The sequence below is a fragment of the Sphingobium scionense genome, from assembly GCF_014197035.1.
GTDB classification, from domain to species: Bacteria; Pseudomonadota; Alphaproteobacteria; order Sphingomonadales; family Sphingomonadaceae; genus Sphingobium; species Sphingobium scionense.
Window position 1 is genome coordinate 112,348 of sequence record NZ_JACIEU010000013.1, and the last position, 56,144, is coordinate 168,491.

A 56,144-nucleotide genomic window follows, 5' to 3' on the forward strand; every position below is an offset into this window, starting at 1 on the left:
ATAGATTGAAAAACGGCCAAGGCGAAGAACGGACGCGGAACGTTATGGAGTTCGCGCGGCGTCTTTGACGGCGAAGTTGTTGACGATGCGACTGATGGTGGCGCGATGGACGCGGAAGAGGCGGGCGATATCGGCTGTCGATCTGCCAGCGGTGAGCATGGTGATGACCTCGGTCTGTTGGTGGGGCGAGAGCTTGGGTTGTCGGCCGCCACTGCGCCCCTGGGCACGCGCCGAGCGCAGGCCAGCCTGCGTTCGTTCGCGCACCATGGCGCGCTCGAACTCGGCGAACGAGCCCAGCATTTGCATCATCATGCGACCGGATGCCGTTGTGCTGTCGATATTTTCGGTCAGCGAGCGGAATCCGGCGCCGGCCTTTTCGACGCGGTCGAGGATAAGCAGCAGATCTTTCAGCGACCGCGACAGCCGGTCAAGTTTCCAGGCTGCGAGAACATCACCGGGCTCGAGACGGTCGAGCAGTCGGTGGAGTTCCGGTCGATCCCAGCGGCCGCCCGAGGCATGTTCTTCGTAGAACCGGGTGCAGCCCGCGGCTTCGAGTGCTTCGATCTGCGGGGCGGTATCCTGGTCTTCGGCCTTGGACACGCGAGCATAGCCGAGCAGCTTGGGTGATGCTGCATTTATCTGTTGCTTTTGCATGTCGTTTGGCAACAGCTTTGTGCGACGAATAGCGCGTTGTTTTTGCTGGACCGGTCTGGATGCTGCGCAAACGACCGTTTGCGCGCGTTCGTTCCTCATGACTGGCATCCGCGATGTCGCGGCTTCAGCCCCGTGCTTCTTTCGGCCAGCCAGTCGATGGCGCCCGGGATGGCACGCCAGGCGGCGCCGTTTTCCTCGACATAAGCGGTCGCCTCATCCTCTCCGCCCATACTGATGTAGCCGTCGCGAGAAGGAACGAGGCGTTTGAGGCCGGCCAACATGGCAGGCACATGCGAGTTGCTCTCCCAGGCTTCCCGGACAATCGCCGGACCGCGCGGGTCCTGTTCGCGATAGGCTATCAGCGCCAGCGTGTAGGCCCAGGCGGCACTTCCATCTCCTTCATACTGGCGCAGTAGCACCTTCAGCCCAGCGAGATCGTCGCGCTGGAGCAAGGCGCTTGCCAGCAGGTAGCGGATGCCCTGATTGTCATTGGGATTGAGGATCAGCATCGCGCGATAATGGTCGATCGCCGCCTGCTGCTCGCCCGTGCGCCATAATGTCATCGCCAGTCCTGCTCGCGCCCGCATATAGGGTCTGGTCTGCAGGAACCCCCAGAAGTGGCCAGACAGTTCTTCGAATTCATTGCCGAGCGCGCGCTCGCCTGCCTCCACGCCTTGACGGTAAAGGGCTAGTGCGTCCGGTTGGGATCGCGCGTCTTCCTCCGCAAGCAGGACATAGGCGTCCGCGCATAGCGGAGAGATGTCGAGTGCGGCCCTGGCGAGAGCGACACGCGCGGCACCGCTCGCTTCCCACGCATCGTACATCATTTCCTGCGCATCATCGACGGCGCCGTTCGTATCGGCCTCCACGCGGCCGAACAGCCCGGCCATGAAACCTTCCATGGCACGGCGGTCGGGGAACACTTCGGAAGCTCGCTTGGCCGGGGTCGATATGGGCCTGTTCCGTGTCTTCCTGGTCTTTGGACGCCGGGGAGGTGGAGATGCTTTTTTTCATCGCAGAGGCCTTTGCGAATTATGCTGTCAGCGGCAGATCGAAGTCGATGCGCCGATCCAGATTGGCCTCGAAACGGCCATAAGGATTGATATGGGCGTGGATGGCCGGCGTCAGACCGCGATGGTCTTCGGCGGTCATCCGCTTCATCCAGGCGGGCTCGGTCAGAACCCGCTGCAGCATCCGCGTGTTCACGTAGACCAGGCAGTTCTGTAACAGATGGAGCGCCAGCACCGCCAGTTCCTGATCCTCCAGGCGATTGGCGGCAATCTCACCGCCCTTGCCGAAGAAGATGAAGCTGTGCGCGCCGTTCCAGTTTTCGACGACGTTGAGCCCGGCATGGATGTCGCGGCGCAGATCCTCCGAACCGATATAGCCGCACAGGAAGATCGTCTTGATGACCTTGCCGAGTTCGGCAAGCGCCGCATAGGTCGGGTGCTGGACAGCCGCGCTGGCAAAGCGGCGCAGAATCGCCTCGGGGTCGGCGGTGCGGTGTTTGAGCGCCGCGGTATATTTGATCATCTCGTCATACTGCCGCTCGATCAGTGGCCAGTTGATCTCACGCGCCAGGATCGGCGTGAGATTGCCGAGCGTTTCGCGCATCGCGGTTTCCGGCACATAAAGCTTCTGGCGGGCGATCGCCTTCAGGCGCGGCGCCAGCTCGAACCCGAGCAGGTGGCAAAAGGCGAACCCCACCTCGCTCTGGCCATGACTGTCGACATAATGACGCTGGATCTCCTGGTCGGTGCAATGGCGCAGCACGCCTTCGATCATCGCGCTGACCTCGGAGGAAGAACAGCGTTTGAGCTGCGAGTAGATGCAGGTCGCCTGGCGCTCCATGTGCCAGTAGATCATGACGCCACGGCCGCGGTAGCGGACATGCCATTCCGCCATCAGATTCTGATCCCACGCACCGACCTTCGTGGAATCCGACGCGCATGCGGTCCCCGCCTCACCCCAGATGCGCTGGTCGCGCGTCGCGAGGATCGCGTTGGTTACCAACGCGGTTGCGCTGCGCAGCGCCTCCTTGTGGATGAAGCGACGCCGGACGTGCAATAGTTCGGCATAGCTCGCGGCCTCCGTTCCTGTGCTGACCCGCTTCAGGCCGGCATTGGTGCCGAGACCGTAGAGGCACAGGACAAGACGCCGGCGGAGTGTATCGGCATCGATAACGACCCGGTCGCCCGACGCCGTGAACTCATCGAGGAATCCGGTTTGCCGGGCGGTCTCCATCAGCACGTCGATCAGGTCCGTCATCGGCCAGCGCCGTTCGAGTTCTGTCTTGATAGCCTCCAGATTGAGCGCTGCCGGCAGCGGCTCGAACGGTGTGATCGAAATCCGGTTCTTGCCCTGCTGTCGAAGTCGCACCTTGGCATTGCGCGGCATCTTCCGGTTCAGCGCGCCGAGCGCTTCGGTCATCTGTGCACGAAGTCCGGCGACAAACGCCCCTGCGTGGGACTGTCAGGAATTTCGTGTGCGGCGAGGCATAATGGGCAACAAGGAGACCCAATATGTCACGACGGAAAGAACCCTCGATACCCAACGACATTCTCGATCAACTGCTGGCCGGCACTGACGCAGCAGCAGCGCTCAGCCAGGGCGGCCTGCTCGATACATTGAAGAAGGCATTTGCCGAACGGGCGCTCAATGCGGAGATGGATCACCATCTTGGCCAGGAGGAGCAAGGGACCTACAGCCGGAACGGCTATGGCCGCAAGACGGTGACGACCGACGGGGGACGGATCGAGATCGAGGTGCCGCGTGATCGGGCGGGCAGTTTCGATCCGCAGCTGATCGCAAAATATCAGCGCCGTTTCCCCGGTTTTGATGACAAGATCATCTCGATGTACGCGCGCGGCATGAGTACCCGTGAGATCACCGGGCATCTGCGCGAACTGTACGGCATCGAGGCCTCACCCGACCTGATCAGCACGATCACGGACGCTGTGCTGGAGGAGGTCACGGCCTGGCAACAACGCCCGCTGGACTCAGCCTATCCGCTGGTTTTCTTCGATGCAATCCGGGTCAAGATCCGCGACGAAGGCATGGTCCGCAACAAGGCGATCCATATTGCCCTGGGCGTCATGGCCGACGGCACCAAGGTGGTCCTTGGTTTGTGGCTGGAACAGAATGAAGGGGCCAAATTCTGGCTGCGCGTCATGAACGAACTGCGCAACCGCGGCGTCGAGGATATCACTGGCCGTCGTCGATGGCCTGAAGGGCTTCCCAGACGCCATCACCGCCGTCTTCCCCGAAGCGATGGTCCAAACCTGTATTGTCCATCTGCTGCGCAACTCGATGGATTTCGTGGCGTGGAAAGATCGCAAGGCGCTCGGAACGGCCTTGAAGGCCATCTATCGGGCCGTTGATGCTGCGACCGCCGAAGAAGCCCTGACAGCGTTCGAAGCCAGCTTCTGGGGACAGCGTTATCCCGCCATCGGCCAGAGCTGGCGCCGGGCATGGCCCGAGGTCATCCCATTTTTCGCCTTTCCCGACGAGGTCAGACGGATCGTCTATACGACAAATTCGATAGAGGCCCTCAATTCCAAGCTCCGCCGCGCTGTTCGTGCCCGGGGGCATTTCCCCAATGATGAGGCCGCCACCAAGCTCCTCTATCTGATCTTGAACCGATCGGAAAAAGAGTGGAAAATGCCGCCGCGTGAGTGGAACATGGCGAAGGCGCAATTTGCCGTGCTCTTCGGCGAACGTTTCATCAGGGCCATGACGGCCTGATGGTCAACCGCCTCGCCGCACACGAAATTCCTGACAGTCCCGTGCAAGGGCCTGCTGCGCACCGAGCACCTCGTTGCGGCCGGGCGCCAGGCGCTGACCAATCACCAATCGGGCTTCGGCCGCCCATATGTTGACCAGATGGAGGGGCACAGCCTTGCGACCGCGCTCATAAACGCCGCGCAAAGCCTTGCCGTCAATCGCCACCACGCCCTTCAACACTCCGGCAAAAGCCGCAGAAAACCGGGTAAAGGCCGCCTCGAACGGCTCCGGTGCCAGCAGACCATCAGCCGCGCATCGTCGAGCTGGTGATCGCCGCTCGCGACGCACGCAACGCGCCCTCCTGACGGGACGCGCTTGCGCGCGACAATGCCGTGCGGAGATCCGCACCGCGTATCGTTCACCGCTCGCGCTGCGCGCGATCGGCGCCAGGGGAACACCAAGGGCGCCGCCCTTTCGTTCCCGAACGACAATCGACCGCCCGTGTAATCCGCCAAGCGCGGCGCCCGTCGCGTCGCGCCGGCCGCGCTAGAGCGGATCGCCCGCGCCAGCGGTAGATTCTCGCTCCCCCTCCCCATCCCGTCCTCGCCGGACAGGCAGGGCCGTGAGGCCGAGCGGCCTTGCGGCCTGCCAGAAGGAGGATCAGCGATGTATAGCCCCGAACAACTCGACACCATCCGCCGCCTGAATGACGCAGCGCGTCAGAGCCCCGGCGTCACGTCGTGCGCCAACGTCACGCAGGGCTTTCTTGCCCTCCCCGATGCGGATTGCTTCAAGGCCGTATCGGCGATCGTCGGTTTTACCAAGTTTGACGGCGACAACGACCCCTATGGTGAGCATGATTTCGGCGCGGTCTATCGCCTAGCGAGCGGTGAATGGTCGCAAGAGCGGCCGAGCGATGGCACGGCCATTTCCGAGACGGTTTTCTGGAAGGTGGATTACTACGACAACACGCTGACCTATGGTAGCGAAGCACCGTGGGATGCGCAGCAGACCACGCGCGTTCTGACGGTCATGCTGGCGAGCGAGTATTAACGGCCCCGATCCGGCGATCCGCGCTCAACCAAGCGCGGATCACGGCGCGCATCCGCCTCGCTCACACATGATTTGTTGAGGAGTCGCCTTGGAAGGCGTAGGGTTAAGAGCAGAAAGGATGACGCGATGGCCCAGATCGATCTTGAGACGTTGCGCGAGCGCATCCGCCAGATGGATTTCCAGCGCGGCACCCCCGAGCAGATCGCCCTTTGGCGGGAGGACGTAGCGGAAGCGCGTGCCAATCTCGCCATGGAGGACATGACGCCGACCATCGACGAAGACGCGATGTTCGCGATGATGCTCGACGAGGGCGTTCCGCCTGCCGTCATGCCGTCGATTATCCTCAGTCTCTATCAGCCCGGAACACGCCAGATCGCCGCCTGACCTTGGCGAGCGATCCCTACACGTATCCCGGCACCGAGACGCTTCGGAATCGGCTCGGAATCACCGACGACAAGACGCTTACAGAGGCCGAACGGAGACTGACCCAGGCACGGGGCGCGGAGGCCGCGCGCCTGACCTTTCCAGCCACCGCCGATGGCTATCGGGCGCTCCATAAGCACCTGTTCCAAGACCTCTACGATTGGGCGGGCCAGGACCGCACCGTCAGCATCGCCAAAGGCGGATCGAGCTTTGCCGCCGTCCCCTATCTCGCGCGCGAACTGGACAAGCGGTTCGCGGAGGTAGGAGCGCAGGGCGGCTTCCGGGGGATTCCTCGCGACGAGTTTTTCGATCGGCTCGGCAACCATATCAACGAGATCAACGCTATTCATCCCTTCCGCGAAGGGAACGGGCGCACCATGCGCCACCATGCCGCCCAGCTCGCCCGCGAAGCCGGCCACCCGATCCGCATCGCCGCGATCGACAAGGACCGTTGGATGGAAGCGTCCCGCCACGGCTTTCTGACCGGCGATCATCGCGGCATGGCCGCGGTTCTCTCCGCAGCGGCGATCAAGCGCGACCTCGCGCCCGAGGCGCGCATCGGCCCCGCAGGGATCGCCATGCTCCCCAAGCGTGCCCCGCCCGAGGGGCAACGCTACCGGGTGACGCTGACCAAGGCGCGCGAGGAGCTGGAACGCTATCTGCCGGCCGCCCGCCAACAGGCTGCCGACCGGCTACGCGGGCTGATCAAGGAGGGTGCCCCCTCCCCCGCCATCGCTAACGCGCGCACCGAACTCGCCTATGTCCGTCACGCCAAGGGGCCGATCTACCAATCGCACCTTCTCACCTATCTCGGCGTCCGTCAGGTCGATGCAGTCATTTCGCCCCAGCAGACACCGTTGGAGCGGGTGCGCGAGATCGGTGCGGCGCTCGGCGTCCAGATCAACAACCAGCAGCCGGCGCAGATCCAGCGCGCCGTCCGGTCGCTGGAGCAGCCGATCCTTCCTCCCGGCCACTCGCCAGGGCAGGAGCGCCTTGCCGAGCTGTTCCTGAAGAACACGGCGGAGAAGAACCAAGCCGATCCTCGCCTCGCGCCCGCCCAGGCGATCGTCGACGCGGCGAGGAAAACCGCGCGCGATCGGGGCGAGAGCGCGCGCATGGTCGGAGCGATTGGGGGGGCGACGCGCCAGCTCGTCGCGGATCGGATCAAAGCGGGCGGATCGCTAGACGGCGAAATCGGGCCCGCGACCCCGGCGCCGCGCGATAAGGACCGGAGCCGCTGACGGCGTTGTAAGGACGGGTGAGTGGTTGACGCATGATTGCCTGCTGCGGCCGATAACGGAAGCCATCCGATGGCCCGAAGGTTCTGCCTGTATGGCCTAAACCGCGTCATATCGCTAAGAGGCTGTTTGGAAAATCGTTGACGGGGGTTGTCGTGAGGCTCTGCGTCTGATTCAGGCTCTGGATGTGGACCCATCAGAGCCGAGGGCGCATGGCCCAGATTGCCAAGAAGACGAAGCGCTATCCCAGTGATCTGACCGATGAGGAATGGGATCGCCTGGCGCCGCTGATGCCCAGACCGGGGCGGCGGGGCCGTCCACGCGAGGTGGATTTTCGCGAGGTAATCAACGCCGTGCGCTACCTTGTTCGATCGGGCTGTGGCTGGCGGATGCTGCCGATCCATTTCGGGGCATGGCAGACGGTTTATGGCTGGTTCCGGGAACTGGCTCGCAGGTTCCTGTTCCAGACAATCCACGACATCGAACTGATGCTAGATCGCGAGCGCCAAGGGCGGGAGGCCAGTCCGAGCGCAGCAGTGATCGACAGCCAGTCGATCAAGGCGCCATCGGCAGAAAAGCGTGGGTTCGACGCAGGCAAGAGGGTTGTCGGGCGCAAGCGACATATCGCCGTCGATACCGATGGACGGCTGCTGATGGTCAACCTGACCACTGCGGACATTTCGGACAGCGCGGGCGCCCAGACCATCCTCGATGGCATCCGCAAACGCTGGCCCTGGATCAAACATCTCTTCGCCGATGGCGCCTATGACCGCCTCAAACTCATGGACAAAGCAAGCTATCTGGATTTCGTCGTCGAGGTCATTCGACGCAGCGATCAGCAGCAGGGCTTCAAGGTTCTGCCCCGGCGTTGGGTCGTTGAGCGGACCTTTGGCTGGATGATCCGATGGCGCCGATTGGTCCGCGATTACGAGAAGCGCATTGACGTCTCGAAGGCCATGATCCTCGTCGCCATGGGCGGCAATCTCCTACGCCGAAACGCTCACCCCTGATTTTCCAAACAGATGGGGTGATTGGGGCTCCACGACGAGTCGGTGGAGTGGCTGCTCCTCGCAAATGGTAGAACGTGGTCCGTGTGATCGGCCACAACCATGAGGAGAAGCAACCATGAGCTATTATGCCGGGCTGGATGTGTCTTTGGAAGAGACAGCGATCTGTATTGTCGATGGTACGGGCACGATCGTCCGCGAACTACGCGCGGCCAGCGATCCGGAAAGCCTGATTTCGGCGTTCAACCTGGTAGATTTGCCGATGGAGCGGATAGGCCTCGAGGCCTGTTCGCAGTCGGCCTGGCTGCACCAGGGACTGACGCGGGCTGGTTTTCCGGCATTGTGCATCGAAACCCGCCAGGCGAAAGCCGCGATGGGAGCGATGCCGAACAAAACCGACCGCAATGATGCCCGGGGCCTGGCACAAATCATCCGTACCGGGTGGTATCGCCAGGTTCACGTCAAGAGCGTTCCATCGAGAATGGCGCGTTCATTGCTGGTGGCTCGCCGGACGGTGCTCTGCAAGTTGCGCGATATGGAGAACGCAGTGCGGGCAGTCTTGCGGGAAAGCGGGCTCAAGTTGGGATCACCGGGGCGCAAGCTGTTCTCGGCCAGGGTACGCGAGTTGGCTGATGCGGATCCGACGTTGACCGATATAACCGAGCCACTGCTGGCGATCATCGCGACCATGTACCGCGAACTCGAGCGGCTGACACGGCGCGCGTTGGAATCGGTTCGCGTCGAACCAATCTGCCGACAACTGATGACGGTACCCGGCGTTGGGCCGCTGACGGCACTGGCGTTCCGTGCAACCGTGGATCAACCCGAGCGCTTCCGGCGGTCACGCGACGTTGGCGCCCATCTCGGCCTAACTCCGAGGCGCTATCAGTCAGGCGAAACCGATGTGCAAGGACGCATCAGCCGATGCGGCGACGAGCTGGCCCGAACCCTGCTCTACGAGGCGGCACACACGCTGTTGACCCGCTGCAAGAAATGGTCGGCCCTCAAGGCGTGGGGCATGAACGTCGCAAAGCGGCGCGGTATGGCGAAAGCCCGCGTCGCGGTCGCCCGCAAGCTTGCCGTCATCATGCACCGTATGTGGACCGACCACAGCGAGTTCCGCTGGCGCAAACCGCTCACCGGACTGGCAGCATGAGGAGGCCTGAACCGAATCCCGCCTGACAAGGCGGGCCGTGTCGTTCCCATGGGGACGAAGGGCAAGACGATCTCGCTTAGAGTCCGGAACCTCAGCTTAGCTGAAGGTCGCGAAACAGATTGAGACGTCTCGCTCTCCATGACCCCATTATGCGGCGGCCTTGCGCCGACCGCGGAGAGAAGCGAGTGATCCATGGGAATGATCATAAAGTCGAGAAAGCAGCTTGACCCACTAGGCCCCAATCAGAGAAGACTCTGAGCCGATCCACAAAAGGAACCAACCGGTTTCCTTTTCGTTTGCGGACTTGAATTCAAATTATCAAGATAAGCCACCAGAAAGGAAAATGATGAAGATCGTGATCTCCGCCGCGCTGCTTTCTTTGGTGTCGGTTCCGGCTTTCGCCCAAGCAGTTGCCCCATCCACGTCAGGAACGATGACCAGCGCGGATGTCGGGGTAGAGCCGATTGCCAGCCAAAGCGGCCCAAACTACGTTCTCGCCGCGTCGGACGCGAACGTCTATCAGATAAAGGCTGCCCAGCTTGCCGCAACGCGCGCGCAGCGGGACGACGTCAAATCCTACGCCAAGCGCGTCCTAGCCGAGGCACAAAGCAGCCAGAAAGCACTGATGGCAGCGCTCAAAAACGATCAGCGCACGATCAAGGCACCATCGTCAGCGTTGTCGGCCGACCGCGCTGCTCTTGTCAAGTTGCTGCAAAAGGCACCGAAGAGCGCTTTCGATAACCTTTATCTCACCCAGTCGGCGAAGGTGCAACAAGCGGCGTGGGCAATCCACAAGGGATACGCCCAAGACGGCACCGACCCAGCGCTGCAGCAGATCGCCGGCACGGCTGTTCCCGTGCTGGAAAACGAACTCACCACCGGCAAGTCACTCACACCCTCCGGGCTTGCGGGAAGGTGAACCTAGCTGGGCCGGGCCGCATAGCTCCCGGCGGCCTGGCCCAGCGTTTTGAACACCTTTTTATGATGGCATAATTCGATGAGGATACAACCAGTAAAATCTATCGATTTCTAGTAAGTGCCAATATGACCACAGCAATTCCCCATGAAGCTAGCGATATGTATATTTGTTGACTAAAGAGAACCGCTCCGCCTACGATCAGACCGGCAGCGAGTATATCTCTTTGGGGCGACGGCCTCTCCTTGTTCGGTGATGGTAATGACACGTGAACCGGGATTGTACCTGACTTTGCTACTTTCTCCACCAGTCCAATCAGGTCGGGAGAGGCTGCGGCCAAGCGGCCGATCCCTGTTGCCAGGCGGCGCCCACCTTTTCTCAGTTCGGCAGGACTAATTCGCTCGCGCGCAAGCTCGCGGGCGATCGGCATCGCCCTAGCCGCGATATCGAACTCTGGGTCTAGAGTCCGTACCAATCCCTCGGCGGTCAGTAATGTGCGCAGGAGCAAAGCAAGGTCGGGCGGCAATGCCAGACGGTATTGGCGCAGTAACGTGAACACGCGCGAGAATATCTCGGACAGATCAACCTGTTTCAAGACAGCGCCACGAAATTGACCGATCAAAGACTCAAGATCCCTTTGCAACCCATCCACCTCAACGGTCCGGTCGCCTGACCAGTTTATCAGCACATCCGCGACCGCGCGCGGATTTTCTCCCGCGATAGCGAGGACCAAGGTAACCAGCTCCGAGCGACGGTTTGGAGTCAGCGTTCCGGTGGCACCGAAGTCGATGAAAGCGATCTTTCGGCTTGGAAGCACGAATACGTTCCCCGGATGGGGATCTGCGTGAAACCGGCCGTAAAAGATGATCATGCGCAATATGGCGTCCGCGTAGGCGCCTGCAATTGCGGCCGCGTCTGTTACCTCGTCTGCTGCTATAAGGACGCCGCGCACCGAGACTCCTTCAAGCCGCTCCTGGACGTTGACGCGGCGGCCGACATAGTCCCAAAAGAATTTCGGTGTCCTCACGCCTAGCGTGTCGAGAAATGACCCAATCCCCTCACATGCTGCCGCTTCGGCGCTCAGATCCATTTCTTGAGACAGGCTCTCGGCGAAGAAGCGAAGCAGTTCGTCAATCTTGAGCCGCCGCAGTTCCGGCGAGCGCCGTTCGGCCAGGCGCGCAAGTCGTCGTAGCAATCTCAGGTCGGCGTCGACGCGGGTCGCTATTCCCGGGCGGCGCACCTTGACGACAACTTCGGTTCCATCGGAAAGGGCTGCACCGTGCACCTGGGCAATCGACGCCGCGGCGATTGGTATCCGATCGAAGCGCGCGAAAACATCAGCAACGGGCGCACCGAGAGACGAGACGAGTTCGGGTTCGATCTCGTGGAATGGTACCGCAGGAACTTGATCCTGTAATGTCGATAGCGCATTCACCCACTCCGGCCCCAGAAGATCGCCACGTGTGGCGAGAAGCTGGCCCAGCTTTATTGCGACCGGGCCTAGGTCGCGAAGAAGCGCGACTACCCGAGTTGATGCGTCCGGCTCGACGGACCATGTCAGCGGACCGCTCGCCAACCCAACGCGTGAGGCGAGGCCGCCGAGTCCGTGACGTGCGAAGATTCGCGCGAGCTCTCCAAATCTTTCCCGCTCACTCAACGGAATATCATCTGCGACCTCGGTCATTGCATATTCTCGGTTCCGAGTGCGGGAGGTAGACAGCCAATAATAAAAAGCTCGATGCCCCGTCTGACTCGGGCGCGGGCGTTTTCATCATAGGCCGGGGGGGCGAGGCCGAGTGCCGCGCGGCGCATCGGTGCTACGACCACGAGGGTCACGAACTGTTCAGCGGCGAAAACGGGATCCGGTAGATCGAGTTCACCCTTGGCGGCAGCAGCCCCGAGAATGCTCGCCACCCACTGAGCGGCGCGCTGAAAGCCGAACTCGTGAATGTTGGCGGCAAGCGCAGGAAAGCGCACGGCCTGCGCGATCACGACACGTTCCATTGAAGCGATACGTGGCGTAAGCAGCCACTCGAGAAGCACATCGGCTATCGACTGCAGCCTGTCCACGACAGCAAGATCCGCATCGACGGCCGGCTCCAGCGCCCGAAGTTGCGTGTCAATCTCGTCGAGGATCACAGCTTCGAACACACGCGCTTTGCTGCCGAACCTGGCGTAAAGGGTCCGCTTCGAGACCTTTGCACCCTCGGCGATCATATCAGCGCTCGCGCCGTCAAAGCCATGTTCGAAGAACATTTCACGAGCGCTTTGCAGAATATGGGAGGTGAGGCGGATCGCTGCCTCTGCCGTTGGCCTGCCAGTCCGACCGCCCCGCTTGCCGCTCCCCGATCGCACCTTCATTTCAATCTCGCCTCCGCGATGCCTGATAGTCGCTGAAGCTGAAATCGGCGACCGGTTGCCAAGATGCGCCACCATGTCCTGCTCACGCGCTCACGGCCACCGCCTTGTTCAATATGGGGAGGTCCCTGAATACAATCGGGGGCGGTCCCGAGGATGAACGTCACTCGTACCACGAAACGCTGGCGCTAGCGCGATGGTGGTGGCGACTGTTTTGCTGAATTGTAATCGGGCAACTTTGGCGCCCCGAACAGCTGGAGTCCTTCGCGATCAACGCGCTCGACCTGGTCGCCGAGGCGCTGTGTCGTGGATCGCGCCGAGCGAACGGACTCTGTGACCTCACGGCTTCGGCCTTCGAGGGCGCGAACGGCCGGGCGCAGCGCCTCCACATCGCCACGAAACTCTTCCGCCGCGCGCTGAGCGCTGCTCAGCTTGTCATCGATTCCAAGGCTGGCATCGCGACGCGCTTCCAGCTTGGCACGGATGCGGCCCGCTCGCTCGCCAGCGCGAGCGATTGAAGCGCCAGTGCTGAGGATCCGTCCGCGCGACCCGGTTAGCGTTTCAGATAACCGCGTCGCCCTGTCCGGCCACGCCGAGGAGGCGGCGCTGAGCGCTGCCAGTCGCTCGCGCGTATGCTGCTGTCCCCGGGCATCCAGATTGCTGGAAACATTGTCGACGGAACGGCTGATCTTTTCGATGAGTGCCATCGGGTCTCCGCCGGAACCCAGGAGCCCTCCCTCCTTCGCGGGGATGACGGGCAAGCCGCCATCGGTGGAAGCAGTGATCGCCGCGGCGCCCTTCACACTGCCGTCGATCGTGATCGTGGCGTCATCCCCGAGAAGCGACCGCACTATTTCGGCCTTAGCTCCATCCAAGATCGGGATGTCTGGATCTAGCCGCACCGTGACGAGGGCTACTGACGGATCTTGAAGGTCGAGACGGACATCGGTCACAACGCCCGCCCGAACCCCGGCATATGTCACGGAAGCGCCGCCCTTCAGCCCCCGGACGTCGTCGCTGAACCGGATCACGAAGTCTTGGCCATCGGGACTTTTGGCCGTCATCAGCCAGAAGGCGAAAACCGCGAGGGTCGCAAGCAGCGTGCCGACGACCAAGAAAACCAACAAGCGGTTTGAGCGCGTCTCCATACCTCCACGCAACTTAGCCAAGCAGCCATCAGATGTAAACCGTCCGGTGTATTTCCATATTTGCTGTTGACGCCTCATTGGTGCTGGGAAAGATTGCGCCACCGTGAGGAGAGCGATTTGGCCGACGTTCCGGGTTTCGCAGGCATAATCATTCCATGGAGTGCCGAACTGGATCTTGTGACGATCTCGGCGGACGATGGGTTGTGTTCGATGAGATTGCCCAGTCGGGCCGCCTTGGCGGACCATGCCGACGGGATCGCGCCCGGTGCGGTGGCAAGCCTCATCGACCATGTGTGCGGAGCCGCCATCATGTCGCGGCAGATGCCGATCTCGATCTCGACGCTGAACCTGAAGATCGACCATATTCGACCGGCGACGCCTGGGTCCGATGTGACGGCCTGGGGACATTGCTACCGGATGACCGACGCATTCGCCTTCGTGCGCGTAGAGGTCTGGGACCAAGACCCTTCAGATGTATTCGCCACGGCACAAGCCGTCTTTTCGGTGAAACACCGGGCAGCGGCATGAGCGCCGACGCGAAGATACAAGCGATCCTTGCCTCGTCGGGGTTCAGCTCGAAGCTCGCCAAGATGATTTCGGTCGAGGAGGCTGGCGCGCTCTGGAAGCTGTCTCCGACCGCGGAACTCGTCGGCAATCCGTTGGCTCAGGCGCTTCACGGCGGCGCCATCACGGCGTTTCTCGAACTGGCATGCGGCGCTGTCCTGTCACACCGGCTCGACCGAAACTGTCTGCCCCAACTCATTAGCATCAATGTGCAGTTTCTTGCCCCGATGCGGCTCGCCCCGGTCACGGCGCAGCCAAATCTGCGCAGGATCGGGCGGCGCGTCGCGGTCGCCCACGTTGATGCATGGCAGGATAGCCCGGACACGATTGTATGTGCGGCACAGTGCGAATTTCTGTGTGAATTCGCCTGACGCTGATTGGTCTCGCCGCGCGTCGATATCGGGGGGTATAGGTTAGCCCGGCGGCGACCGAAAACTGATCGGCTTCGCCAACGTCGACGACGGCGGGGCTCTGCTTATGTCTTGCGAGCATTCGGCCGTAGGCACTCCAGTCCCTATCCCGAACCCACGGCGGAGATCCCTGCTCAGGTTCTGGAAAGCGAATGCTGTCAAGTTGAAGCGCTTCCAGCCGGGATTATGGTGGAATACGCCCACACGCTTGCAGCCGCGACCGCAGGCGTCATGTTGGATGGGTGCGTCAGCCGGCCAATCGCTTTTTTCCGATCAAAATCGAAGGTAGAAAACAGCCGCATCAATTACTATGATACGATACGGTTTACATATTACAAGGTTGAAGAGTGGCAGATCGCAACGAACCCGAGACAGATGCGAGCGGGCATGACGACGAAGGGGAAGAGCGCGGCGACCGACCGACTGGCACTGATGGGGATGCGCCAGATAAACCGGGTCTCCTGACGCGATATCCCGTTATCCGCTACGCGCTGATCGCGGCGCTGGTGGCCGGGATCGTCGCGGCCGCCATGTGGTATGTCAATTATCGGGAACGCGGGCAGTATCGTCAATCGACGAACAATGCGTATGTGCGGGCCGACTTCGTGACCGTTTCTCCCAAACTGGGCGGTTATGTCGAACGGGTTCTCGTGCGTGACAACCAGCCCGTGAGACGCGGGCAGCTTCTGGCAGTGCTTGATCCGCGGGACTATCGTGCAAGCGTCGCACAGGCGCAGGCGCAGGTCGCCTCGGCCGTTGCCGGCATCCGGACAGCACGCAGCACGCTCGACGAGCAGCGCGCGGCCATCGCGCAGTCGGCGGCGCAAGTGTCCGCAGCCGAAGTCGCCGCCGAGGCCGCAGCCGCGGAGGTCCGGCGGTACGAGCCGCTCGCGCAGTCCGGGGCGGAGTCGCGCGAGCGGCTGGCGGCCCTGGTGGTCGATCGCGATCGCGCGGTCGCCAACCTGCGCGCCCAACGCGCCACCTATCTGGCGGCAAGGCGCGGGCTGGAAACGCAGAGTGCCCGCATCGGCCAGGCTCTGGCTCAACGGGAAACCGCGCAAGCGCAACTCGACCGCGCCTCGACCGACCTTGGCGCTGTCGAGCTTCGCAGTAGCATTGACGGCGTGGTTGCCGACAAGGCGGTGCGGGTGGGGCAGTTCGTCCAGCCCGCGACCCGGCTCATGTCGATCGTGCCGGCGAACCAGCTCTATATCGAGGCGAACTTCAAGGAGACCCAGGTCGCCCTCATGCGCGTCGGCCAGCCGGCGACCATCAAGGTCGATGCGCTGGACGGGGCCGAACTGCGCGGCCGGATCGACAGCTTCGCACCCGGCACCGGTGCGCAATTCTCGGTGCTGCCGCCCGAGAACGCGACCGGCAACTTCACCAAGATCGTCCAGCGTGTGCCGGTGAGGATCAGCATCGAGGCCGGACCCGAAGCGCGCAAGGTCCTGCGGCCCGGACTATCGGTGGAGGTCACGATCGACACCATCGGTGCGAAGGGCAGCCGCAAGCGGATCGAGGAGGAGAGCGAGCGGCTTGGGCGCGACGAGGCGCAGGTCCAGCGACGATGACCCGTGAACGCGCAAGCGCGCGGGACTGGCTTGCGGTCGCCGCGGGCACGATCGGGTCCTTCATGGCGCTGCTCGACATCTCGATCGTCAACGCGGCGCTGCCGACAATTCAGGGGGAAATCGGCGCCAGCGGGACCGAGGGGACCTGGGTGGCAACGTCATACCTGGTCGCCGAGATCGTCATGATCCCGCTCAGCCCCTTCCTTGTACGGCTACTGGGCCTCCGAAATTTCCTGCTCGCCGCCGCCGTTTCGTTCACCGGCTTCTCGGTGATCTGCGGCCTCTCGACGACGCTGCCCATGATGATCGCCGGTCGCGTCGGTCAGGGATTCACCGGCGGCGCGCTCATTCCGACCGCCATGACGATCATCGCCACGCGGCTGCCACCCTCACAGCAGCCGATCGGGACCGCGGCCTTCGGCGGGACAGCCATCCTAGGACCCGTGCTCGGCCCGATCATCGGCGGATGGCTGACCGACAATTACAGCTGGCACTATGCGTTCTTCCTGAACGTGCCCGTGTGCGCCGGCCTGGCTGTGCTGCTGCTCGTCGGCCTCGATCACGAGCGCCTGCGCCTCAATCAACTGCGGAACGCCGATTGGCTGGGCATAGCTGGGCTGGCGATCGGGCTCGGCTCGCTCACCGTCATGCTGGAGGAGGGGCAGCGGGAGATGTGGTTTGAATCGGCGATGATTATCAAGCTCGCCATCGCCACGGTCTTTGGGTTCACACTCATCGCCATCGGCCAGGTGAGGTCGCCTCAGCCAGTCCTGAAATTGTCATTGATCTTCAGCCGCACCTTCGGCAGCGTGTTCGTGCTGAGCCTCGTGATCGGCGTCGTTCTCTACGGGGTGACCTTCCTGATCCCTCAGTTTCTGGCGGTAATGGCCGGCTACAGCGCGCTGCAGTCGGGGCAGGTCGTGTTTGTGTCCGGCATCCCCGCGCTGCTGATGATGCCGTTTCTCCCGCTCGCCTTCAAATATCTCGATGTCCGCGTGGCCGTCATCATCGGAATGGTCGCCATCGGGATCAGTTGCGCGATGGATTGGAGCATGACGGCGGACACCGCTGGCGGCGACCTCGTCGGATCGCAACTGGTCAGGGGTTTCGGCCAGATCTTCGCGATGATGTTCCTCAATCAGGCCGCGATCAGCGCCGTCGCGCCCGAGGACGCGGGCGATGCGTCCGCCCTCTTCAATGCGGGCCGCAACCTGGGCGGGTCCATCGGTCTCGCGATGATGGCAACCCTGCAGGATCGTCAAACCTTCCTGCATTTCAATCGGATCGCCGAATCAGCGTCGGCGAACGCGGCGGCGACGCAGGAATGGTTCGGTCGCGCGATGGCGGGGGCGGCCGGCGAAGCCGGGGCGTATCGTCAACTGGCAGGCCAGATGCTCCAGCAGGCGACCGTGATGGCCTATAACGACCTCTATGTCGTCCTTGCGATTGCGATCGCCGTCACGACCCCGCTGGCGCTGTTCCTTCGCCCCATCCCCTCCGGCACCCAGATGGCCATGCATTGATGATCCGCTTCCTGATCCCTGTACCACTCCTGCTTGCCGGCTGCACGGTCGGACCCGACTATGCGGGGCCACGCCCCGTCGCGAGTGCCGAAAGAGCGGGTGCGACGTTCCGCCGCGCCGACCCTGCCCAGACGGTTGCCGATCGTCCGCTGGCGCGGTGGTGGGAGGCGATGGCCGACCCGCGCCTCAACGCGCTCGTCGAGCGTGGGCTCGCTGCCAGTCCCGATGTCGCGATCGCAGAGGCGAGAGTGCGCAAGGCCCGCGCCGCGGCGCGTGAGCAACGGGCCAACCGGTCGCCCTCGATATCAGCCACTGGGACCGCCATCATTGCGGACCTCCCCGCCGGATCTCTCGCTCTCCCATCGCAGGGAGAGCAGGACGACCGGATCAAGGCCGAGTTCTATAACGTGGGCCTCGACGCCTCCTGGGAGATCGACCTGTTCGGCGGGCGCCGCCGCGCCGCGGAAGCCGCCTCCGCGCAGGCGGACGCGGCCCATGCCAACGTGGCGGATGCGCAGGTTCGCCTCTCCGCCGAGATCGCCGATAATTACGTGACGTTGCGGGAACTTCAGCAGCGCCTGGTGCTGTCGCGCCAATCCTCCGAGTTGCTCGCACGGTCGCTTGCACTTCTCGAGCAGCGCGAGCGGCGCGGCGCGTCGTCGCGCGACGACGTCGTCCGCCTGCGCACCGAACTCAACCGGACGCAAGGCGGCCTGTTACCGCTCGAAGGCCAGATCGCGGTGACGCTCGACCAGCTTGCGCTGCTCACGGGCGACGAGCCCGGTGCCCATGATGCCACCCTCTCCTCCTCCGGGGCCATCCCCTCCGTCCCGGCGAGCGTCGCGATCGGCGATCCTGAGGCGATGCTGCGGCGCCGGCCCGACGTCCGGGCCGCCGAACGGCAACTGGCCGCTGCCACCGCGCAGATCGGCGTCGACGTCGCGCGCCAGTTCCCCTCGGTCAGCATCATGGGAATCATCGGACTTGGCGGCCCGAATATCGGCGACGTCGTGGATACCGACAACGTGTCGAGCTTGTTGTTGCCGCGGATCAACTGGAGCTTTCTCGACTTCGGCCGCAATCGCGCCCGGGTGGAGCAGTCCCGCGCCGGACGGGACGAGGCGGAGGCGCAGTATCGCAAGTCCGTCCTTGCCGCCCTGTCCGATGCCGAGACGAGCCTGTCGCGCTTCGGCAATCTGCGCGCGACCCTCCTGTCGAGCTACCGGAGCGCTGAGGGCGCCCGGCAGTCTTCTCGCTTCGCAGACCAGCGGTTCGAGCGCGGAGCTGCACCGCTGACGTCGTCCATAGACGCAGAACGCGCGGCGCTGACGGCGGACATCTCCGCAGTGGAAGCGCAGGGACAGTTCGTTCGTGCGTTTGTGGGCCTCCACAAAGCGCTCGGGCTCGGCTGGGAGGGGTCCAAAGACCGCTAGTCCATGCCATCCGTCAGTGTCTGCTGAAGGAGCGACTAGCGTCGCTGCCAACGATAATGTCTTGCGTGCGATTTAATTGCCAGCGATAGGACTGCGTATAGGAATCGAAAGTCTGGCAGGAGAACCTATGGGTCATCTCTATACTACCAAGGTCACGGCTATCGGAGGTCGCAGCGGGACCGTTCGCAGCGAAGACGGGATCCTCGATCTGCAACTGGCGATGCCAAAGGAACTTGGCGGCAAGGGCGGTGCCACCAACCCCGAACAGCTCTTCGCGGCCGGCTATGCCGCCTGCTTCGGGAATGCGGTCATTCATGTGACCCGTGCGCAGGTCGACAGGGTTCGCGACGAGGATGTCGAGGTTACCGGCGAAGTGGGGCTGCTCCCCGACGACCGGGGTGGCTTCAGGCTCACCGTAACGCTTGGCATTGCGATCACGGGCGTCGATCAGGCTGCAGCCGAGAAAATCGTTCAGGCTGCTCATGCCGTCTGTCCCTATTCGAACGCGGTGAAAGGCAATGTCGACGTTCAACTCGACGTTACCACGCGGTGAGCGACGCGGGGCTGACCTTGGGGCTGGAGGAAGACCCGCTCCTGCTCGACCGCCAGATCTGCTTCCCGCTCTATGCAGCGACCAATCTGTTGGGCCGCCTCTATGGCCCGGTGTTGGGGAAGTTGAACCTCACCTATCCACAATATCTCGACATGCTGGTTTTGTGGGAACAGCAGCCGCAGACGATCGGGGCTCTGGGTGCACGACTCTATCTCGACAGCGGCACGCTGACGCCGCTGCTTAAGCGGATGGAGGGTGCGGGTTTGCTTTCCCGCGCCCGCGACCCGAACGATGAGCGGCGCGTTGTGGTCACGCTGACCGAACGGGGCAAGACGCTTCGGAGCCAGGCCTTGCACGTTCCTGAGACTATGGCGAACGGCTACAACGCTGAAGGCGTAGATGCGCTGCGCGACAGCGTGCGCGATCTGGTTTCCATCCTGGCGCAGCACAGCACGCGTTCCCGAGGTTCAAAGACCGCCTGAAAAAAACTCCTCGTTCCTTGATCGGAGAATTCATATGCTACGCTCCTTCCTTATCGGTCTGGTGGCGGGTCAGCGCGGCATGACCCCGCTGGCCGTGATTGCCACGGCCACCCGCCGGCAGGAGATCGCGCCCCACCTTCCGCTCCAGGAATTGATGCTGAACCCGATCATCGCCGCCGGCACTGCTGCCATGGCGGCAGCCGAGATGGCGGGCGACAAGATGAAGACAGCGCCCGATCGTACGGTGCCCATCGGTCTGGCCGTTCGCAGTGTCACCGCAGCCTACGCGGGTGCTGCGCTGGCGCCGCGCGACAAGCGCGTGTTGGGTGCTGTTATTGCAGTTGGCGCAGCGCTGGCGTCCTCCCACGCCGGCCTTGCGGCGCGCAGGTGGTCCATGCGGCGTTTTGGCCAGACCGGCACCGGCTTTGTTGAGGATGCGATCGTCTTCGGCAGCGGCTTAGCCGTTAGCAATCCTTCCCTGGTCTCGCATCAGGCTTGATCGTTCCTACTGGGCTTAGCGTCAGATCGAGAAGACCAAGGGCCTCGCCCAATACTTCATTGCTGGGATTCATCCCCTTCTCCCTCCGCGCCGATGCCGGAATATGTCGGTAGAGTGTAGGTATCGACACGCCGATCGCCGGCGCGACTTCACGCGCCGCATCACCGTCTTTAGCCCAAGACTTGCTGCCGATCGAGCGCAAGAACCGGGTCTGAGGCCGGCCTCACCAGCCACGGCACCGAACTGAAAATCGCCGAGCATTACACCGACACCGGCGGGGCGACCGATCATGTCTTCGCCCTGTGCGCCATGCTGGGATTTCGTTTCTGCCCGCGCTTGCGCGACTTTCCCGACAGACGGCTCGCGCCGATCGCGCCGGTCACGGCCTATCCGTCCATCACCCCGCTGTTGGGCAAGCGTATCCGCACCGACATCATCGGCGAGCAATGGGATGACGTGCTGCGCCTCGTAGGATCGATCAAGGCCGGCCACGTCGCCCCATCGATCATGCTCCCGAAGCTCGCCGCCTATGAGCGGCAGAACCAGCTCGACGTCGCGCTACAGGAAATCGGCAAGATCGAGCGGACGCTGTTCATGCTCGACTGGCTCGAAAACCCCGATCTGCGTCGGCGATGCCATCCCGGCCTCAACAACAGCGAACAACGCCATGCCCTGACGCAGGCGATCTACACCTTCCGCCAGGGCCGTATCATCGACCGCAGCCATGAGGCGCAACAATATCGGGCATCCGGCCTCAACCTGGTCATCGCCGCGATCGTCATTGGAACACGATCTACATGGACGCCGCCGCTTCCGCTGGCCGCAAGGTCCTCAATCTGCCGCCCGATAGCCGCGTCGCCTGAACGTTCGCTGATTGTTCGCCCTAAGCGTTGTTTAGCGTACCATCCACGCTATGCCCTCTAAAATGGAGGTATCCAACTTTATCATCCCTTTATCGGCCGAGCGGTAGTCAGTTTGCAACCGCGTGCAACGGCCAGTCCGCGAAGAAAGCCGCGCCTGACAAGTCCCGCGTCCAGCGCGGCATTGTAGCGGCGTTCTGCCGGTGCCGCCCCGCTCACCTCCCGAACTAGCCCGCGAAACGGGATGAGCGCGTTCACGACCGTCTTACCGCCGGCTTCGGCGAGCTTGCCAGCGCGATTTTCCTTCGTGCCATGTCCCGGCACATAGTCTGGGCCAAGGACCTCGCCGAGTTCGGCCATGGAAGCGCTGATCTGGGAGCATGTACGCGCCCCAGTAGTCGCATATGGGTCTTGAGCAGCGCGTTCTAAAACGGGAGGTATTTCGCGTTTTTTGGCGCCCACGTCGCGCACTGGCTGGGTCGCGATGTCGCCCGCCTTGTTCAAGGTGTTAGCAACGGGCCTCTTGTCCTCCTCCGTGGATGGGGTCGTTGGACGCACTTCTTGAGCCTGAGCGGTTGCTGGAAGAACTAAAATGGCCATAAGCGCCAGTTTGGGAATACGTGATAGCATGCGCACGTAACGCAATAGGCGTTTGAACGTTGCAATCAAATTACCATGGCAGTTTGAAATCTCCGTACCAATAATCATAGCTTGGCACTTCCATTCAAGTTTTCGGGGCAAAACGCCCGAGAAAAACTCGGGCACAATTTACGTCACTACGGACTGCTTGATTGAGTACGGACCCTCGTCCATTCGACGAGCTGGACGAGATATTGATCCGTGGCCACGCTGAACGCCGAGACGATCGCACTCACCCGATTGTCCTGCGCCGGAGCATCGGTCTCGAAGCGGCGGGTCGCCACCACCGTCCGGTCGCTCATGCGGAACAGGCGTGCCTCGCCCTCCACGCGCACGACCGGCGGGTCCTTTTTACCCGCTGCGGGTACGTAAACGGCCTCGAACCGATCGACCGATAGCTGAAGCGCATAATCGACGCCGGATGCCTGGCGCGGTGTCGTCAGCAGAATTTCGGATGCATGCGCGGCGAACACGGTTCTTGCCAGTCCAGCCAGCATGTCCGGTGCCGGAGTGACCCATCGGGCATCCTTGAGGTACAAGGTTTCAGCCCCGCGGCTGACGAGGATCCGATCGCTTCGCGCCTCGGCTGCGAAGTCGATCGGCAGGAAAATGATCGCCCGGCGGGCAGCAGGGTCGGATGCTTGCTGTACAGGCGGATCAAGAGCGGTTTCCAGCCGAAAAAGATTGTCGGGCTTCCCGCCGCCGAGCAGTGAGCCCACACAACCGCCGAGCAGCAAGGCGAGGCCCAAGGGAGCGATTTTCCCGATCCGGTTCACCGTGGTAACTCCAGTTCCTTGCCAGAGCCCTTTGTCAGCGTGGCGCGCGGATCGCGCCGCACGTCGCGTATCAGGCCATCCAGTGATTTCGCTGTTTCCTGGAGCTCTAGCATTGTTGCGTTGATGTTAGGCAAGGTTGTCGTCCCGATAGCGCTGCTCTGCGTGTCCAGCTTTGCGATGACTCCGCGCGCGTCGCGGATCCCGAGCTTTAGTTCAGCGGCAGCATCGGAAATGTCGGAGAAGGCCTGGCGCCCGTCGCCGTTGGCGATGGTGCGCACGGATCGCGCCGCGTCCTGGATGTCCGTCGCGGCAAGGTCTAGCTTGGCCAGTGCCGAACTTGCACGATCAAACATTGCGCGGTTCTCGACGAGCGCGTCTGAGGTTTCCCGGACGTTCTGAAATGTTTTCTCGGCATTGGCGATTGTTCGGTCGGACAGTACACGGTTGACGCGGTCAAGCGCATCCGCAGCCTTCTGGATCAGTTGTCCGCCCCCCTGCAGGAGTGACGAGAGCGCATTGCCCTTGCTACGGATGACGGGGCGCTCCTCCTTCGAGACCTTATTCAACAAAGGACGACTGGGTGTGCCGGCGCTGATCTGGACTATGCTTACGCCGGAAATGCCCTCGCTTTCGAGAGTGGCGACCGAATCATCGCGCACCGGCGTTCCAGCCTTGATCTGAATATCGGTGATGACCCGATTGGGGTCGCGTGGGTCCAGATCGATCCGTTCGATCTGGCCTACCTTGATTCCGTTGAACTGGACTTCCCCGCCCTCGCTCAGGCCTCGGACGGGTCCGCGAAAGAGGATCCGATAATCATCGACCTTCCGGTTGATTTGCAGACTGCCGAGCCAGATCACGAAGGCGGCAGCCGCAATGAAGACGATTGTCGAAATTACACCAACCAAGGCGTAGTGGGCGTGACGCTCCATCAGTTATAAGTCCTTTGCGCGGCGCGCCCGCGCGGCCCCTGGAAAAAGTCTCTTACCCATGGATGTTCCGACCGTTCGAGATCTTCCACAGGCGCGACGGCAATGACCTTCCTTTCGGCGAGGACGGCGACCCGGTCGCAGATTGCATGGAGCGTATCGAGATCATGGGTGATCAGGAAAACGGTGAGGCCAAGTGCGTCACGCAGGGTCCGGATCAACTCGTCGAACTCATTTGCGGCAATCGGATCGAGACCGGAAGTCGGCTCATCCAGAAAGAGCAGCGCTGGATCGAGCGCGATCGCTCGCGCGATTCCGGCCCGTTTTCTCATTCCGCCCGACAGCTCCGCCGGCTTCTTCGCACCGGCGTCTTCGGGTAGTCCTGCCAATTTGATCTTGAGCGCAGCCAGCTTTCCAACAAGTTCCATCGGCAGGTCTGAGTGCTCGAGGAACGGCGCCTCGACATTCTCCTGCACGGTCAGAGCCGAGAACAGCGCTCCGTTCTGGAAAAGGACCCCGATCCGCCGCTCGACTTCGTCGCGCTCGCCCCCCTCCTGAATGTCATGGCCGAACAGTTCGACTTTACCAGCATCGGGCGTCTTTAGTCCGAGTATCGTATTTAGCAGAACCGACTTGCCTGATCCCGATCCGCCGACGAGCCCGAGGATTTCCCCCGCCTTCACGTCGAGATTCAAATCGTCGTGAATAAGCGTGTCGCCGAACTCCGTTCGCAGACCGGTGACGCGGATCGGCGGCGCTGCGCTTCCACGATCGGGCGCATCACTGGTCACAGATCAAGCTCCATGAAGATCACGGCGAAGATCGCGTCAAACATGATGATCAAGAAAATCGACTGGACGACGGCGGAGGTGACACCCTTTCCGAGACTTTCCGTATCGCCGCTGACCGCAAGTCCCTTGCCGCATCCCGCGGCGGCGATCACCAAGGCGAAAAAGGGCGCCTTGACGAGCCCGATCCAGAAATGCGTCAAGCTCACGGTGTCGACCGTGCGTTCGAGAAAGAAGACCGGGCTGATGTCCATCGTGGCCCAGCTGACCAGCAGTCCGCCCAGGATGCCGCCGATGTCGCCGCAGAAGGTCAGGATCGGAACCATCAGAAGCGCGGCAAGGACCCTCGGCACAACAAGGGCGTCGAATTCGTCAACGCCCATAACCTTCATCGCATCGACTTCCTGGTTCATGCGCATTGCGCCGATCTCCGCCGCGAAAGCAGAAGCGGACCGGCCGGCAAACAGGATTGCGGCGATGACCGCCCCGAACTCTCGCAAGATGGCTACGCCGACCAGCTCCACGGTGAAGGCGGAAACGCCAAACGTCGAAAGCAGGTTGGCGCCGACAAGCGCCACGATTGCGCCGATGAAGAAGCACATCATCATCACGATCGGAATTGCATTGATGCCCGCCTGCTCCATCACGCTGAAAAGCGGTGTCAGGCGCAAGCGCTTCGGGTTCCTGAGGTGCCGGCCTAGCGCGACAACCAGGCGCCCTTGGAAATCCATCACCGCCCAGATTTGGCCTATGAATCTTTCAACCTGCCTGCCGATACGAGCAAAGAACGTGTTAATGGCGGAGGCTGCGGGCTCGGTAACCTGGCGGGCTTCGGACGGTGCGCCCACCAGATCCGCGAGCCGGCGAAGATCCTGACGATCACTGGCCTCCAGCGGCGCTGTTGAGCCGAGCGCTTCGACGAGTGCCAAGGCACCCGCACTGTCCACGTGACCGAGGCTCTGAACGTCCAGCGCTTTGGGCCGGGAACCTTCGGTGAGCGACCGCATGATTTCCGTTGGCAGGTTGCCCAGTCCGAATGCGGTCCAGTCGCCGCCAATCGCAAGGCAGAGCCCTTCGCCAGACTGGCGCAGCTCGTAACGTGCGGACTCGACGCCGACTTCAAAGGGGGGGTTGTGGCCCGGCACGCTCATCAAAAACCGATATCTCCCCTAAACGCTAATCATCGAGGAACAAGCCCAGAATGAGCAACTTATGGAACTAATCATGTCGTCATGTCCTTGTCGCCTAAAATCTTTAAAGATCCCCCGCCCTCCCCCATGTCAACAAACAGAGTTATCCGATCTTTACGCCCCGCCAGTCCCGTTTCTTCTTTCTCGGTCTGGCAGACCGATCGGCCGCTGGTGCGGCCTCGTCCCGGCCGTCTCTGTCCGCCAACAGCGGCGTCGATCGCTCCTCGATGAGCGCGCGCAGCCGAGTGCGGCCCCGCGCTATGCGACTTTTGACCGTTCCTGTGGTAACGCCGAGCCGCATCGCGGCCTCTTCGATCGACGCGCCCTGGCTCGCCAGCAGCACCGCCTCGCGCTGATGGGGCGGCAGTTCGCCGAGCGCCCAATCCGCATCCCGCAGCCAGATGGCGAGGCTCTGGGTCTCGTCCACCTTCAGCATCCGGTCGCGCGCCTCCTCGGGAAGGTCCGCCTGAAAGCGGGCGCGACGACGACCGGTGAGGAAGTTGTTCTTCATCACGGTTCGAGCCCAGGCAATCAGGCTCGTCCCGGCCGCGAAGCTGGCCCGCGCGCTCCAGCAGCGTAGCAGGGTATCCTGCAAGAGGTCGTCGGCGTCCGCACCGCCCGCGGTCAGCCGCCGGGCATAAGCGCTGAGCGCGGCCGTCTGCTCGATCAGTGCCGCTCCGAAATGATCGTCGGGCATGGCGACTGGGGAAGCATGGACGGGCACCTCGGGCGGCATCTTGTTCTCCGGACAGGCTTTTCCTGCCCTCAGGTGATATAGGGTACGCAAGGCGGGAATGTTGCCGGCTAGAATGCTTCGAGCCCGGTTCGTCCCGTCCCGGGCGATCGGAGCTGTGCCCGCTATAGAGTAAGATTGATACGGCCGAAGATCGGCAAAGATCTCTTTTAGGCATCGTCGCCTTTCTTCTCCGCGCCGATTGCATCCTGCGCAGACGCCGGAAAATGCCGGTAGAGCGTAGGGACCGATACGCCGATTGCCGGCGCGACTTCGCGCACCGTCATCCCCGACGCGAACAGCCTTCGAGCTGCTTCAATACGCTTGGAGGTCATCACTGTCTTTCTCCCACCGACCCTCCCCTCGCGCCTTGCGGCTATCAGTGCGGCTGTAGTGCGCTCGCGAATGAGATCACGCTCCATTTCAGCTAATGCAGCGAGAATGCGGAACACGAACTTGCCAGCCGTTCCTGACGTGTCGATACCGTCGGTTATCGAGCGCAGACCAATGTCGCGCATCTCCAGCTCGATTGAGAGATCGATTAATCCCTTGGATGTTCGACCTAGCCGATCCAGTTTCCAGATTACCAGTATGTCGCCGGAGCGCGCATGCGAGAGGGCTTCAGCTAGGCCGGCACGATTGGCATTGGACCCACTAGCCTTGTCGGTGAATGTACGCTCGCAACCCACCGCGCGGAGCGCGTCGAGCTGAGGTGTTAGATCCTGTTCGGGCGTCGAGACGCGGGCGTAGCCAATCAGCATGGGTTATTCTCAAAACTTACCGTCCGCACCTATCACGAGCCAGCTCAATCGAGAAAGTGTTTTGATACGTGCTGCACGCCTGCTATGCTTTCTCACATGGTCCCGCTTCATAATCGATCGTTTGTGAGAAGGCCGCGGGGGCTGTCCCGTCCGTCGGTTTCCGAAAGCACGAATGGCGATGCCAACGCCGTCGTCCGGTTATCGAAAGCACGAACTTTGACCGTAAAATCGGCCATCACAGGGGAGCGCCACCGGGCAGCAGCCCTAATCTTCGTGCTTTCGACAACCGGCCGGAACCCGATGGGGCTGCGGACCACATGAGCTTGCCTATCCAACAGGGCGACCTGTTTTCGCTCGATAGCCCGCTGTTGAAGGAGGTTCGCGGCGAACGGTCGCTGATGGCGTTCCCGTTCTTTGCGTTGGGCAAGGGTAAGTGGACCAAGCCGCTCGCCTACAAGACCGACGCGGTTTCGATCGAGATCGTCGCCACCGCGAAGGGCGTTGCGACGATCTACGACAAAGAGGTGTTGCTTTACATCGCGAGCCTCATGGTGGCGAAGCTGGAGGCCGGCGTGGACGTCTCCCAGGACTTCTATTTTACCGCTCACGACCTATTCCACGTCACCGGCGTCAACGGCTCGGCCCGCTCCTATACGCGCCTGTCGGACGCGCTGGAACGGCTACAGGGCACGAAGACCGGCGCTTCCGAACGAGGTGTTGCCGGAAGACGACCGTCAGCCTCGAACTGCTTCCGCAAATCCCGTCGCCAGGCCTAGACTTGCGACGGATCCAACCCGTGACGGCGCGCGACGGCGCTGACACCTTCACCTACGTAACACTCGGCGACAATCGAGGCCTTTACCTCAGGCGGCCAGTCCCGTCGCTTGCCCGCGCCCGTGAATACCTCAAACCGCTGCGCGCCCTTGCTCACAGGATCATCACTCGTGATCATCATAGTAGCAGCGCACCCCAGTCCGTCAGGGCGCGGAGACTCGGCGCTGCTTCCTACGACCGCAAGGTGGGGTCAGGGCTCCGCTTACGGACAAGCCAAACTCGAGCGGGCCACAATTGCCACGGTGACGAGCTGGGTGCGCCACCGAGATTTACCAGCATGATCGGAAGCTTGTTGACTATGAACACCATGCGGCCGGCAAAGTTGATATAGCGCCGCCTTAAAACTACGCTGTCTAGAGTCGTTCCTACTCGGCAGGAACCGCTATCGCATCCTTCATCCGCCGGAATGCCCGGTGCGATTCGATATTTTCCGGTGCCAGCCCAAATGCAGTCTGCCGCGGAATGTCCTGCGCGTTGATCTCATCGTAGCGCAGGTAATAGGCCTTGTGCATCCGGTAGAAGGGTATCTCCGGATAAAGGTGATGGATCAGGTGATAGTTCTGATAGACCAGCAGGGGGGTCAGCAGCCATTCGAGCCCGAACCGCATGGTCGTCGCCATATAGGGCCTGCATCGCAAGTGGGCCGATGCCACCGAGTTCCGCTTCGGCAAGGAGCCTGCCGCGTTGGCGGCATAACCCTGAAAGAAGGATCTGAGGCATACGCAGAACAAATTTTTGCCCGAGAGGGCGAAATCCGGATCGTCCACGGGGACGATGGGCGAGGTGATCTCGTTGAGAGCCCCCAACCTGCAGCGCCAATCCCCGCAAGGTCGTGAAACAGATTGAGACGCCTTGCTCTCCTGACCCCATCATGCGGCGGCCACAGCGCCGACCGCGAAGAGAAGCGCGTGACCCGTGCGATGAACCGGAAAAGCCGACAGGAGTTGACTTCAACAGCCCCAATCAGAGAGGACTCTCAGAAGTGCTTCCGGAAGGCGATCGAGGCCGCGATCTGGCTATGCGTCGCTTCGATCGGCGCGGCCGTGTTGGGAGGCCCGTCATTGGACACGCTCTTGGGAAAGGCATAGGTCAAAGCGAAATCGAGGGCACTGTTCTTGCCGAGCGCCCAGGAACCGCCGCCCGTGATGTTGGTGGTCGGTGTGGACGGGATGATCGCCAACACCCCGTGGCCCGGGGTGGGCTCGTCCGCATAGTGAAAGCCGCCCCGCACCGCGAAGCGCGGGGTCAGTCGATATTGCACACCCACGCCGACCACATTGGTGTCCCGGTAGTTGGTCGGAAAGGACAGATTGATGTCGGCGCCCGAAGCGTCGTCCTTGAAACCCACCGAGACATTCTTCATCGCGCTTCCCCAGAACATGCGCTGATAGTCGACCGCCACGGAGAGCCTGTCCGAGAACTCATGGAACACGCCCGCCGTGAATTGCGCGGGGCCCTGGAAATCGCGCACCCGCACCTTCCCGCTGAGCGGGATGTTGCCGGCCACCGCACTCACCGCGGTAAGCGTCGAGTGGCCGGTGAGATCGCTGACCGAGGTCTTAAAACTATAGACGATGCCCAACCGCGTTCTGCGCGATACCTGATAGGTCGCGCCGAGCTTGCCGCCGATGCCCCAACCCTCGGCCGCTCCGCCGACGATGCTGTGGTTGGTGAAGTTCAAATAGCCACCCGAGAGCTGGGGAATGCCGAGCAGGGTCGGCACCAGCGACCCGGACAGGCGCTGTTGGGCGGCGAGCGTCCCGATCTGTGATGTGTCGAGGAGCAGCCCCACGTTCATCGAGGTCCAGACCACGTCCAGCGAGCCGCCGACCGCAAGCCTGTCCGTCACCTGGTAGGCGGCTGAAACCGGAATCCGCAGCGTCAGCATGCGAGAGAAGTTTCGCAGGCCCGTGTCGGTGGTATTGGTGACGGTGCGCGACAGAAAGCTGTCCGCGGCATATTGGGTTCCAACGCCGGCTGCCGCGAAGGAGCCGATGCCCAGCGTGTATCGCCCCTTCCGGCAGACGAAGGCGACCTCCGGCGCATAATAGGGCCCGTTATTGGTGCCCTCGCTGTTGGAATGCGCGACCTCGCCCGTTGCGGTATTCCGGATCTTGAGATTGCTGGTGATGATGTCGCCACCGATCTGGCCGTCGCATCCGTCCGGCATCAGCGCGAGCGTTGCGGGATTGATCATCATGCCGGCCGGGCCGATGTCGTAGGCCGCGCCGGTTCCGCCCATCGCGATCGACGTCGGGCCATAGCCGATGAAATTGAAGCCATCTGTGGCATGAGCGCTGCCGGACCAGAACAGCGCCATGCAGAAACCCGATGCCAATACTAACTTGCTTTTCATTCCCCGTCTCCCTTCTTGCGCGTCGCCTATGCTGACGATCGCGGCCTATTGATCCCTGCTGTCTGTGAACTTGTCGTAGTGAATGTCGTCGACCGAAATGCCATGGTGGGTCAGCCCGGTAATGGCCGCATCGACCACCTTGTCGTAGACGCTGTCCTGGACGAACAGCCGGATGGCCGCGAAGCAGATTTGGCCCGAATTGAAGAACATCGCCAGTACGGCGCCCAGCCCCACTTGATCGAGATCGGCATCGTCAAACACGATTCTCGGCGACTTGCCGCCAAGCTCGAGCGTGACCCGCTTCATGTCGCCCAGCGAATATTCGACGATCTTCTTGCCGACAGCGGTCGATCCGGTGAAGGTGATCTTGTCGACACCCCGGGTGGCTGGCGAGCGCCTCGCCCGCTTCATGGCCATAGCCGTTGACGATGTTAAGGTCGCCCGCGGGCAGGCCCGCCTCGAGGCACAGCTCGGCCAGGCGCATCGTGCTGAGCGGGGTCAGCTCGGAAGGCTTGACGACCACGGTGCATCCGGGGCCAGCGCCGAAGCAATCTTCCAGGAACCGAGCGCCAGTGGATAGTTCCCAAGGCGTAATGGCCCACCACGCTGACCGGCCCACACCTCGTGTAGGCATTCCACCGGACAACTGCAGGTCTGGCCCCCACTGCATCCATAATCTTGACGTTCTGGTCCGCGCTCTCATCCAGCAGACGATCGGAAAACTGCGCACGATAGCTACTGCCATATTGCCCCTGAAACCACGAGGTTGCTCCCTGTACGCGTCGAGTGCTGCAGGCGCGACAAGGCGCGCATGGGCGCCGATCATCGGCACTTTGCTATCCATTGAGAATTCCAACCATGGCTGGCGCTTTCAGCAATGTTCAGCAGCCGATATCAAATCGGATATACCAGATACCGGGGCAGAACGGACGTATCGAGCTCGGCCCGTCTGGACAGCAGCTTCAACGCACCGGCTTTTTCCAAACGGATGGTATCAAGATATTGACCCGCAGCCAGGACTTGGGTGATGCCGCTATCGGTGGGCGTCATGAAGAGCGAGAAATTCGATCGCATCGAGATAGTAGAGGCATCGGCGCGTTGATACGCGACGCGCTGGACGAAGTGACGGGTGCGATAGTCCTGGAACGTACCGACCCAGATATCGTTCACGAAAGTGACGCGATCCTCGAGCCGGGATCGGCAATCGTCGTACATGAACCCCAGGGCGAGACCATTTTCCGAATTTTCGGCGGCACGGCAGATATAGGAGGCCTCGTCTTCCTCGGAATAGTTAGCGAGCCAGCCCATCATGTCCTTGCTATCGAGCGCGCTTGCATCGGCCATCAAAAGGGCGTCGAGCGCGGATTCGAGCGTGGTGTCGGTTTGCATCATGCCTCGGCCCTCTCAAAACCCATCACCGATCGGTAATATTCCCAACGGGGAAGATTGCCGCTCTCGTCGTTCTGGAGGAACTCCGACTCCAGCTTCGACTGGTCGTGCACGCCCTTCTGGAAAATCGCATTGCCGGGCGTATGGTTGCCAATATGGATGCGATGGAAGATCGATGCGTCCTCCATGCTGATCAGGCCGCAGGGTCCCAGCAGGTTGGAGCTTTGCCGCAGACGATGGAGGACCATGTCCTCATCGTCGTCCTGGTGCGCGAAATAGGCGTAGTGCACTTCCACCGTCTCTTCGTCGATCGGGGTCGCGAAGCGCAGGTTGATCACATCGAGATGCTTGGTCGAGACGAAGGTCGGGAAAAGCATAACAATGCGCGAGCCGACCGCAGGGTCCTGCCCCTTGAAGGCGATCAGCGAATCGTCCTTGAGTACCGTCGGACCACTGACCACCGACAACGCCGATTCGAAACAGACGTGGCCATGTTTCGTCGCGGCGAACTGGCGTCCCTTGCCGCCTTGCCAATTGAGCAACTTGAATGCCTGGTGGAGCAACGGCGCATGGTAGCCGTCGTTGTCGGTATAGGACTTCCAGTTGCTGTCGTAGCGCACCTTCTGATAGCCCAGCAGCTTGAGCCTGCCGTCGCCCCCCAGCAGTTCGCGCAAGCTGTTTTGCGAATCGCCGAGGAATTCCGTCAACGTTTCGGTTTCTGCCGAAAGGGTCACGAAAATCAGGCCGTAGAAACTGTCGAACCGGGGCTGCGCCAAGGGATAGTCGGACTTGTCGAAGCCGGGCAGAAAATCGCGATGGTTGGGGCAACCGACCAGATCGCCCTTCGCATCGAACAGCCAGCGGTGATAGGGGCATTCGAATTCGGTCTTGTTCCCCATCACCGCGGTTTCGAGCTGGTTGCCGCGATGCGAACAGGCGTTGTAAAACACCCGCACGACGCCTTCCCTGTCGCGGGCGATCAGCAGCGGAACGCCGGCCAAGCGGAAGGTCTTGAAATCGCCTGGATTGGGCAACTCGCTTTCATGCGCGACCGGGTGCCATTCCTGCCCGAAAAAGATGCGCTTCATCTCTTCGGCGTAAATATCCTTGCGGGTGAACGCCGCCTTCGGAACCTCGTTGAAGTTCTTGGGCCAGGTCAAGCCAATTTCGGTCATCGCAATCCTCCTAGGCAGCAGCCCCCAATGCTTCGGCTTCGAGCGCTTTGCCCAGTTCGGCCCACATCTGACCGGACTTGCGCGCTCCCGCCAGATAGGGCTCCGGACAGAGATGGTAGGGCGGACGTACAGGCCCGGCCTTCATCCAGCCACCGGCGTCCATCCGCGCCTTTTCAAGCGCAATATTGTAGGTCGAGAATTCCTTGAAGCTGCCGTTCGGGAACAAGGGGGCTGCGGTCGGGCCGAGGCGGCCCATGAACGCCTTGGCCGCGCTCCAGTCGCCGCTTGCGCGGGCCTGGGCGACCAGGTCGCGCAGGGTGGTCGTCACCAGCGGGTGGCAGACCGCTCCGCTCGACCAGAAAGCGTCGACCGAATCATCCATCCGCGCCGCGCCATAATAGTCGAAGTCGATCGGCAGCAGCTTGATCCGGCCCCGGATCGCGGCCAGATCGGGCAAGAGGTTGGCGACGCCGATATATTTGGCGGTCACGACCTGCGGAATTTCAGCCACTTGAGCCCAGAACGGACGCGGGAAATCGAATTTGAAGGCTTCCGGGTTCGCGTAGATCGCGATGTTCATTTCCGGCACGGCTTCGGCAACGTCCTTGTAAAACTGGACAGCGACGTCGAGGCTAGGCGCGCACCACATCGGCACGCCAAGCATCGTGCCGTCGGCACCGAGCGCGAGCGCTTCCCGCGTCAGCGCCACCGTATCGCGGGTGTTGATGCAGGTCGTGCCGACGAAAACCGGAACCCGACCGGCCGCCGCGTCGATCAGCGCACGCATGAAATCCAGCTTTTCGTCATGGGTCATGGTCGCGGCTTCGCCCAGCGTTCCCATGCTCAGGATGCCGTCGATCCCGGCATCGATCAGCCCGTTGACCACGCGAGCAGTTTCATCGAGATCGACGGTCTTGGTCGCACGCCAGTCCGACGCGTTATCCTTGGACGGGGTCGGAATGATTGCCCAAGCGCCCTTGACATCGGCGGCGCTCAACAACGGTTTGGCCATGACTCATACTCTCCCAATGGAAATTGCCCGCCTCGAGCGGGACGTTCGCTATTGTGTAATGCTTTTCCTTATGTCACTTCAAGTCCTAATATCGGGCTCTTGCCGCTAATGGCAGGAATTGCCGAAGATCGAATAGGTCTCGTTCGCTGGGGCGGACGACGGGGAGAATGTGGACGTGACTTTGCTGAATCGATTCCATGACAAGGTGGCCGTGGTCACGGGTGGAGCGCAAGGTATTGGCTTGGCGACCGCAAGGCGCCTGGCCGTGGAAGGCGCCAGCGTGGTCATCGCCGACCGCGCAGCGGAGGCGGCCGAGGCTTCGGCCGCACAGCTCCAGGCGGAAGGCAGCAATGCCCTGGCAGTCGCGGTGGACCTGGAACACTGCGAAGGCGCTGTTGAACTGTATCAGACGGTCATTGACCGATTCGGGCGAATCGACGTCGCCGTTCACAACGTCGGCGGCACGATCTGGGCCAAGCCCTACTGGGACTACACCCCGCAGGAAATCACCGCGGAAATCAACCGGTCTCTGTGGCCGACACTGTGGTGCTGCCACGCGGTTCTGCCCCACATGCGGACTGCAGGGCGGGGTGCGATCGTCAACATCGGCTCGGTTGCGACACGCGGCGTCAACCGGGTCCCCTATGCCGCCGCAAAGGGCGGGGTCGCCGCGTTGACTACTGCCCTTTCGCTTGAACTCGAAGCTAGTGGCATCCGGGTCAACTGTGTCGCGCCAGGCGGAGTAAACGTGACCAGGGTCACCCCCCGCAATCCGGCTGCGCCCACCGAAGCGGATCGCCTGGGCTTCAGCCAGGTGATCGAACAGACGCTGCGCGATACGCCGATGGCCCGCTTTGGCGAGCCCGAGGAACTGGCCGCGGCGATCTGCTTTTTCGCCTCCGACGATGCGTCCTACGTCACAGGCCAGACACTTTTCGTCGCCGGGGGCGGCATCGGCTGACCGCACCGCGGGCTAATCAACTCGCCTGCTTGAGCAGATCCCGCAAGGACACACCGGCGTCGGCCAGGCTCGCAGCGCTGGCGCGGGCCCGGCGTTCAACGAGCCGTTTTCCCACCCCCATGTCGGGCGCGCGGTTGACTGTCAGCACACCTTCGATCGCCTGGCCGGCCAGGAAGAAGGCGACGAAGGCGTTGCTGTCCATCTCGCCGCGGATCGCCACCTCGGGTTCCAGCGGAATCTGCCCGCAGAACTGGATGTTGAGATCGAACTGGTCGCTCCAGTACCACATCGGCTTGCAGTAGGAGACCTCCTGCCCCAGCATCGCCAGAGCAGCCGCCTGCGCCTGGTCCGCCGCGTTCTGGTAGGTTTCCTGCCTGAACCGTCCGCCGAAAAACCCGTCCTGCTCGGCCACGTCGCCCGCCGCGAATACCGCCGGGTTGCTGGTCTGGCAGCGACGGTCGACGATGATCCCGTTGTTGACCTCGATCCCGGCATCGCGGGCCAGCGAGGTGGCCGGCACGATCCCCACCCCCACGATCACGGCATCGCACGGAATCACGGTGCCATCGTCTGCCTCGACCGCGCTGACACGGTTGCCGGCAAACCTGAAGCCGGTCACGCCGCAGTTGAAATGGGTCGCTACTCCCCGCCTGCGATGCTCCTCGCCCAGCCATTGCCCAAAGCGCCGGCCGAGCGCTCTTTCCATCGGCACTGGCATCGGCTCGACGACGGTGACCTTGCAGCCGAGTTTTACCGCACTGGCGGCGACTTCGGCGCCGATCACGCCCATCCCGACGATCACGATGCCGGCCCCTTCGCGCAGGTCGAGGGCCATGCGGGTCGCATCGTCGCGGGTGCGCAGATAGTGGACGTTGGCGCAATCGGCCCCGGCAAGGTTGAGCTTGCGGGCGTGGCCGCCCGTGGCGAGCAGGATCCGGTCCGCCTGAACCAATTCCCCGCCCGACAGACGCACCCCGCCGCCCGCAAGGTCGATCGCTTCGGCGCGGGTGCCCAGCCGCATGTCGATACGGTTGTCATCGTACCAGGCATCGTCCTGGAGGAAGAAATTGTCCGGGACGTTGGCCGGGTCCCACAGCACTTCCTTGGACAGCGGCGGACGTTCATAGGGACGCCAGGGTTCTTCGCCGATCAAGGTGATCCGCCCGTCGAACCCTGCCTGCCGCAGGGCTTCGACTGCGCGCCCACCCGCCAGATTCGCACCAACAATCGCAATCGAGCGCACTTGGTTCTCTCCCCACCTTCTGTTTGCCGGGCTGCTCACGGCAGCCCCAATTCACTGGTTTCTGTTGCACATTATACAATTCGTTTCAAGTGATGGATACCAAGGCTCTCGCTACCGTCCAATCTTTTCCAGGCGCGATGCAAGCTGCCGCCGGGTCAGGCCCAGGTCTCGAGCTGCCTGAGCGACATTACCCCGCGCAGCTTCCGGCGCGGCTTTTATGATCATGCTCTCGACGGCTTTCAGCCCTTCCCCGTTCTGTCGCAGCAGTCCGAGCAAGTGACCTATCGACTGAGCCTTTTCTCCACCAACCTCGGCACCAGACACCCGTCCATCGTTGGTCAAGGCCAGACCGACCCTGATACACGCGCGATCCGAGCCGAGGAACAGGTGCCGAAGGTCGATCGCCTCGCCATCGTTCACCAGCAACACAGCGCGTTCCACCATTCGTTCGAGTTCCCTGACATTGCCGGGGTATTCATGCATCAGCAGGGCATTGATCGATCTCGCCGTGAATCCGGCGACCTTGCGCCGATGACGCTGTGCGTACTTCGCGCGGAAGTGTTCCATCAAGCCGGGAATGTCCTCGCGGCGCTGGCGCAAGGGAGGAACCTGGATCGGCAAGGTTGCGAGCCGGAAGAACAGATCGGCGCGGAAATGGCCTGCTTCCATTGCCGTTTCCAGGTCGATGTTGGACGCCGCGAGCAACCTCACATCGACCCTCGTGGTCCTGGTATCGCCGACTCTCTCGAATTCGCCCTCCTGAATGACCCGCAGAACCTTGCTCTGGGCCAGCGGGGACAGCATCGAGATTTCGTCAAGGAACAGTGTGCCGCCATGCGCCAGCTCGAACCGTCCCGGGCGGCTTGCCACCGCGCCCGTGTAGGCACCCTTTGCCACGCCAAACAGTTCCGCCTCGATCAGCCCTTCGGGTATGGCGGCACAGTTGAGCGCCACGAACGGCGCGTCCTTTCGGAGACTGGCGCGATGCGCCATCTTGGCGAACACTTCCTTGCCGACGCCGGTCTCGCCCAGGAACAGTAGGCTGGCATCGGTCCCGGCGGCGCGTTCAATCATGTTCCGGACGGCGTGATACCCGGCTGAAACGCCGGGGACGAATTCGTGCCGATCGGCCTGCGAGTTCGCCAACATCTGCGGCGGCACCGATTTCTCGACGTCGTCGAGTTCAGGCCATTCCGCTTCCGGCTTGGCGTGCAGCAGACAGGCGCCGTCTCCCATCCCCTGGCATTCGATCTCCCGCATGACGATCGGCTGGCCCGCGAAGGAACTGGCAAAGCCGCTCGCAAAGCCGGTTTGCAACCAGCAGACCGAATCGGCGCTGACGCCATCCGTTGCCAGATGGACCGCGGCCTCGATCGAATCGTGGACGACAAAGCTGCCGTGGAAATGGCCGCTCGCCGAATCGCTGTCCAAGGTCTCAATCTCGGTCCAGCCAAACCCGGTCAGCGCATGGGCCTGGGGCCCAACCGCAAAGGCTTCGAGAAACCCGCGATCGGGGCGCAGTTCCTTCGCCTCGACCGCGCACCTCGCGCCTTCCGCAAAGCCCATGTCCCAGAACAGGCGTCGCGCCCGCGCCAGTCCGAGTTGCACCACCAGCTGGCTGCGCAGCGTGGTCAGCGCCGATTGGCTCAAAAGCACGCATCGTTCGCTGTCGCGCCAGATGCGGCCCTGCTCGGGCGAAAAGCGCAAGCGTTTGGTAAGGTCGGCGTAGCCGGGAAGCTGTTTCATCGCCATCCTTTTTACCAAAATGTCAATCCTGCACCACGATTTTCTGAACAATTGACGCAAATGACAATCCCTGAAAGCAATCGAGCGTGAGCCGATCCCCCTTATCGAGCATGTTTGCGCCATTTTTCACCTTGGCATGATCTTTGCTTTATCCATGGCTACGTGGAACCGCCCGCTCCAAGCCGGGAGGTCCAACGGAGGAGAGGAGAAGGCCAATATGGATGTTGCAGATCTGGTCGATACGAGCACAGGCCGCCAATCACGCTCGATCTATTCCAGCGAGCCCATCTACCGCCAGGAGCTTGAGCGCGTCTTTGGCCGATGCTGGCTGTTCCTTGCCCACACCAGCCAGATTCCGCAGCCCAACGACTTCTTCCGCACCTACATGGGCGAAGACGACGTCATCGTCATCCGGCAGAAGGACGGCTCGGTAAAGGCCTTCCTCAACACCTGCACTCACCGCGGCAACCGCATCTGCCGCGCCGATCGCGGCAATGCCCGGTCCTTCACCTGCAACTACCACGGCTGGTCGTTCGCCCCAGATGGCGCGCTGGCAGGCGTGCCGCTCGAAAACGAGGCCTATTTCGGCGAACTCGACCGCAGCAAGTTCGGGCTCGTGCCGGTGGCGCAGGTCGCCGAATACAAGGGATTGATCTTCGGCAATTTCGATCCCGCCGCGCCGTCGCTCGAAGACTATCTCGGCGACGCCAAATTCTATCTCGACGTCTGGCTCGATGCTCTGCCCGGCGGCACCTCGCTGGTTGGCGAAACCCAGAAGATGGTCTTGAACACCAACTGGAAGCTGCCGGTCGAAAATGTCTGCGGCGATGGCTATCACCTGGGCTGGGCCCATGCCGGGGCGATGATGGCGGTGCAGTCGATGGACCTGTCCGGCCTCAGCGTCGGCAATTCCAGCGCCAACCTCGAAGGCGGGCTGTCGGTAGCCGGGCTCAACGGCCACATGGCGCTGACGTTTCTCGACGGCGTGTCCGGCTATGCTTTCTACCCCGATCCGAAGCCGATGCTCGACTATCTGGAGGCCAACCGGCCGACCGCGATCGAGCGGCTCGGCAAGACCCGCGGCGAACAGCTGTGGGGCTCTCAGATCAACATCACGATCTTTCCCAACCTCCAGTTCCTGCCCGGCCTCAACTGGTTCAGGGTCTACCATCCCAAGGGACCGGGCCAGATCGAGCAATGGACCTGGGCCATGGTCGAAAACGACATGCCCGAAGAGATCAAGGCGACAATCCTCGACAACCAGTGCCTGACCTTCGGGCTGGCCGGCCTGTTCGACAACGACGATGGCGACAACCTTGCCGCCTGCACCGAACAGTCGCGCGGCTGGCGCACTTCGCAGATGGATGTCTACACCAACATGGCGCTGGGCCGCTCCGGCGCGCGCGAAGGCTTTCCGGGCGACATTGCCGCCGGCCTGGTCAGCGAACACAATCAGCGCTACTTCTACCGCCGCTGGCAAGAACACATGCAGGCCTCGAGCTGGAGCGACGTTCCCGCCTACAATCTCAATTCGCTGGCATCGCGGGAGGCCGTCGATGCTTGACGTACGCCCCCAACCCGCCCTGCATGACACGGTAACCGCCCTTACCCAGCGCCTCTTCCATGAGGCGCGGCTGCTCGACGACGAGCGCTTCGAGGAGTGGCTGGAGTTGCTGTGCGAGGACGTGTCCTACCATATGGCGCTCAAGAGCCGTCGCTTCCGGGCCGATCGTTCCGCCCCGATCGCGGTCGGCGCGGGGAATGTCTTCAACGACAATCTCGCCCGGCTGAAGCTGCGGATCGATCGCCTGCGCTCCGGCTTTGTCTGGGCTGAGGATCCGCCGAACTTCGTGCGCCGGGTGGTCTCGAACGTCGAGGTTTTGGACGCGGACGAGCCGAACGAAGCGGTGGTTCATTCGGTGGTGGTGATCCACCGGAACCGGATCGACGGGCAGACCCGGTTGCTCACCGCCGGACGCACGGATCGCTGGCGCAAGGGGGGCGAAAGCTGGCTTCTCGCTGCGCGCGAAATCGCGCTCGACCATTCGGTGCTGCCCGACAGCAACGTCAACGTATTTTTCTAGATCAATACAACGGGAGACGATGACCATGCGTTTGGAACGGATCGGCCGTGAGCCGGAATTTTCGCGTTACATGGACCTCAAGGAAGGCTGGCTCGACCGCCGCATCTTCAGCGACGCGGAAATCTACGAGGAGGAACTGTACCGCATCTTCGCGCGATCCTGGCTGTTTGTCGCCCATGAAAGCCAGCTGCCCAAGGCCGGCGATTTCCTGACCACGCACATGGGCGAGGACGCGGTGATCGTCACCCGTCAGCCCGATGGCTCGATCAAGGTCTACCTCAATTCCTGCCCGCATCGCGGCAACAAGGTCTGCTTCGCGGATGCCGGCAACACCCGCCGGTTCGTCTGCAATTATCACGGCTGGGCCTTCAACACCGCCGGAGAACTGCAGGGCATGCACGAGGAATACTGCTACGACGAAGGCGACATCGACCGCAAGAAGAACGGACTGCGGCAGGTCGCCCGGGTCGGCAGCTACAAGGGGCTGGTGTTCGCCACCTTTGCCGAGGACGGCCCCAGCCTCGACGCCTGGCTCGGCGATTTCCGCTGGTACCTCGACATGCTGCTCGACAACGAGGAAGGCGGCACCGAACTGATTGGCGGCTGCATCAAGTCGGTGATCAGCGCAAACTGGAAGTTCGGGGTCGAGAACTTCATCGGCGATGCCTACCACGCGGGCTGGACCCACGATTCGGGCTGCCGGTCGATGAACAACGGCCAGCCCTTCCCGCCGATCGACATGGATAATTCCTACCATGCCAGCGTCAATGGCCACGGCTGGGAATTCGGCACCGAGGGCGTGGGCGACCTGTTCCTGCTCGGCCGCCCCAAGGTGATGGAATATTACGAGAAGATCCGCCCGAAGATGGCCGATCGGCTGGGCACGATGCGCTCGCAGATCTTCGGCTCGGTGGCCTCCGCCTCGATTTTCCCGAACGTCTCGTTCCTGCCGGGCATTTCAACCTTCCGGCAATGGCAGCCCAAGGGTCCGATGCAGTTCGAGCTCAAAACCTGGGTGATCGTCAACAAGGCGATGCCCGACGACATCAAGGACGAAGTGACCAAGGGCGTGATGCAGACTTTCGGCCCCGGCGGTACATTCGAGATGGACGATGGCGAAAACTGGGAGAACTGCACCACGGTCAACCGCGGCGTCGTCACCCGGCACGAGAAGCTGCACTACCGCTGCGGCATTGGGCGCCAGATCGATCACGATACCCTGCCCGGAATCGTCTATCGCGGCCAGTACAACGACGCCAACCAGCGCGGCTTCTACCAGCGGTGGCTGGACATGATGGAGGCCACCGATCTCGGCGCGATGCCGCCGCGGCCCGAACCCCGCCTGACCGGGGTGGCCGAAACGCGCGACCTTCCCGGCCTGTTCGCGCTTTGAGAGGATATTTGACAATGAACCAGACCACCACTCTCGAACGCCCCCGCACTGGCGCAACCGCTTCGCTGGAATTGACCCATGCGCTGACCCAGACGCTTTATCGCGAAGCGCGCTGCCTGGACGATGAAGACTATGTCGGCTGGGTAGCAATGCTCGCTGACGACCTGCATTATCACATGCCGGGGATCGAGACCCGCTATCGCCGCGATACGACCGATCAGGTCACCGACCTGACACGGATGGCCTATTACAACGACAGCCTCGACGAGATCAAAAAACGCCTCACGCGCCTGGAAACGGGCACGGCATGGTCGGAAGATCCGGCCACGCGCTACGCCCACATCGTCACCAATGTCGAAGTGGAACACACCGACAAGGCGGATGAGTTCAGGGTGTTCTCGAACTTCTACGCCTATCGCAACCGCAACGAACGTGACGAGGATTCGCTGATCGGCAGCCGGATCGACATCTGGCGCGAGACTGGCGGTGCCTATCAGCTGGTCAAGCGCCGGATCATCCTCAAGCACAACGTGATGCTCAGCAAGAACCTGAACATCTACCTCTAGTAATTCCCGGCGCGACATCGGGTGAACCCGTCTGTCGCGCCGTTCAATCAAAAGACAATCGGACGCTCCCCGCATCCGCGGGCAGGTGCCCAAAATCGGAGAGAAGCCATGGATGCTCTGCGCTATTTTCTGGTCCCCGCCATGACCCTCACCGGCGTTGCGGGTTTCATCCTCGGCGGCCCGTTCGTCTGGCTTGGGCGGCCCGTTCGTCTGGCTTGGCATCGCCACCTTCGCGGTGCTGATGCTACTGGATATCGTCCTGCCGAGCGATCACAAGGCGCGCTCGCGCGGGATTGCACTGGTTGCCGATATCGCACGATTTACTTGCAATTCCCTTTGATGGTTGCACTCTATCTGGCGTTCGCGAATTCGGTGGCGACCGGAACCAACCCGATCTGGGGAACCGATGGTTCGGCATGGCAATTGATCGGTTCGATCGCCAGCCTGGCCTGGCTGTCGGCTGTCCCGACCCTGCCAGTGGCGCACGAGCTGATGCATCGCCGCCATTGGTTCCCACGGGCCGTGGCCAAGGGCCTGAGCGCCTTTTACGGCGATCCCAACCGTGATGTTGCTCATATTGTCACCCACCACGTCCATCTTGACACCGCGAAGGACAGCGACACCCCGCTACGCGGACAAACGATATACAGCTTCGTGTTCCAGGCGACCTGGGGTTCGTACAAGGACACTTGGGAAAAGCAGGGCGAAATCCTGTCGCGTCTCGGACATTCGCCGTGGAGCTGGCGCAATGTCATGTGGCTCCAGCTGGTGCTGGTCGGCGCGATCATCCTGGGGGTTGCCGCGGCGGCAGGGCCGATCGCCGGATTCGCTACTGTTGGCGCAATGTTCTTTGCCAAGATGTTCGTCGAAGGCTTCAATTATTTCCAGCACTATGGCCTGCTGCGCGTGGAAGGCGATCCCATCGCGAAACACCACGCCTGGAACCATCTTGGCATGATCGTGCGTCCGATAGGCGTGGAAATTACCAACCACATCAACCACCATCTCGACGGCCACATTCCCTTCTACGAACTTCAGCCCGAGCCGAAGGCGCCGCAGATGCCTTCGCTGTTCCTTTGCTTCCTGTGCGGCCTTGTCCCGCCCGTCTGGCACCGGTTCATCGCGCAGCCGAGGTTGAAGGACTGGGATCTACATTTCGCTTCGCCAAGCGAGCGCAAACTAGCGATGGCGGCGAACACACAGACTGGTTGGCCCGCTTGGGCCACCACCGACTGACGGTTCCACCCGCATGGGGGTTTTCCTCTCCGATTGCCCCCATGTAACCTTGGCGGGTCCCTTTAACGGGGATCCCGCTTCTTTTTCACAATTTCTTCATGTCCATGCAAGGCGACCCATGCAATGTTCTCAATTCTCAAGAAGCAGCGATCAAGCAAGGTCAGTATTGCCGGAGAACCGGCAATCCTGGAGATCCCACGAGGCAAAACGCTGCTTGAAGCGATGCTGGCAGAGGGGCTGGCCATGCCGCACGACTGCAAGGTCGGTTCATGCGGCACTTGCCGGTTCAAACTGATGGACGGCAAGATCGGGGAACTGAGTCCTTCGGCCCTGGTTCTCGAACGCGATGCGCTTTCACAAGGGTACCGCCTGGCATGCCAGGCGATGCCGCGCTCGGACCTGGTCATCGCACTTGATGCCCCTTTATCCCGCCAGCAGGCTGTGGAAAGTTTCACTGCGACCATCGTTGCCACGTCCCGGCTTTGCCCGGACATCATCAATCTTGTCGTCAAAATCGATCGCCCGATGCAGTTCTCGCCGGGCCAATATGCCGACCTCACGGGACCGGGCATGGCCGAACCGCGCAGCTATTCCTTCGCATTCGCCCCCGAACGAGGAGAGGCACAGCGGCTCGAATTCCATGTCCGGCACGTCCCCGGCGGCCTCTTCACCGATTGGCTGTTCGGTGAAGATCGCATTGGCCAGACGCTTGATCTCTCAGGTCCCTTTGGTCAATTTCGCCTCAATGACAGCTCAGCGCCGATGCTGTGCCTGGCAGGCGGCAGCGGCCTTGCCCCGATCATGGCGATCTTGCAGCAAGCCCAGTCCATGGGTGCGAACCGTCCGGTAACCCTGCTCTACGGGGCCCGGACCCGCCAACACCTCTATTGTCTGGACGAGATCGAAGCGCTTAGCGCGGCCTGGGATGCGCCCTTCGAATTTGTTCCGGTACTTTCGGAAGAGGATGCGGGCAGCGACTGGACCGGGGGCCGAGGGTTGGTCACCGAGCCGATCGCACGGCTTCCCGGCCTGACCCGCACCGAGGCTTATTTGTGCGGACCTCCAGCCATGATCGACGCCGCCGAAGCCCAGCTTATACAACACGGCGTGTTGCCGGAAATGATCGCCGCGGATCGCTTTCTCGACAAGAGCACGATGCGCTGAACCCCGGACTTCGGATGCGGTTCGAAGATTGAACGGATCCGTTCCTGGCCTCGGTCCGATACGCCGGAACCGGACCGAGGCCGGCCCGGGCGCGCAGTGCTCAGTTGTCGACCAGAACCATCTTTCGCACCATGTCCTGAACATCCACTTTTGCCTTGTTGTCCAGCAGCACAGCAACCCGGTTGAGGGTCGCGATCACCGAGGTGTACTGGCCATGCGCGTAATAGGCATCGATCGGGTAGACGACTGTCTTGTCGACCGGCGCCCGCTGGTAGCTGAGCTGGCCGATGCCATAGATCGCAAGCCCGCCTGCTTCGGCATGCCCCATCATGCGTTCGGCCCGATCCCGAGTGATATCGCCGCCGAATTCGACCAGTTCCGGCGGAGCAATCGTTGGTCCCACATGGGTTGGCTTCCACCGCGCGGCGCCGATCACACCCGCCACGTTCAGCAGTTCCTTGAACTCGAATTTTTCGGCCATGGTTCTCGATCCTCCACATTCGGATACAGGGTGTCGTTCCTGCGGTGTTTGCCGTCTGGCCGAACCAGCGGATCAGGCGTCGGGGCGCTTGCCGATGCCGACGCCGCCGTCGCTGAGCAGAACCGTTCCGGTCATGTATGCGGAATCGCGACGCGAAGCCAAAAGCGCGTAGAGACCTGCATGATCGTCCGGCTCGGCGATCCGCGCCAGTGGCGTCATGCCCGCGATCATTCCGTCCAGGCCAGGCATCTCCTCCATCTTGGTTTCGGAAAACCCGCCAGTCTTGGTGCCGCTGAGCGGAGTTCGGGTGCCGCCCGGCGCGACGCCATTGACCCTGATATCGGGTGTCAGTTCCCAGGCCAGCTGCCGGATCAGGCCAAGCACCGCGTGCTTCGATGCGACATACAGTGTCCCGCCGCCGCCAGTGTAGTAGCTCGACGTCGAGGCGGTAAAGACGATGCTGCCTTTGGTTTTCCTCAGTTCGGGAATCGCGGCGCGCGCACCGAAGAAATACCCCTTCAGGTTGACGTCAAAGATTTCGTCGAATGTCTTTTCCAGAAGCTCGGGATCCTGCTGCTCAAGGGGCACCATGAAATCCCAGATCCCGACATTGCCGACAAAGACATCCAGCTTGCCGAATGCCCCGACTGTCTCGGCGACGGCCCGGGCATTGTCTGCAAAGGAACGGACGTCGCCCGCGACCACGGCGACCTTGTCACCGTGGCGCGAACGCACCAGCTGGGCCTGCTCGTCGTCTCGGACGAGCACACCAACCCTGGCCCCTTCTTCAATATAGCGGGCGACCACCGCCGCACCAATTCCGGTTGCGCCGCCAGTCAGCAGCGCAACCTGTCCTTCAAGCCTTGCAGACAATGCCACTCTCCTCTTCAAGCCGGTTGTGCGGGGTTGCTCGGCCTTACTGGTCGAACATCCCCACGCGACCTTCCTGCAGATTGATGACCACCGACTTCGTCTGCGTATAGTGGTGCAGCACCTCATGGCTGAATTCACGGCCGAAACCGCTCTGCTTGTATCCGCCCAGCGGCATGTTGGGCTTGAGATTGTAGTAACGGTTGACCCACACGGTTCCGGTTTCGAGCTTGCGGGCAATCCGGTGCGCGCGGGAGATGTCCCTGGTCCAGACGCCACCGGCCAGGCCATAGGTCGTATCATTCGCCAGCGCCATCATATCGTCTTCGTCGTTCCAGGTCAGCACGCTGGTGACCGGGCCGAAGATTTCCTCGCGGGCGATACGCATCGAGTTGCTGACGTTGGTGAAGACCGTTGGCTTGATGAAATGCCCGTCGGCGAGGCTTTCGTTGCGACTGCCTCCGGTGAGGACCGTGGCACCTTCCTCGGTAGCCAGCTGAAGATAGCTCTGGACCTTGTCCATCTGCATCTGCGAAGCCTGCGCACCAAGCTGGGTGGCAAAGTCCAGAGGATCGCCCTGGCGGATGCCTTCGAGGGCCACCTTGAACTTGGCGAGGAACTCGTCCTGGATCGATTGGTGCAGGAACAGCCGCGAACCGGCCAGGCAGACCTCACCCTTGTTCAGCACCGTCGACATCGTGGCGCTCTCCACTGCCGCATCGATATCGGCATCCGCGCAAACGATGTGCGCCGACTTGCCGCCCAATTCCAGAGTCTGGGGAATGATGTTCGAGGAAGCATACTGGATGATCCGGCGAGCCGTCGCCACCGAACCGGTGAACGCGACCTTGCGGACATCCTCGTGGGTCACCAGCGCTTCACCGACGTCGGCGCCGTAACCGGTCACGACGTTGATTACGCCCGGGGGCAGAAGGTCGGCCATTTCGACGAAGAATTCGATAACCGAAAGGCAGACGGTTTCCGCGGGCTTGAGCACCACCGTGTTGCCTGAAGCCAGGGCTGGCGCGATCTTGCAGGCCATCATCAGGATCGGGACGTTCCATGGAATGATCTGCGCGCAAACGCCCAGCGGCTCGCGGTGGACGATGCCGATCGCATCGGGATAGTCCAGCGTCTGGCCGTGTAGGCCATAGGCTGCGCCGGCGAACACTTCGAATTGGCTTATAGCCTGCGGCATGTCAAAGTACATCGATTCGCGGATCGGCTTGCCGTTGTTCAGAGTTTCGAGCGTTGCGTAATGTTGGTGGCGCGCCTTGAGCCGACGGGCGACCTCGATCAGGATTTCCTGGCGCTCGGCGGGCGAGCTTTCCGACCACTTCGGGAAGGCGGCCTTGGCCGCCGCGACCGCGCGCTGAATGTCCTTGGCGTTGCCCGCCTGGATCTTGGTGAGCACCGCCCCGGTCGCCGGATTGATCAGGTCGATCGTCTTGCCGCTGTCACCCGAAACCCATTCACCGCCAATGAAGTGGCCGTATTCCGGCTTGATGCCGTATTCGTTTTCCGCGCTTTTCAGTTGAGTAGCCATCTTAAAACTCCTTCCAACCTTATTCCACTGCAATGACCAGATCTTCGGCCGGGAACAGACGGCAAGCCAAGGCATAACCTGCCTGGCGATCGCTATCCGACACCTTCGCCGCACTCATCTTGCCGGTCCGGTAATCGCCTTCGACTACCCTCACCCGGCAAATTCCGCATCCGCCGCCCCGGCAACCAACCCCGATATCGCCGGCACCACAACGTTCCATTGCGAGGAGGACCCGCTCGTCCCCGCCGCAGGTGAACTCGCCGCCGCCAACCACGCGGATTTGATAGAGGCCGGTCACGGTCCTAGCCTTGTCCAGCCGCCTTCGCGGCCGCTTTGGCAGCGAAGGTCTCTCCACCCACCGCGAAATGGCCCGGCGGCATCTCGCGCAGGATGATGCGAACCGATTCGCGCGGCGCACCGATCGCTTCGATGGCGGCAGCGGTCAAAGCCTGGATCAACCGCTCCTTGTCGTCGGGAGTCCTCCCTTCGAGCAAGTTGACCTCGATGATCGGCATTCAGGCCTCCACCTGGAACATGACCGAACCCAGCCCTTGGACGGTCGTGCGCACCGTTTGACCAGGTGCCAGATTGGGCGCGGCGGTGATCCCGCCCGCCATCACGATGTCCCCGACCGAAATCTCCTCACCAGCTTCGGCAACAAGCCTGGCTGCCGCGACCAGCGAGCGTAGTGGGTGGCCGAGAATCGCGGCGGTCGAGCCGATTTGCTTCACTTCCCCGTCGATTTCGAGGTACACGCCGAGGTTCGAGAAATCCATTGCTGGATCGTTCCAGGAGCCGATCACCAGCCCGGACGACGAGGTGTTGTCGGCGATGACATCGGACAACGCGAACTTGAAGTTCTCATAGCGGCTGTCGATGATTTCCATGGCCGGGGCAATCGCCTCGACCGCCGCCAGCGCGGCCGCCGCCGTCACCTTACCGGCCAGCGGCGCCTTCATCAAAAAGGCGACTTCCGGCTCGACCCGCGGATGGACAAAACGCGCCCGCGACATGGCCGTGCCCTCCTCGATCAGCATAGCATCGGTCAATCGCCCCCAGGCGACCTCGTCGACCCCGACCTGCAGCATCTTGGCGCGGCTCGTCAGCCCCATCTTGACCCCGATGCGGCGTTCGCCCCGCGCCAGCCGCCGATCGACCGACAGCTGCTGGACCCGGTAGGCATCCGCGACGCTCAGGTCGGGATCGGTATGGGTGAGCTGCGGTGTGGCACGCGCGTGCAAAGCGGCGCTGTCGAGGATTTCGGCGTATCGCTCAAGTTTGTCCATTGCCTTGGGCCTATGCTGCACGTGCGGAAACAAGATCGAGCGCGACATCGACGATCATGTCTTCCTGCCCCCCGACCATCCGGCGCTTGCCCAGTTCGATCAGGATTTCGCGCGTATCCAGCCCATACTGTTCGGCGGCCTTTTCCGCGTGACGCAGGAAGCTCGAATAGACCCCGGCATAGCCCAGGCTCAGCGTTTCGCGATCCACGCGCACCGGGCGGTCCTGCAACGGACGGATGATGTCCTCTGCCGCGTCCATCAGGGCCATCACGTCGCAGCCATGGTTCCACCCCTTGCGGTCGGCAGCGGCGACGAACACCTCGAGCGGGGCGTTGCCAGCCCCTGCCCCCATTCCGGCTAGGCTCGCGTCGATCCGCACCGCGCCTTCCTGGGCAGCGACGATGGAATTGGCGACACCGAGCGAAAGGTTGTGGTGGGCGTGGATCCCGCGTTGGGTTTCCGGCTTGAGGACGCGGTCATAGGCCCGCAGGCGATCGCGCACCCCGTCCATGTCGAGCGCGCCGCCGCTGTCGGTCACATAGACGCAATGCGCCCCATAGCTTTCCATCAGCAGGGCCTGCTGCGCCAGCGCCTCGGCATCGATCATGTGGCTCATCATCAGGAAACCCGAGACATCCATGCCGAGGTCGCGGGCAATGCCGATGTGCTGCTTGGCGACGTCGGCCTCGGTGCAATGGGTCGCCACCCGCACCGAGCGCACGCCGAGCGCATAGGCGCGGCGGAGTTCCTCGACCGTGCCGATACCCGGCACCAGCAATGTGGTCAGCACGGCGTTCTTGATCACATCGGCGGCGGCCTCGATCCACTCCCAGTCGGTATGCGCACCGAACCCGTAGTTGAACGACGTGCCGTTGAGGCCATCGCCGTGCGACACCTCGATCGCATCGACGCCGGCATCGTCCAGCGCCTTGGCAATGGTGCGGACACTTTCGGTGCCGTACATGTGAAGAATGGCATGCATGCCGTCACGCAGGGTGACGTCCTGGATGTAGAGCTTTCCGGTTTCGGGATTGAAGGTCATGCTGCCACCTTTTCAAGGCGTTGTTGGGCCAGACGCTCACCCGCTGCCTTGGCGGCGGCGGTCATGATGTCGAGGTTGCCGGAATATTTCGGAAGATAGTCGCCAGCGCCCTCGACCTCGAGGAACACGCTGGTCTTCAGGCCGACGAATTCGCCGTATCCGGGGATCTTCAGCGGCCGGTTCGAGCCGAACCGTTCGAACTGCACTTCCTGCTTGAGGCGATAGCCGGGCACATAGGCTTGCACGGTTTCGACCATTTCCTTGACCGAGGCGCGGATGGCGTCCTCGTCCACCTGATCGGTCAGCGTGAAGATCGTGTCACGCATGATCATCGGCGGTTCGGCGGGATTGAGGATGATGATCGCCCGGCCGCGGCCGGCACCGCCCACTATCTCGATCGCCTGCGCGGTGGTCCGGGTGAATTCGTCGATGTTCGCGCGGGTGCCGGGCCCGGCAGAACGCGAGGACACCGACGCGACGATTTCGGCGTAGTGGACCGGGGTCACCCGCGAAACCGCGGCGACAATGGGAATGGTCGCCTGGCCGCCGCAGGTGACCATGTTGACATTGCGGATTTCGCTGTCGAGCACTCCGCCGACCGGCGGAACAAAAAACGGCCCGATCGCGGCAGGGGTCAGGTCTACAACCAGCTTGCCGTCGGCTTGCAGGGCCGCATCGTGTTCCTTGTGGGCGTAGGCCGAAGTCGCATCGAACGCGATGCCAATCTCGGGGTAGGCCGGCAGCTTGCGCAGCCCTTCAATACCCTCATGGGTTGTCGCCACGCCGCGTTCGCGGGCCATGGCGAGGCCTTCCGAGGCCGGGTCGATCCCGACCACCGCCGCCAGTTCAAGGGTATCGGACCCCTTGAGCAGCTTGATCATCAAATCGGTACCAATATTTCCGGAGCCGATGATGGCGCATTTCATCTTGGTCATTCTTCGATCTCTCCGTTCATCTGCGTCAGCCGGCCTCGGCAGCGAAAGCCGCCCGCACCGTTCCGACGCCATTGATTCTCGCTTCCACGACATCGCCGCGCGCGATCCCGGCCATGGGCCCGAGCGCGCCGGACAGGATCACGTCGCCTTCAAGCAGCGGGCGTCCGACCCGGGCCATGACCCGCGCCAGCCACAGCGATGCGGTGATCGGGCTGCCGAGGCAGGCAATCCCCGCCCCTACGGAGATCGGCTCGCCCTTTGCCTCCATCACCATGCCGCATTCGCGCAGGTCGAGCGCTTCGAGCTTGCGCGGCACCGCCCCCAGCACGAACAACCCGCTCGAGGCGTTGTCGGCGACGGTGTCCCAGATGCGGATGTCCCAGTTGGCAACACGGCTATCGACGATCTCGATCGCGGGTACGACATATTCGACCGCGCGGATCATCTCGGCCGTGGTGAGATCGGGATAGAGCAGGTCCCGGCCGACCACGATCGCGATTTCGGCCTCGACCTTGGGCTGGATGACCTGATCGAGCGAGATCGGAATTCCCTCGGGCACGTCCATATCGGAAAACAGCATGCCGTAATCGGGCTGATCGACGCCAAGCTGGCGCTGCACCGCCAGCGAGGTCAGGCCGATCTTGCGGCCGACCAGGCGCCGTCCGCTGTCAAGGGCGTGCCGGGTGTTGATTTCCTGCACGGCGTAGGCGGCATCCACCCCGCCGGCCGAAATGACATCGCGAATCGGCGCCACCGGCTTGCCGCTGGCAGCCGCGCCCCTCAATTGCTCGGCCGCCTGCTGGATGGCCGTGGGATCGATAGTGGTTTCAGTCGTCATGGTCTCAGAGCTTCACGCAGATGTTTTCGGTTTCGGTGTAGAATTCGAGACTGTGCACGCCGCCTTCGCGGCCGATCCCGGAATGTCCCGAACCGCCGAATGCGGTGCGCAAATCCCGCAGGAACCAGCAATTGACCCAGCAGACGCCAACCTGCATCGAGGCGGCCACGCGGTGCGCCCGCGAGAGGTTTTCGGTCCAGATCGTCGCGCACAGCCCATAGTCGGTATCGTTGGCTAGGCCGATCACCTCGTCTTCGCTATCGAAGGGAATGACCCCGCAGCACGGCCCGAAGATTTCTTCGCGCATCACCGAACTGTCGTGCGCCAGGCCTGTCCACAACGTCGGCTCGACATAGAAGCCGCCCGTTTCGTCCCCCGAAAGCGCGGGAACCCCGCCCCCGGTGACGACAGTGGCGCCTTCGGCCACCGCGCGCGCATAGTATCCCAGCACCTTTTCCTGATGCTCCGCACTGATCAGCGGGCCAAGGTAGGCGGGATCGCCGGTTGCACCTGGTTTGAACGCCTTGGCCGCCACCGTCATCCGCTTCACGAATTCGTCGAAAACCGGCCGTTCGACATAGACCCGCTCGGTCCCGAGGCAGACCTGCCCGGTGTTGAGAAATACCGAACGCGACAATCCTTCGACCACCTTGTCGAGATCGGCGTCGGCAAACACCACGGCTGGATTCTTGCCGCCCAGCTCGAACGAAATGTCGCGCACCCCGACCGCGGCCTTCTGCATGATCGCCTGGCCGGTGCCGGTTTCGCCGGTAAAGGTGATTGCATCGATGTCGGGGTTCGAGGTCAGAAATTCACCGGCCGAACCCGCCCCGAAACCGTGCACCACGTTGTAGACCCCTTCGGGCATCCCGACCGCGTTCATGACCTCACCCAGCAGCGCCGCGGTCCGCGGCGTCTCTTCGGATGGCTTGACCACAACCGTGTTGCCGCAAGCCAGGGCAGGTCCAACCTTCCAGGTCATCAGCAGCAGGGGAAAGTTCCACGGGCAGATCACCGCGATCACACCCTTGGGCTTGCGCACCACGTAGTTGAGCGCCTGCCCGCCATCGGGCGTTGCCGTTGCAAAGGATTCGGTCGGGGTAGTGGAGATGACGTCGGCAAACATCCGGAAGTTCGCGGCACCGCGCGGAATGTCGATATGCGAGGCGACATGGCGCGGCTTGCCGGTATCCGCCACTTCGGCTGCGAGGAAATCGTCCGCGCGGCGCTCGATCTCGGTGGCGACCGCGGAGATGAGCTTGACCCGTTCCGCCGTGGTCATCTTGCCCCAGGGGCCGTTGAGCGCCGCCTTGGCCGCGGCAACCGCATCGGCCACATCGGCCTCGCTCGCCTCGTGGACAGTACCGATCCGAAGGCCGGTCGCAGGAGCGAAATTGTCGAAGGTCTTGCCGGTGCTTCCACGGCGATAATCGCCCCCGATGAAATTCAGGATGGTGTCGGTAACAGCCGGGATATTCTCATGTGCCATGGGCTCTTCAATTCTCCGTAGCGTCTTGTTTCAGTGCCGCGATGGCCGGACACTCAATATTGCGTCGCCCCGATCGAGATGAGGGCTGCGTTTGCGCACTGCGTATCCTGTTCTTCGGTTCCGCCCGACACTCCGATCGCGCCGACGATTTCGCCGGCGATCGCGATCGGCAGTCCGCCGCCGAACATAGCGATTCCGGGCTTCGCGGCGATACCTCCGCTTAGCGCGGGATTGCCTGCGACCATCTTGTAGACGTCCGGCGACGGAACCTTGAAGCTGGCAGCGGTATAGGCCTTGTCCTGCGCGATCTGAGAGGAGGGAAACGGGGCCCCGGTGGCGCGCAACAGGGCGACCAGTTCCCCGGTGGCGCCAACCACTGCGGCGACGAGGGGACAGCCCGCCTCGCCGCCTTTCGCCACCGCGACCTGCACCGCCTTGGCGGCAAGATCGTGTCCCACCGACCGGATTGTCGCCACTCCGTTCATGCTCAGGTGTTCACCGTCATGAAGCGGTCGTTGAGCGCCTTCTCGTAATAGAAGATCGCCTTGCCGGCATTCTCGGCCTGCCACATCCGGCGCGGATTGTCGGGATAGTAGGTGTAGCCGCCGCTGAACGTCTCGTTCCGGTTGCCCGAGGGGTCGAAGAAGTAGATCGTCTGCCCGCGTGTGATCCCATGGCGGGTCGGGCCGATATCCAGCGAAATGTCGTAGCGGCTGATGATATCCGCTGCATGGCCAACATCGTGCCAGGAATCGAGAAAAAACGAGGTGTGGTGAATCCGACCGTCCTCTGGATAGCCGAGGAACGCCACGTCATGGGCCTTGTTGCTGCATGACAGGAAAATGCCCATGCGTACACCCGAAGTCTCGTCCACCAATTCCTCGGCCACCGAAAAATCGAGAGCCTCGACAAAAATCTTTGCGCTCGCCGAAATATCGACACCATTGAGGGCGCAGTGATCGAACCTGGTCGCGCGCATACCGCGCGGTTCGGCGATCCAGACGTCCGGATTGCGCACGGCCGGACCGCTCTCGGACAGCTCCATCTCGGCATAGAGATCGAACACGTGGGAGGTTGGCGTATTGAAGCGGATCTTGCGGCCAACACCAGGATCCTCTCCGGCCGCAATCACGTCGACATGAACCCCGATGTCGAGCAGCCGTTCGGCAAAGTGGTCGAGATCGGCATCCCTGGCGACCTTGAAGGCCATCCGGTCGAGCCCGGCAGAATCGGCTTCGCGCAAAATGATGCTGTGGCGATCGAACTCGTCGAAGGCATGGAAGAAAGCCCTGCCTCCCTCGACGCTCACCAGGTTGAGGCCGATACGGTCACGATAGTGCTGGATCGCTTCATCCAGATCGAGGACGCGCAACTGGACATAGCCAGGGCGAAGTACACCGGTCAGTGCCATTTCAGTTCTCCTTGTCCCTTCAGGCCTTGAGGCCGTTCTCTAGAAATTCAGTGACCATGCGGTTGAAGCTCGCCATCCGTTCGATCTGAACCCAGTGGCCGCATTCCGCGAACACGTGCAGGTCGGCGCGCGGCAACAGGCTGGCCAGGCGAACGGTGGACTCCAGCGGAATCACCTGGTCGAACAGGCCATGCAGGATGAGCGTTTCGTGTTTAAGTGCCGCCACGTCTTCCTCGCGGCTAGCCAGCATCGCGATGTTGCGCTGCCGGTCAGCCCCGCCGAACGTCGCGTGATACGGCTCGTGCGCTTCCGGACGCGCACTCGCTTCGTAGCGCGACTGGACCAGGTCTTCGGTTAGCCGGCTGTGATCCCAGGCAAGGTACTTGAGCGAGGCGCGCATTTCCTCCAGCGAAGGCTGGTAGCCCCAGACCAGGTCGAGCGCAGGCGTGATCGGGAAATCGAGCCCTGCCGGCCCCATCAGCACCGCCCTTTCGACCCGATCGGGATGCGCGATCATGAACGCCAGGGTTATGCCGCCGCCGAAGGAATTGCCGACCATCGAGACCTTGTCGATCCCGAGGCTATCGAGTAGCGATGCGACCTGATCGACCCAAACCCGCTTATCTTCGATCCGGCCCTTCGAAGCCGAATAGCCAAACCCGAACATGTCGGGCGCGATGACGCGGAAGCGCTTCGCGAGCTCGGGCATGTTGAGCCGCCAATTGGCCCAGGCAGTCACCCCGGGTCCCGATCCGTGGATCAGCAGGACCGGTGCGCCATCGCCCAAATCGTGATAATTCGTGACGCTGCCATCAACCGTGATGGACTTGCCAATCTCCGGGCGTGCGATGTCGTTGGCTACGGCAGTCATGGCTCTCCCAATCGATATTCAACTGTTTTTTGACGCTAGCATTGCCTGTGTTCGCGCGAGGTCATGCACACAGCTTTCGCGTCCATCCGATTTCTCGTTACTATTGCACTAAATAGAACGCATTTGCAAATGGAGAATGGTTGAACTCCATCACATAATGCGGGAAGTCGGACTGTCCGGCTCACGCCAAGCCTTCGGCCTTGAGCGCGGCACCCACGGCGGGACGCTGCGCGATCTTGCCGGCATAGGCGCTGAGCGAGGGGTAGGCGGCCATGTCGATACCGACGTAGGCTGGCCAACCCAGCATCACGAACAGGTAGATGTCGGCAACACTGAAAGCATTGCCAGCATAGTGGTCCCGCCCGGCCAATTCCTTATCGAGCGCGGCGAGGTGGTTCTTGACCGATTCCGCGGCCGCCGCCTTCGCTTCGTCGGAAGTGCCGGGGGCGAACAACGGCACGAATGCCTTGTGGAATTCGGAACCGAGGAAGCTGAGACGGCTCAGCAGTCGGTAACGATCGAGGCTGCCTTCGGCCGGCGCCAGGCCAGACGCGGGGTTCTGGTCGGCTATGTACAGCAGGATGGCGGGGTTCTCAGTCAGGGTCTCGCCGCTGTCCAGGGTGAGGGCCGGGACCTTGCCGGACGGGTTGACGGTGAGGAAATCCTCGCCCGCCTCGGTCTTGCGCACGGCCAGATCGACCTTGACGGCTTCGAAATCGGCACCGGTTTCGCGCAGGGCAATGTGCGGGGCGAGGGAACATGCGCCGGGGCTGATGAACAGTTTCATGGTATTTCTCCTCTAGATTTCTTTTCGACGCCAGACGAT

57 protein-coding genes and 6 pseudogenes (1 of these 63 running past the window's edge) are annotated in these 56,144 nt (G+C 62.2%); 25 read left to right on the top strand and 38 right to left on the bottom strand.

The annotated features are described in order from the left end of the window. Positions 1-4, top strand: the end of a protein-coding gene (locus GGQ90_RS16380; RefSeq protein ID WP_025551201.1) for a BphX family protein. The gene continues 428 nt to the left of window position 1, outside the view; the window shows 4 of its 432 coding nt (coding positions 429-432); the start codon falls outside the window, past its left edge; it ends in the stop codon at positions 2-4. Between the two features lie 38 nt (positions 5-42). On the opposite strand, the gene GGQ90_RS16385 is transcribed toward GGQ90_RS16380, so the two are convergent. From GGQ90_RS16385 to GGQ90_RS16395, 3 genes and pseudogenes are all read right to left on the bottom strand, one after another. Beyond that, the gene (locus GGQ90_RS16385; protein WP_240700498.1) at positions 43-753 is read right to left on the bottom strand and encodes a recombinase family protein; all 711 of its coding nucleotides are present in this window, start codon (positions 751-753) and stop codon (positions 43-45) included. Then, on the bottom strand, positions 750-1,556 hold the full coding sequence (locus GGQ90_RS16390) for a hypothetical protein (protein WP_052076588.1): 807 nt from the start codon (positions 1,554-1,556) through the stop codon (positions 750-752). The genes GGQ90_RS16385 and GGQ90_RS16390 overlap by 4 nt, the downstream gene beginning before the upstream one ends. A 130-nt stretch (positions 1,557-1,686) precedes the next feature. Continuing rightward, a pseudogene (locus tag GGQ90_RS16395) lies at positions 1,687-3,108 on the bottom strand (transposase); the annotation flags it as partial. Positions 3,109-3,176: 68 nt separating this feature from the next. Here GGQ90_RS16395 and GGQ90_RS16400 point away from each other — a divergent pair. Continuing rightward, positions 3,177-4,398, top strand: a pseudogene (locus GGQ90_RS16400) (IS256 family transposase). A gap of 42 nt (positions 4,399-4,440) precedes the next feature. Here the strand turns inward: GGQ90_RS16400 and GGQ90_RS16405 are convergent. Beyond that, a pseudogene (locus GGQ90_RS16405) lies at positions 4,441-4,674 on the bottom strand (ISAs1 family transposase); the annotation flags it as partial. A 369-nt stretch (positions 4,675-5,043) separates the two neighbouring features. Here GGQ90_RS16405 and GGQ90_RS16410 point away from each other — a divergent pair. From GGQ90_RS16410 to GGQ90_RS16435, 6 genes are all read left to right on the top strand, one after another. Continuing rightward, positions 5,044-5,430: a DUF3768 domain-containing protein gene (locus GGQ90_RS16410; protein WP_037508600.1), complete on the top strand. Its 387-nt coding sequence runs from the start codon at positions 5,044-5,046 to the stop codon at positions 5,428-5,430. Between the two features lie 126 nt (positions 5,431-5,556). Further along, positions 5,557-5,814 carry a hypothetical protein gene (locus GGQ90_RS16415; RefSeq protein ID WP_037508602.1) on the top strand — a complete coding sequence of 86 codons (258 nt, stop codon included), beginning with the start codon at positions 5,557-5,559 and terminating at the stop codon, positions 5,812-5,814. Between the two features lie 2 nt (positions 5,815-5,816). Beyond that, positions 5,817-7,094: a Fic/DOC family protein gene (locus GGQ90_RS16420; protein WP_037508604.1), complete on the top strand. Its 1,278-nt coding sequence runs from the start codon at positions 5,817-5,819 to the stop codon at positions 7,092-7,094. Positions 7,095-7,276: 182 nt separating this feature from the next. Next, entirely contained in the window at positions 7,277-8,101 is an 825-nt protein-coding gene (locus GGQ90_RS16425; RefSeq protein ID WP_080726996.1) for an IS5 family transposase, read from the top strand. 115 nt (positions 8,102-8,216) lie between these two features. Then, positions 8,217-9,254, top strand: a complete 1,038-nt coding sequence (locus tag GGQ90_RS16430; RefSeq protein WP_037508608.1) for an IS110 family RNA-guided transposase — start codon at positions 8,217-8,219, stop codon at positions 9,252-9,254. A 343-nt stretch (positions 9,255-9,597) separates the two neighbouring features. Further along, entirely contained in the window at positions 9,598-10,173 is a 576-nt protein-coding gene (locus GGQ90_RS16435; RefSeq protein ID WP_230588529.1) for a DUF4142 domain-containing protein, read from the top strand. Positions 10,174-10,273: 100 nt separating this feature from the next. Here GGQ90_RS16435 and GGQ90_RS16440 read toward each other — a convergent pair whose 3' ends face one another. The 3 genes from GGQ90_RS16440 to GGQ90_RS16450 all read right to left on the bottom strand — a co-directional run bounded on the left by GGQ90_RS16440 (position 10,274) and on the right by GGQ90_RS16450 (position 13,676). Further along, positions 10,274-11,854: an ABC1 kinase family protein gene (locus tag GGQ90_RS16440; RefSeq protein ID WP_025550796.1), complete on the bottom strand. Its 1,581-nt coding sequence runs from the start codon at positions 11,852-11,854 to the stop codon at positions 10,274-10,276. Continuing rightward, a complete protein-coding gene (locus GGQ90_RS16445) occupies positions 11,851-12,606 on the bottom strand; it encodes a TetR/AcrR family transcriptional regulator (protein WP_246428274.1) in 756 nt (251 codons plus the stop codon). The genes GGQ90_RS16440 and GGQ90_RS16445 overlap by 4 nt, the downstream gene beginning before the upstream one ends. Before the next feature lie 110 nt (positions 12,607-12,716). Next, positions 12,717-13,676, bottom strand: a complete 960-nt coding sequence (locus GGQ90_RS16450) for an MlaD family protein (protein WP_025550799.1) — start codon at positions 13,674-13,676, stop codon at positions 12,717-12,719. 117 nt (positions 13,677-13,793) lie between these two features. Between GGQ90_RS16450 and GGQ90_RS16455 the strand changes: the two genes are divergently transcribed. The 9 genes and pseudogenes from GGQ90_RS16455 to GGQ90_RS16495 all read left to right on the top strand — a co-directional run. Further along, positions 13,794-14,204 carry a PaaI family thioesterase gene (locus tag GGQ90_RS16455; protein WP_025550801.1) on the top strand — a complete coding sequence of 137 codons (411 nt, stop codon included), beginning with the start codon at positions 13,794-13,796 and terminating at the stop codon, positions 14,202-14,204. Then, on the top strand, positions 14,201-14,611 hold the full coding sequence (locus tag GGQ90_RS16460; RefSeq protein WP_188083125.1) for a PaaI family thioesterase: 411 nt from the start codon (positions 14,201-14,203) through the stop codon (positions 14,609-14,611). Before GGQ90_RS16455 ends, GGQ90_RS16460 begins: the two co-directional genes overlap by 4 nt. 386 nt (positions 14,612-14,997) lie before the next feature. Then, positions 14,998-16,224, top strand: a complete 1,227-nt coding sequence (locus GGQ90_RS16465; RefSeq protein WP_188083126.1) for an HlyD family secretion protein — start codon at positions 14,998-15,000, stop codon at positions 16,222-16,224. Beyond that, entirely contained in the window at positions 16,221-17,747 is a 1,527-nt protein-coding gene (locus tag GGQ90_RS16470) for an MDR family MFS transporter (RefSeq protein ID WP_188083127.1), read from the top strand. Before GGQ90_RS16465 ends, GGQ90_RS16470 begins: the two co-directional genes overlap by 4 nt. Further along, positions 17,747-19,180 carry an efflux transporter outer membrane subunit gene (locus GGQ90_RS16475; protein WP_188083128.1) on the top strand — a complete coding sequence of 478 codons (1,434 nt, stop codon included), beginning with the start codon at positions 17,747-17,749 and terminating at the stop codon, positions 19,178-19,180. The genes GGQ90_RS16470 and GGQ90_RS16475 overlap by 1 nt, the downstream gene beginning before the upstream one ends. Before the next feature lie 127 nt (positions 19,181-19,307). After that, complete coding sequence (locus tag GGQ90_RS16480) at positions 19,308-19,733, top strand: organic hydroperoxide resistance protein (RefSeq protein WP_188083129.1); 426 nt, start codon at positions 19,308-19,310, stop codon at positions 19,731-19,733. Further along, positions 19,730-20,215, top strand: a complete 486-nt coding sequence (locus GGQ90_RS16485) for a MarR family winged helix-turn-helix transcriptional regulator (protein ID WP_283407084.1) — start codon at positions 19,730-19,732, stop codon at positions 20,213-20,215. The genes GGQ90_RS16480 and GGQ90_RS16485 overlap by 4 nt, the downstream gene beginning before the upstream one ends. Before the next feature lie 34 nt (positions 20,216-20,249). Continuing rightward, a complete protein-coding gene (locus GGQ90_RS16490) occupies positions 20,250-20,714 on the top strand; it encodes a DUF4126 domain-containing protein (RefSeq protein ID WP_188083130.1) in 465 nt (154 codons plus the stop codon). 219 nt (positions 20,715-20,933) lie between these two features. Continuing rightward, positions 20,934-21,577, top strand: a pseudogene (locus GGQ90_RS16495) (Tn3 family transposase); the annotation flags it as partial. 81 nt (positions 21,578-21,658) lie between these two features. Here the strand turns inward: GGQ90_RS16495 and GGQ90_RS16500 are convergent. From GGQ90_RS16500 to GGQ90_RS16530, 7 genes are all read right to left on the bottom strand, one after another. After that, the gene (locus tag GGQ90_RS16500; protein WP_379511687.1) at positions 21,659-22,282 is read right to left on the bottom strand and encodes a hypothetical protein; all 624 of its coding nucleotides are present in this window, start codon (positions 22,280-22,282) and stop codon (positions 21,659-21,661) included. 68 nt (positions 22,283-22,350) lie between these two features. After that, positions 22,351-22,989, bottom strand: a complete 639-nt coding sequence (locus tag GGQ90_RS16505; protein ID WP_188083131.1) for an ABC-type transport auxiliary lipoprotein family protein — start codon at positions 22,987-22,989, stop codon at positions 22,351-22,353. Next, the gene (locus GGQ90_RS16510; RefSeq protein WP_037508624.1) at positions 22,986-23,921 is read right to left on the bottom strand and encodes an MlaD family protein; all 936 of its coding nucleotides are present in this window, start codon (positions 23,919-23,921) and stop codon (positions 22,986-22,988) included. Before GGQ90_RS16510 ends, GGQ90_RS16505 begins: the two co-directional genes overlap by 4 nt. After that, positions 23,921-24,709: an ATP-binding cassette domain-containing protein gene (locus GGQ90_RS16515; RefSeq protein WP_188083132.1), complete on the bottom strand. Its 789-nt coding sequence runs from the start codon at positions 24,707-24,709 to the stop codon at positions 23,921-23,923. The genes GGQ90_RS16510 and GGQ90_RS16515 overlap by 1 nt, the downstream gene beginning before the upstream one ends. Next, entirely contained in the window at positions 24,706-25,857 is a 1,152-nt protein-coding gene (locus GGQ90_RS16520) for an MlaE family ABC transporter permease (RefSeq protein WP_188083133.1), read from the bottom strand. Before GGQ90_RS16520 ends, GGQ90_RS16515 begins: the two co-directional genes overlap by 4 nt. A 142-nt stretch (positions 25,858-25,999) precedes the next feature. Then, the gene (locus tag GGQ90_RS16525) at positions 26,000-26,593 is read right to left on the bottom strand and encodes a sigma-70 family RNA polymerase sigma factor (RefSeq protein WP_234906615.1); all 594 of its coding nucleotides are present in this window, start codon (positions 26,591-26,593) and stop codon (positions 26,000-26,002) included. Positions 26,594-26,799: 206 nt separating this feature from the next. Further along, entirely contained in the window at positions 26,800-27,390 is a 591-nt protein-coding gene (locus GGQ90_RS16530; protein ID WP_037508635.1) for a recombinase family protein, read from the bottom strand. Positions 27,391-27,707: 317 nt separating this feature from the next. Between GGQ90_RS16530 and GGQ90_RS16535 the strand changes: the two are divergent. Next, a pseudogene (locus tag GGQ90_RS16535) lies at positions 27,708-28,085 on the top strand (replication initiator protein A); the annotation flags it as partial. Between the two features lie 77 nt (positions 28,086-28,162). Here the strand turns inward: GGQ90_RS16535 and GGQ90_RS16540 are convergent. The 8 genes and pseudogenes from GGQ90_RS16540 to GGQ90_RS16570 form a co-directional block, all read right to left on the bottom strand. Then, positions 28,163-28,345 (bottom strand): transposase, encoded by a 183-nt coding sequence (locus tag GGQ90_RS16540; protein WP_325414928.1) that lies wholly within the window; start codon positions 28,343-28,345, stop codon positions 28,163-28,165. Positions 28,346-28,589: 244 nt separating this feature from the next. Beyond that, on the bottom strand, positions 28,590-29,030 hold the full coding sequence (locus tag GGQ90_RS29345; protein ID WP_037508636.1) for a fatty acid desaturase: 441 nt from the start codon (positions 29,028-29,030) through the stop codon (positions 28,590-28,592). 170 nt (positions 29,031-29,200) lie between these two features. Continuing rightward, entirely contained in the window at positions 29,201-30,580 is a 1,380-nt protein-coding gene (locus tag GGQ90_RS16550) for an OmpP1/FadL family transporter (RefSeq protein WP_188083134.1), read from the bottom strand. A gap of 45 nt (positions 30,581-30,625) precedes the next feature. Next, positions 30,626-30,991, bottom strand: a complete 366-nt coding sequence (locus tag GGQ90_RS16555; RefSeq protein ID WP_037508640.1) for an aldehyde dehydrogenase family protein — start codon at positions 30,989-30,991, stop codon at positions 30,626-30,628. 19 nt (positions 30,992-31,010) lie between these two features. After that, positions 31,011-31,424 (bottom strand): annotated as a pseudogene (locus tag GGQ90_RS29835) (aldehyde dehydrogenase family protein); the annotation flags it as partial. 50 nt (positions 31,425-31,474) lie between these two features. Next, on the bottom strand, positions 31,475-31,972 hold the full coding sequence (locus GGQ90_RS16560) for an aromatic-ring-hydroxylating dioxygenase subunit beta (RefSeq protein ID WP_037508646.1): 498 nt from the start codon (positions 31,970-31,972) through the stop codon (positions 31,475-31,477). Beyond that, entirely contained in the window at positions 31,969-33,129 is a 1,161-nt protein-coding gene (locus tag GGQ90_RS16565; RefSeq protein ID WP_246428275.1) for an aromatic ring-hydroxylating oxygenase subunit alpha, read from the bottom strand. The genes GGQ90_RS16560 and GGQ90_RS16565 overlap by 4 nt, the downstream gene beginning before the upstream one ends. A gap of 25 nt (positions 33,130-33,154) precedes the next feature. Further along, positions 33,155-34,156 carry a dihydrodipicolinate synthase family protein gene (locus GGQ90_RS16570; protein WP_025548219.1) on the bottom strand — a complete coding sequence of 334 codons (1,002 nt, stop codon included), beginning with the start codon at positions 34,154-34,156 and terminating at the stop codon, positions 33,155-33,157. A gap of 175 nt (positions 34,157-34,331) precedes the next feature. Between GGQ90_RS16570 and GGQ90_RS16575 the strand changes: the two genes are divergently transcribed. Beyond that, positions 34,332-35,117: a 1,6-dihydroxycyclohexa-2,4-diene-1-carboxylate dehydrogenase gene (locus tag GGQ90_RS16575; protein ID WP_188083136.1), complete on the top strand. Its 786-nt coding sequence runs from the start codon at positions 34,332-34,334 to the stop codon at positions 35,115-35,117. A gap of 16 nt (positions 35,118-35,133) precedes the next feature. Here the strand turns inward: GGQ90_RS16575 and GGQ90_RS16580 are convergent, their stop codons facing one another. Together GGQ90_RS16580 and GGQ90_RS16585 are read right to left on the bottom strand one after the other, a co-directional pair. Then, entirely contained in the window at positions 35,134-36,360 is a 1,227-nt protein-coding gene (locus GGQ90_RS16580) for an FAD-dependent oxidoreductase (protein WP_188083137.1), read from the bottom strand. 111 nt (positions 36,361-36,471) lie between these two features. Beyond that, the gene (locus GGQ90_RS16585) at positions 36,472-38,106 is read right to left on the bottom strand and encodes a sigma-54-dependent Fis family transcriptional regulator (RefSeq protein ID WP_188083138.1); all 1,635 of its coding nucleotides are present in this window, start codon (positions 38,104-38,106) and stop codon (positions 36,472-36,474) included. Between the two features lie 217 nt (positions 38,107-38,323). On the opposite strand from GGQ90_RS16585, the gene GGQ90_RS16590 reads away from it, so the two are divergent. From GGQ90_RS16590 to GGQ90_RS16615, 6 genes are all read left to right on the top strand, one after another. After that, complete coding sequence (locus GGQ90_RS16590; protein ID WP_037508659.1) at positions 38,324-39,670, top strand: aromatic ring-hydroxylating dioxygenase subunit alpha; 1,347 nt, start codon at positions 38,324-38,326, stop codon at positions 39,668-39,670. After that, positions 39,663-40,190 (top strand): aromatic-ring-hydroxylating dioxygenase subunit beta, encoded by a 528-nt coding sequence (locus GGQ90_RS16595; RefSeq protein ID WP_025548211.1) that lies wholly within the window; start codon positions 39,663-39,665, stop codon positions 40,188-40,190. Before GGQ90_RS16590 ends, GGQ90_RS16595 begins: the two co-directional genes overlap by 8 nt. Positions 40,191-40,260: 70 nt before the next feature. Then, the gene (locus GGQ90_RS16600; RefSeq protein ID WP_234906619.1) at positions 40,261-41,583 is read left to right on the top strand and encodes an aromatic ring-hydroxylating oxygenase subunit alpha; all 1,323 of its coding nucleotides are present in this window, start codon (positions 40,261-40,263) and stop codon (positions 41,581-41,583) included. A gap of 14 nt (positions 41,584-41,597) precedes the next feature. Continuing rightward, positions 41,598-42,149, top strand: coding sequence for a 3-phenylpropionate/cinnamic acid dioxygenase subunit beta (locus GGQ90_RS16605; RefSeq protein ID WP_037508662.1), 552 nt, complete (start codon positions 41,598-41,600; stop codon positions 42,147-42,149). Between the two features lie 108 nt (positions 42,150-42,257). Continuing rightward, positions 42,258-43,385 carry an alkane 1-monooxygenase gene (locus tag GGQ90_RS16610; protein ID WP_276609684.1) on the top strand — a complete coding sequence of 376 codons (1,128 nt, stop codon included), beginning with the start codon at positions 42,258-42,260 and terminating at the stop codon, positions 43,383-43,385. Between the two features lie 123 nt (positions 43,386-43,508). Next, complete coding sequence (locus GGQ90_RS16615) at positions 43,509-44,549, top strand: 2Fe-2S iron-sulfur cluster-binding protein (RefSeq protein ID WP_037508665.1); 1,041 nt, start codon at positions 43,509-43,511, stop codon at positions 44,547-44,549. Between the two features lie 100 nt (positions 44,550-44,649). Here GGQ90_RS16615 and GGQ90_RS16620 read toward each other — a convergent pair whose 3' ends face one another. The 14 genes from GGQ90_RS16620 to gstA all read right to left on the bottom strand — a co-directional run bounded on the left by GGQ90_RS16620 (position 44,650) and on the right by gstA (position 56,105). After that, the gene (locus tag GGQ90_RS16620) at positions 44,650-45,030 is read right to left on the bottom strand and encodes a hypothetical protein (protein WP_025548202.1); all 381 of its coding nucleotides are present in this window, start codon (positions 45,028-45,030) and stop codon (positions 44,650-44,652) included. 72 nt (positions 45,031-45,102) lie between these two features. Beyond that, the gene (hcaB, locus tag GGQ90_RS16625) at positions 45,103-45,909 is read right to left on the bottom strand and encodes a 3-(cis-5,6-dihydroxycyclohexa-1,3-dien-1-yl)propanoate dehydrogenase (RefSeq protein WP_229742712.1); all 807 of its coding nucleotides are present in this window, start codon (positions 45,907-45,909) and stop codon (positions 45,103-45,105) included. Positions 45,910-45,946: 37 nt separating this feature from the next. After that, a complete protein-coding gene (locus tag GGQ90_RS16630) occupies positions 45,947-47,446 on the bottom strand; it encodes an aldehyde dehydrogenase family protein (protein ID WP_025548198.1) in 1,500 nt (499 codons plus the stop codon). Positions 47,447-47,465: 19 nt separating this feature from the next. Next, the gene (locus tag GGQ90_RS16635) at positions 47,466-47,744 is read right to left on the bottom strand and encodes a 2Fe-2S iron-sulfur cluster-binding protein (RefSeq protein ID WP_025548196.1); all 279 of its coding nucleotides are present in this window, start codon (positions 47,742-47,744) and stop codon (positions 47,466-47,468) included. 4 nt (positions 47,745-47,748) lie between these two features. Beyond that, entirely contained in the window at positions 47,749-47,961 is a 213-nt protein-coding gene (locus GGQ90_RS16640; RefSeq protein WP_037508667.1) for a 2-hydroxymuconate tautomerase, read from the bottom strand. Further along, complete coding sequence (locus tag GGQ90_RS16645; protein ID WP_037508671.1) at positions 47,962-48,732, bottom strand: 2-keto-4-pentenoate hydratase; 771 nt, start codon at positions 48,730-48,732, stop codon at positions 47,962-47,964. It lies immediately after the preceding gene. A gap of 10 nt (positions 48,733-48,742) precedes the next feature. Further along, positions 48,743-49,774 (bottom strand): 4-hydroxy-2-oxovalerate aldolase, encoded by a 1,032-nt coding sequence (gene dmpG, locus GGQ90_RS16650; RefSeq protein ID WP_037508674.1) that lies wholly within the window; start codon positions 49,772-49,774, stop codon positions 48,743-48,745. After that, complete coding sequence (locus GGQ90_RS16655; protein WP_037508677.1) at positions 49,771-50,709, bottom strand: acetaldehyde dehydrogenase (acetylating); 939 nt, start codon at positions 50,707-50,709, stop codon at positions 49,771-49,773. Before GGQ90_RS16655 ends, dmpG begins: the two co-directional genes overlap by 4 nt. A 25-nt stretch (positions 50,710-50,734) precedes the next feature. Next, on the bottom strand, positions 50,735-51,547 hold the full coding sequence (locus tag GGQ90_RS16660) for a 2-keto-4-pentenoate hydratase (protein WP_037508679.1): 813 nt from the start codon (positions 51,545-51,547) through the stop codon (positions 50,735-50,737). A 4-nt stretch (positions 51,548-51,551) separates the two neighbouring features. Next, positions 51,552-53,036 carry a 2-hydroxymuconic semialdehyde dehydrogenase gene (locus GGQ90_RS16665; protein ID WP_037508681.1) on the bottom strand — a complete coding sequence of 495 codons (1,485 nt, stop codon included), beginning with the start codon at positions 53,034-53,036 and terminating at the stop codon, positions 51,552-51,554. Positions 53,037-53,089: 53 nt separating this feature from the next. Next, positions 53,090-53,521 carry a GlcG/HbpS family heme-binding protein gene (locus GGQ90_RS16670; protein ID WP_037508687.1) on the bottom strand — a complete coding sequence of 144 codons (432 nt, stop codon included), beginning with the start codon at positions 53,519-53,521 and terminating at the stop codon, positions 53,090-53,092. 2 nt (positions 53,522-53,523) lie between these two features. Next, positions 53,524-54,447 (bottom strand): catechol 2,3-dioxygenase, encoded by a 924-nt coding sequence (locus tag GGQ90_RS16675; protein ID WP_188083139.1) that lies wholly within the window; start codon positions 54,445-54,447, stop codon positions 53,524-53,526. A gap of 19 nt (positions 54,448-54,466) precedes the next feature. Then, entirely contained in the window at positions 54,467-55,318 is an 852-nt protein-coding gene (locus GGQ90_RS16680; protein ID WP_188083140.1) for an alpha/beta fold hydrolase, read from the bottom strand. 181 nt (positions 55,319-55,499) lie between these two features. Further along, entirely contained in the window at positions 55,500-56,105 is a 606-nt protein-coding gene (gene gstA / locus GGQ90_RS16685) for a glutathione transferase GstA (protein WP_188083141.1), read from the bottom strand. Between the last annotated feature and the right edge of the window lie 39 nt (positions 56,106-56,144).

Coding starts and splice junctions, on each gene's coding strand:
- GGQ90_RS16385 (WP_240700498.1), bottom strand. CDS start 753: ATGAGGAACGAACGCGCGCAAACGGTCGTTTGCGCAGCATCCAGACCG.
- GGQ90_RS16390 (WP_052076588.1), bottom strand. CDS start 1,556: ATGGAAGGTTTCATGGCCGGGCTGTTCGGCCGCGTGGAGGCCGATACG.
- GGQ90_RS16410 (WP_037508600.1), top strand. CDS start 5,044: ATGTATAGCCCCGAACAACTCGACACCATCCGCCGCCTGAATGACGCA.
- GGQ90_RS16415 (WP_037508602.1), top strand. CDS start 5,557: ATGGCCCAGATCGATCTTGAGACGTTGCGCGAGCGCATCCGCCAGATG.
- GGQ90_RS16425 (WP_080726996.1), top strand. CDS start 7,277: ATGTGGACCCATCAGAGCCGAGGGCGCATGGCCCAGATTGCCAAGAAG.
- GGQ90_RS16430 (WP_037508608.1), top strand. CDS start 8,217: ATGAGCTATTATGCCGGGCTGGATGTGTCTTTGGAAGAGACAGCGATC.
- GGQ90_RS16435 (WP_230588529.1), top strand. CDS start 9,598: ATGATGAAGATCGTGATCTCCGCCGCGCTGCTTTCTTTGGTGTCGGTT.
- GGQ90_RS16440 (WP_025550796.1), bottom strand. CDS start 11,854: ATGACCGAGGTCGCAGATGATATTCCGTTGAGTGAGCGGGAAAGATTT.
- GGQ90_RS16445 (WP_246428274.1), bottom strand. CDS start 12,606: ATGGTGGCGCATCTTGGCAACCGGTCGCCGATTTCAGCTTCAGCGACT.
- GGQ90_RS16450 (WP_025550799.1), bottom strand. CDS start 13,676: ATGGAGACGCGCTCAAACCGCTTGTTGGTTTTCTTGGTCGTCGGCACG.
- GGQ90_RS16460 (WP_188083125.1), top strand. CDS start 14,201: ATGAGCGCCGACGCGAAGATACAAGCGATCCTTGCCTCGTCGGGGTTC.
- GGQ90_RS16470 (WP_188083127.1), top strand. CDS start 16,221: ATGACCCGTGAACGCGCAAGCGCGCGGGACTGGCTTGCGGTCGCCGCG.
- GGQ90_RS16475 (WP_188083128.1), top strand. CDS start 17,747: ATGATCCGCTTCCTGATCCCTGTACCACTCCTGCTTGCCGGCTGCACG.
- GGQ90_RS16480 (WP_188083129.1), top strand. CDS start 19,308: ATGGGTCATCTCTATACTACCAAGGTCACGGCTATCGGAGGTCGCAGC.
- GGQ90_RS16490 (WP_188083130.1), top strand. CDS start 20,250: ATGCTACGCTCCTTCCTTATCGGTCTGGTGGCGGGTCAGCGCGGCATG.
- GGQ90_RS16500 (WP_379511687.1), bottom strand. CDS start 22,282: ATGATTATTGGTACGGAGATTTCAAACTGCCATGGTAATTTGATTGCA.
- GGQ90_RS16510 (WP_037508624.1), bottom strand. CDS start 23,921: ATGGAGCGTCACGCCCACTACGCCTTGGTTGGTGTAATTTCGACAATC.
- GGQ90_RS16520 (WP_188083133.1), bottom strand. CDS start 25,857: ATGAGCGTGCCGGGCCACAACCCCCCCTTTGAAGTCGGCGTCGAGTCC.
- GGQ90_RS16525 (WP_234906615.1), bottom strand. CDS start 26,593: ATGCCCGACGATCATTTCGGAGCGGCACTGATCGAGCAGACGGCCGCG.
- GGQ90_RS16530 (WP_037508635.1), bottom strand. CDS start 27,390: ATGCTGATTGGCTACGCCCGCGTCTCGACGCCCGAACAGGATCTAACA.
- GGQ90_RS16540 (WP_325414928.1), bottom strand. CDS start 28,345: ATGATGATCACGAGTGATGATCCTGTGAGCAAGGGCGCGCAGCGGTTT.
- GGQ90_RS16550 (WP_188083134.1), bottom strand. CDS start 30,580: ATGAAAAGCAAGTTAGTATTGGCATCGGGTTTCTGCATGGCGCTGTTC.
- GGQ90_RS16555 (WP_037508640.1), bottom strand. CDS start 30,991: ATGAAGCGGGCGAGGCGCTCGCCAGCCACCCGGGGTGTCGACAAGATC.
- GGQ90_RS16560 (WP_037508646.1), bottom strand. CDS start 31,972: ATGATGCAAACCGACACCACGCTCGAATCCGCGCTCGACGCCCTTTTG.
- GGQ90_RS16570 (WP_025548219.1), bottom strand. CDS start 34,156: ATGGCCAAACCGTTGTTGAGCGCCGCCGATGTCAAGGGCGCTTGGGCA.
- GGQ90_RS16585 (WP_188083138.1), bottom strand. CDS start 38,106: ATGAAACAGCTTCCCGGCTACGCCGACCTTACCAAACGCTTGCGCTTT.
- GGQ90_RS16590 (WP_037508659.1), top strand. CDS start 38,324: ATGGATGTTGCAGATCTGGTCGATACGAGCACAGGCCGCCAATCACGC.
- GGQ90_RS16595 (WP_025548211.1), top strand. CDS start 39,663: ATGCTTGACGTACGCCCCCAACCCGCCCTGCATGACACGGTAACCGCC.
- GGQ90_RS16600 (WP_234906619.1), top strand. CDS start 40,261: ATGGACCTCAAGGAAGGCTGGCTCGACCGCCGCATCTTCAGCGACGCG.
- GGQ90_RS16605 (WP_037508662.1), top strand. CDS start 41,598: ATGAACCAGACCACCACTCTCGAACGCCCCCGCACTGGCGCAACCGCT.
- GGQ90_RS16610 (WP_276609684.1), top strand. CDS start 42,258: ATGGATGCTCTGCGCTATTTTCTGGTCCCCGCCATGACCCTCACCGGC.
- GGQ90_RS16615 (WP_037508665.1), top strand. CDS start 43,509: ATGTTCTCAATTCTCAAGAAGCAGCGATCAAGCAAGGTCAGTATTGCC.
- GGQ90_RS16620 (WP_025548202.1), bottom strand. CDS start 45,030: ATGGCCGAAAAATTCGAGTTCAAGGAACTGCTGAACGTGGCGGGTGTG.
- GGQ90_RS16630 (WP_025548198.1), bottom strand. CDS start 47,446: ATGGCTACTCAACTGAAAAGCGCGGAAAACGAATACGGCATCAAGCCG.
- GGQ90_RS16640 (WP_037508667.1), bottom strand. CDS start 47,961: ATGCCGATCATCGAGGTCAACTTGCTCGAAGGGAGGACTCCCGACGAC.
- GGQ90_RS16645 (WP_037508671.1), bottom strand. CDS start 48,732: ATGGACAAACTTGAGCGATACGCCGAAATCCTCGACAGCGCCGCTTTG.
- dmpG (WP_037508674.1), bottom strand. CDS start 49,774: ATGACCTTCAATCCCGAAACCGGAAAGCTCTACATCCAGGACGTCACC.
- GGQ90_RS16655 (WP_037508677.1), bottom strand. CDS start 50,709: ATGACCAAGATGAAATGCGCCATCATCGGCTCCGGAAATATTGGTACC.
- GGQ90_RS16660 (WP_037508679.1), bottom strand. CDS start 51,547: ATGACGACTGAAACCACTATCGATCCCACGGCCATCCAGCAGGCGGCC.
- GGQ90_RS16665 (WP_037508681.1), bottom strand. CDS start 53,036: ATGGCACATGAGAATATCCCGGCTGTTACCGACACCATCCTGAATTTC.
- GGQ90_RS16670 (WP_037508687.1), bottom strand. CDS start 53,521: ATGAACGGAGTGGCGACAATCCGGTCGGTGGGACACGATCTTGCCGCC.
- GGQ90_RS16675 (WP_188083139.1), bottom strand. CDS start 54,447: ATGGCACTGACCGGTGTACTTCGCCCTGGCTATGTCCAGTTGCGCGTC.
- GGQ90_RS16680 (WP_188083140.1), bottom strand. CDS start 55,318: ATGACTGCCGTAGCCAACGACATCGCACGCCCGGAGATTGGCAAGTCC.
- gstA (WP_188083141.1), bottom strand. CDS start 56,105: ATGAAACTGTTCATCAGCCCCGGCGCATGTTCCCTCGCCCCGCACATT.